Raw genomic sequence first — 54,945 nt, 5'->3', positions numbered from 1 at the left:
GGCTGGTCGCGAGCGGATCTACCTCGACCGGTTCTGGAACGAGTTCTCGGCAACCCCGGCGCGCTTTTCGGAAAGCGCCCGCAGGCACTACGCCAAGCTGTATGCGCGGCCGGGCGCGATGCACTCGGGCTTTGCGCAGTTCGCGGCCTTCGATCAGGACGTGATCGACAACAAGGTCTTCATGGCGCAGGGCAAGCTCGCGATGCCGGTGCTGGCGGTGGGCGGGGAGAAATCGTTCGGGCCGATGATGGCAACGGTGATGCGGTTTGCCGCGAGCGATGTGACGGAAGGGTCGATTCCGGATTCGGGGCACTGGATCATGGAGGAGAACCCGACTGCTACGGTGAAGGTGGTGAGGGGGTTTCTCGACGGGGCGAAGTAACAGCGGCTCGGCCGCCTGCGAGGAACCTACCGGATCACCCCTAATTTCCTCGCAATCGCCACCGCCTGCGTCCGACTCTTCGCATCCAGCTTCATATTGATATTCCGCAGGTGCGTGCGCACTGTGCTGTCCGACACGAACAACTTCTCCGCCATCGCATTGTTCGAGTACCCCTCCGCCAGCAGTTGCAGCACCCGGATCTCCTTGCGCGTCAGCGGCTCCTTGATCCCGTCGCCGGCCGGCGCCGTCTCCGCATCGACCGGCGCCATCGGCCCCATCGCCTGCAGAAGCCGCTGCAGATAGTCCGCAAGGATCGGATCGCCCCGCGTCGAAGGGGACGCCGCAGCCTCCTGGGCCGCCGCATTCGCATACCGCTGCACCAGCATCCCCACCGCCGGCCCTTCGTCGAGGATCAACCGCATGAAACCTTCCTGGCTCGCGGTCTGCAGCACGGCGCTGATCTCGTCGATTGCGGCCGCGACGTCTCCCGCACGCTGCAGCGCCATCGCGCGCAGCACGCGCAGCTTGAGCACGCGGCGGTTGCGGTTCGAGGCGACGGCCGCGTGCATCTCGGCATCGAGCACGGCCAGCGCCGCGCGCGCATCGCCGAACGCGATGTCCCAGCGCGCCTTCGCCAGCGCCAGGTAATCAAGGTCGTGCGCGGGCAGGCGCTGGCGCCGCTCGCGCGCCCACAGCTCCGGATCGTCCGCGCGCAACAACTCATCGCGTGACGCGGGCCCGTTGCCTTGCAGCAGCAGCATGCGCGAGCGCTCCAGCTTCGCGCCGGCCACCACGCGCGGCAGTTGCCGGTGGTGCCCGAGGTATTCGAGTTCGGTCAGCGCCAGGACGGCCGCGTCGATGTCGCCCGCGTGGAACGCGATGCGCGAGCGCATCACATGGCTCAGGATCATGTGGTCCGGCAGGCCGACGTCGCGCGCGAGCGGCAGGTACACGTTCAGCAGGTGATCGGCCTGCGGCAACTGGTTCGACTCGTACACCACGCCGGCGTACAGCACGCCGGCCCAGGCATTGCCGTGGCTGTGGTTGTAGGACACGGCATGCGTCGTATCGACCGCCATGCGAAGCCGCGCCGTCGCCTGCCGCAGTCGCCCTTCGTGCAGATCGAACAGGCCTGCGAGCGACTCGGTGTACATGCGGTTGAAGGTGCTGTTGCCCTGCTCGCGCCGCGCGGCATCGAGCAGCCGCTGCGCCTCGCGCTGGTCGCCGCGCACGGCAAGGATGTGCGCCATCGCGTTGAGCAGCACGCTGTCGGCAAAGGGCAGGCCGGTCGGCAGCCGTGCAAGGCAGGGGCCGCCCACTTCGTACGCTTCGTCGTGCCGGTCCTGCATCGCGAGCAGCAGCGGCACCAGGGTGTGCGCACTCGCGCGCACTGCGGGAATCTCGCTGTCGAGGCAGCCCGATTGCTCGAGCATCTGCATCGCCTCCCACGGCCCGTGCGTGAAGCAGGTGGCCCACAACGCGATGGGTTGCAGGAACGGGTGCGCGCGCAGCTGGTGTTCGGGAATGGCGGAGAACCAGCGCGCAAGCATGCGCATGCGGCCCTGTTCGAGGAACTGTCCCGCGTAGCTGTCGAGCAGCGTCAGCGCATGCGGATGGTCGCCGCCTTCGATCGCATGGTCGATGGCGGGCACGGGTCGGTCGTGCGATTCGTACCAGCCCGAGGCCGCGAGGTGCAGCCGCTCGATCTCGCCGGGCTGCTCCCGCGCGAGCTGCGCACGCAGGAAGTCGGCGAACAGGCTGTGATAGCGCCACGCGCGGCCGTCGCCGCTCACGGGCGTCAAGAAAAGATTGGCCGCGGCCAGTTGTTCCAGGATGGCCGCGCAATCGATGCGCGGGTTGAGCGCCTGGCACACCGAGGCATCGAGCTGGCGAAGGATGCTGGTGCGCAGCAGGAAGTCGCGAATGTCCTTGGGCTGGTGCGCGAGCACGTCTTCGGCCAGGTACTCGGCCACCGCGCGGTCGGAACCCGAGAAGCGCTCGACAAAACCGGTCTCGGTGCCGTGCCGCTCCAGCGCCATCGACGCGAGCCAGATGGCGGCCACCCAGCCCTCGGTCTTTCGGTGCAGTTGCGAGAGCAGGTCGGCCGGCAGCGTCTGCAAGGCTTGCGATGCATGGGCCTGCCGCAGTCCGAAGAAGGCGCTGGTTTCTTCCAGCGTGAAGCGGAGGCGGTCGGTGTCGATCTCCATCAACTGGCCGCGCGCGCGCAGCCGGCCCAGGCTCAGGTCGGGCAGGCTGCGCGAGCCGATCACGATCTGCCCGCGGCGCGGCAGCTGTTCGATGATCTCGCGCACGAGGCCGAGCACGGCGGGCTCCTGCACCACTTCGAAGTCGTCCAGGAACAGGGTGAAGGGCGCGTCGTGCGCGGCCAGCGCGGCGACGGCGTCGAAGGGGCCGTTGGCGCGGGGCTCTTCCACGCCCAGGCGCTGCGCGGCCTCGGCCAGGCAGTTGAGAAAGCGCGAGACGTCGTTGTCGGCGCGGTCCAGCGTGAGCCAGGCGGTGGCGGTGCCCTGCGCCTCCATGCGCTCGCGGATCTGCGCCATGGCGGTGGTCTTGCCGAAGCCGGCCGGCGCACGCACGAGCACCAGCTTCACGCCGGCCGCGGCAATCGCCTCGCCGATGGCGGTGCGCGGCACCTGCGTGGCGACGAAGGCCGGCGGGTTGAGCTTGGTCTCGAGAATCCGGAGGGAGGGCGGCGGTGGAGAAGCAGGAGAAGGCATCGCAAACGGGGTGTGAGCGCCTTGAAATTCCGTCGCTTCCGACGATTCCGGCGGGTGATTCTGCTGCCTAAACTGGTTTTAGAACAACCTTCCGGAGACAAGCCAAGATGCAACTCGATGCCAGTATTTCCGCCGTCGTCACCGGCGGCGCCTCGGGCCTGGGCGCCGCCACCGCGCGCCGCCTGGCCAGCCACGGCGTGAAGGTCGCGCTGTTCGACCTCAACGCGGCGCAGGGCGAGGCGCTCGCCAAGGAACTGGGCGGCGTGTTCTGCAAGGTCGATGTCACCTCCGAAGAGCAGGTCGACGCCGCCTTCGCCAAGGCCCGCGCGGCGCACGGGCAGGAGCGGGTGCTGGTCAACTGCGCGGGCACCGGCAACGCGGTGAAGACCGCGAGCCGCGACAAGGCCACGGGCGAGATCAAGCACTTTCCGCTCGCCAACTTCGACCGCATCATCCAGATCAACCTCGTGGGCACCTTCCGCTGCATTGCCAAGTCGGCCGCCGGCATGTTGACGCTCGATGCGCTGCAGGACGGCGAGCGCGGCGCCATCGTCAACACCGCCTCGGTGGCGGCGCAGGACGGGCAGATGGGGCAGGCGGCCTACACAGCGTCGAAGGCCGGCATCGTCGGCATGACGCTGCCCATTGCGCGCGACCTGATGAGCGAGGGCATCCGCGTGAACACGATCCTGCCGGGCATCTTCGACACGCCGTTGCTGCAGGGCGCGCCCGACAACGTGAAGGCAGCGCTCGCGGCATCGGTGCCGTTTCCCAAGCGCCTGGGCAATCCGGCGGAGTACGCGACGCTGGCCGAGCTGATGATCACGAACGGCTATTTCAACGGGGAGAGCGTGCGGCTGGATGGGGCCATCCGCATGGCGCCGCGGTAAGACAATCTTTTCGCAAACCAACGACTGGAGACCCGAATGCCCGAAGCCTATATCGTCGCCGCCGCCCGCACCGCAGGCGGCCGCCGCAACGGCCGCCTGTCCGGCTGGCACCCCGCCGACCTCGCCGCGCAGGTGCTCGATGCGCTGGTCGAGCGCACCGACGTCGATCCCGCGCAGGTCGAGGACGTCATCATGGGCTGCGTCGGCCAAGTGGGCGAGCAGGCCTCGAACATCGCACGCAACGCGGTGCTGGCCTCGCGCCTGCCCGAGTCGGTGCCGGCCACGTCGGTCGACCGGCAGTGCGGATCGTCGCAGCAGGCGCTGCACTTCGCGGCGCAGGCCGTGATGTCGGGCAGCATGGACATCGTGATCGCCGCCGGCGTCGAGAGCATGACGCGCGTGCCCATGGGCACGCCCAACATCCTGCCGATGAAGAACGGCCTGGGCTTCTACGTGAGCCCGCTGATGCAGAAGCGCTACCCCGACATCCAGTTCAGCCAGTTCACCGGCGCCGAGATGATCGCGAGGAACTACGGCATCGAGAAAGCCGAGCTCGACGCCTACGCGCTGCGCAGTCACCGCAATGCCATCGCGGCGACGAAGGCGGGCCTGTTCGACGCCGAGATCGTGTCCGTGGCCGCGCGCCTGAACGACGGCACCGAGCCCGGCGACATGCACACCACCGACGAAGGCATCCGCTACGACGCCACGCTGGAGAGCATCGCGGGCGTGAAGCTCATTGCCGAAGGCGGCCGCTGCACCGCGGCCACCGCGAGCCAGATCTGCGACGGCGCGAGCGGCGTGATGGTGGTCAACGAGCGCGGGCTCAAGGCGCTGGACGTGAAGCCGCTCGCGCGCATCCACCACATGAGCGTGATGGGGCACGACCCGGTGATCATGCTGGAGGCGCCGTTGCCCGCGACGCAGCGTGCCTTGAAGAAGGCCGGCATGAAGATCGAGGACATCGACCTGTACGAGGTCAACGAGGCCTTCGCGCCGGTGCCGCTGGCCTGGCTGCAGGCCCTGGGTGCCGACCCGGAGCGCCTGAACGTGAACGGCGGCGCGATCGCGCTGGGCCATCCGCTGGGCGCCTCGGGCACCAAGCTGATGACCACGCTGGTCCATGCGCTCGCGCAGCGCGGCAAGCGCTATGGGCTGCAGACGATGTGCGAAGGCGGCGGCATGGCGAACGTGACGATCATCGAGCGGCTCTGAGGCCGCAGCTCACTTCTTCATGAGGCTCAGCACGCCCGTGGCGATCGACACCAGGGCGGTAAGGATCGGCGTGACCAGCGTGATGAATTCGCGGATCGATTCGGTATAGCGCTTGAGTTTCTGCGCGCGCCCCTGCTTCGGCGTGCCCGCGGTCAGGGCGGCAGCCAGCCGCACCGACAGGCGCTCCATCGCGTTGTTGCGTCGGTGGAAGACCGCGAGCGCGGCGAGGATGCCCGTCATGTGCCCGAAGGCGATGCTCAGCACGTAGTAGGTGACTTCGCGCCACTCGCGCGCATCCTGCGGCGCCAGCGGCTGGTCGTCGCTGTAGGCGATCACGGCGGTCATGAGCGTGACCGCGATCGCGCCGATGGCCGCGGCCATCGGCCACTGCCACGCGAGGCGCACGCGAAAGCGCGCCGACATCGCGAAACCCATGCACGCGGGAAGTGCGACCGACACGATGCGCAGGTACACCTGCGAGAGATCGAGCCACATGACGATCGCGGCATGCGCGAGCACCAGCAGTGCGACCGGGAGCAGCAGGAAACCCACGATCGCCACAACGCCCGGCGCGGCATCGCGGTCGGTAGCGGCGGGCACCGCCGGCCCGGCGCGCGCCACCACGGCAGCTGCATCGTCGGCGACCAGCAGCGCGGTGAGCCGCTGGTTCTGCGCCTCGAGGCTTTCCACGCGCGACTTCAGCGCTTGGATGTCGCGCTGCAGCGGCATGAAGAAGACGAGGTCGCGATGGCAGTGCTTGCAGACGATGGCGGCGACGGCGATCTTCTCCGTGCAGTAGGGGCACGACACCAGCGCGGCATCGGACGCGGGCGCGGGCGCCGCGGCGGCGAGCTTGGGCCTGTCGCTCACTGCGCGTTGAAGTCCACGAGCTTGCTGCTGACGCGGCCCTCGGCGTCGCCGACTTCCACGCGCAGCTGATGCGCGCCGGTTGGCACCTGCGCGCCGTCCAACTCGATGCCGGTGCCGCTCACATGCGTGCGGATGCGATCGGTGAGATCGACGGCGGGGTTCTTCATGTACACCACGCGCACCGTCTTCGGATCGATCGCGACGCCGCCGCGCGACTTGAACTGCACCTTCAGCGCAACGCCGTTTTTCTGCACGGTGCCGGCGGGGCTTGCCACGTCGATGCCCGGGCCGCGGGTGAGTCCGGCGCGCTTGCCTTCCTGGTAGGCCGATGGCAGGCGCGCTTCGTCTTCGGTGATGAGGTTGAAGGCCGCACTCTGCGTGGCGACGAAAAGGCAGAGCAGGGCGGCGGGTGTGGAGAGCCTGGAAATTGTCATGACTGGATGTGTGACTACGGATCTTCGTAGGAGGAGGGGCGACATGTCGCTCCTATACTTTTTTCACTGCAATTCGTCCGATATCGATGCTAACGAGAAACGGTGTTGTCGCGCTACTTCTGCTGATTCCCGCAAGCTTCATCGGTGCTTCGGCCCAAGAGAAAACAACGGCGCCTGCGGCTGCATCGGCCTCCGCGGGCGGCACGCGCGCGCCTGCCGCGCCGGACCCGCTGCGCATCCTCGCCGGCGAGTTCGCGAGCGTGCGCCAGCAACTCGAAGAGGCCGAGGCAACGAGCGCTCAGGGCCGGTTCGCCGACGCGGGGCGCACGCTGGAAAGCGCGCTCGGCGCCATCGACGGCGCGTCGCCGAATGCGAAGGACCCGATGCAGCGCTACCTGGCCGAGGACCTCGTGCTCGGCCGGCTCATCGACAACAGCGAGCTGCGCGCCGACGACGAAGCGCAATTGCGCTGGCTCGAAAAGCGGCGCGACGCACGCCGCGCGTTCTGGGGCGAAGACGCCAACGCCGCACTCGCCGCGCAGAACGCATGGGCGCTTCAGCTGTGCAAGGTCGGCCGCTGCCAGGAGGCGATCGCGGTGCAGGAGGCGGTTGCGCGCAAGACGCTCCAGACGCAGGGGGCGGGCGCGCGCAACACGCTGGTTGCGCGCCACAACCTCGGCGTGGCGCTGGGACAGGCGGGGCGCTACGCCGAGGCGCTCGCGCTCTCGCGCGAACTCGCGGGCGAAGCCGAGGCGCGCTGGGGTGCGAACGATCCGACCACCTTGCGCTTTCGCAACTCGGTGGCGGCCAACTACACCGACCTCGGGCAGTACGCCGATGCGCTCATCGCGCACGAAGCGGTCTATCGTGCGCGCCAGACGGCGCTCGGCCCGGCTGCGCCCGATACGCTGAGCTCGCTCGGCAGCCTCGCCGCCACCTACGGCATGCTGTCGCGGACGCGCGAGGCCCAGAGCCTTTCGCAGCAGGGCCACGACCTCGCGCGCCGCACCTTCGGCCCCGCGCATCCGCGCACCCAATATGCGGCGAGCGCGCTGGCCATCGACTTGCGGCGCGCAGGCCGCCTGGGCGAGGCGCGCGCGCTTTCGCAGCAGGCGTGGGACACGCTCTCGGGCCTGCGCGGTGCGCGCCATCCCGAGACGCTCTATGCAATGAACGTGCATGCGAGCGTGCTCGATGCGCAAGGCGACCACGCGGAGGCGGTGCGCGTGACCGGCGAGGCGCTGCAGATGCGCCGCGAGGTCATGGGCGAGATGCACCCGCTGACGCTGGCGGCGCTGCGCAGCGCGGGCAGGGCGCGGCTGTCCGCCGGCGATGCGGCCGGCGCGCTGGTGCTTCTGACGCAGGCCCACGAGGGCTATGTGCGCCTGCTGGGCGATGCGCACCCCGAGACGCTGCTCGCGCTGATCGACCGCATGAGCGCGGCCCTGCAGGCCGACGAGCTCGACAGCGTGCGGCCTTTTCTGCCGGCGTATGTCGCGCACGTCGAATCGCTTCGCGCGCAGCACGGGCTGAGCCCGAAGAGCCGCCGCACGCTGTTCGAGCGCTATGTGGAGGGCTACCGCCACTACGCGCTCGCGAGCCTGCGCGGCGGGGAGGCCGATCGCGCGTTCGAGCTGGCCGAGCTGTCGAAGGCGCGCACGCTGCTCGAGGGCATGGCGCTGCAGCGCGCTAACCGCTCCGGCGCGCTGCCGGCCGACGCGCAGAAGGCCATCGCGCTGCATGAGGCCAGGCTCGCCGCGCTGGACCGCAACATCGACGCGGCCGCAGGCCAGGCCGACCGCCGCCAGCAGCTGGAGTCGGAGCGCAACATCGTCGTGCGTGCCTACGCCGACCTGCAGACGCGCCTGCGCGCCCGCTATCCCAAGTACCGGCAACTGGCCGAAGCGCCGAAGGCCACGCTGGCCGATGCGCGCCGCCTGCTGCCCGCCGACACGCTCTTCATCAGCTATCTCGTGGACGGCGCGCGGGTCATGGCCTTTGCGGTGGACCGCAGCGGACTGCGCCATGCCTCCGAGCTCGCCCCGGCACCCGATCTCGCGGCCACCGTCGAGGCCTTTCGCAAGCTCTCGGGCGATGCGCTCGAGCCGCAGCAGGCGGTGTGGCAGACGGGGCCGGGCAGCTATCGCCTCGGCCTGCGCGACAAGCCGCCCGCGCCCGGCGCGGTCGCCGTGGACGACGCGGCGCCGCTGGGCGCGCTGCTGTCGGCGCAACTGCTCGAGCCCATGGCGGCGCTGATCCGCTCGCATGACAAGATCGTCGTCGCGCCCGATGCGGCATTGGCGCTGCTGCCCTTCGAAGCACTGCCGTTCGACGGCCGGCCGATGGCCGGCACGCGCGAGCTGAGCTACATCCAGTCGCTGTCGATGCTCGCAGCGCTCGCGTCGCGCAGGGAGGCCTATGCAAAGCTGCCTTCGCGTCGAGCGCTGCTGGCCTTCGGCAATCCGGTCTACAGCGCCGCCGGCGACGGCGCGCGGGCGAGCTCGCGTTCGGCGGCGCCGGGCGTGGTCGACCGCGAGGCTGCGGCGCAGTCGATTGCCGACAGCGACGAGGGTGTCGACGAAGCGATCGCGCTGCTGCGCGAGAGCACCTGGGACAACCTGCCGGGCACGGCGCGCGAGATCGATGCGGTGCGGCGCGCCGTCGACCGGGGCCGCGTCGATGTCGTGACCGGCGGCAATGCCACCGAGCGCAAGCTCCTCGACATGGACGGCTCGGGCCAGCTCGCCCGCTACCGGCGCCTCCTGTTCTCGGTGCACGGCTATCTGAGCACCTCGGTGCCCGCGCTGAGCGCGCTGGTGCTCGGGCAGGTCGGCAATCCGCCCACGCTCGACGGCTACGTCACGGCGGCGGAGTGGCCCGCCTACACGCTGCGCAGCGACCTGGTGGTGATGTCCGCCTGCGACACCGGTGTCGGCAAAGTCGTTCATGGCGAGGGCGTGATGGGCTTGCCCTACGCGCTCTACATGGCGGGCAACACCAGCACGGTGATGACGCTGTGGCCGGTGAGCGACGAGAGCACCGCGCGCTTCATGGAAGCATTCTTCCGGCGGCTCAACGCCGGCGAGCCGACGCAGCAGGCGCTCGCCGGCACGAAGCGGGCGTTCGCGAGCGGCGAGCACGGCGAGAAGCTGCGCCGGCCGGCTTACTGGGCCGGGTTCGTGCTCTACGGCGCGTGATCACGCGTCCTGCGGACGATGGCTGCGAACGGTCGTCGAACTCGGCCTGCGTGCGCGGCGCACCGGGCGCCTGCGCGTCGAGCGATTGCCGGTAGCGCACGCAGCCGCGCATGAACTGCGGCCAGTCGGGCACGATGAAACTCGGGTCGCGCTTGTCGGGCAGCAGCGCCCAGAGACCGGGGTGGTGCCAGCACAGGTCGTGGCCGCTCGAATCGCGGTGTTGCCTGATGGCGGCGCGCAGCTTGCGGACCTCGGCGACGAGCGCGTCGCGGGTGAATGCATCGAGGTCTTCATCCATCGCGTGAACCTCCGTGAGTGGGGCGGCCCATCACTGTTGGCCGAAACTCGGTCCGATGCAAGCAGGCGCGGCCGGCCCGTTCGCGCGCTCAGGCGTGCCAGGCCTTCAGCGCGGCCCGCAGGCACTCCTCGAAACCCCGCTCGACGCGCGACGGATTCACCGACTCGATGCCCAGCGCCTCGTGCGTGACGCCGTGTTCGCCCGAGCGCTGGTCGTAGGAAGACACGTGGTGCACCTGCCGCGTTGCCGCGAAGGCGCGCAGCGTGAAGACCGATTCCCGCGAAGCGAGGTCTTCAAGCCTCACGCCGGCGACCGGCGAGAAGCGCACCGAGATGTAGGGCTTGTAGGGGTTGGCGAGATCGTCGTCGACGAGCGCATCGTGCCGCGAGGCGACGAGGTCCGCGACGAAGGCGTCGAGCAGCGGCCTCACGCCCGCTTCGACCCGTGTCTTGAAATCCGAGAGAAACGCTTCGCGCGCGACCTGCGTGTTGATGGCGGCAGCGGCCTTGCTGGCGGCACGCGCAGCGATCGCGGCCTTGTGTTCTTCGATTGCTTTCTTGACCAGCGACATGGGGGGCTTCAGGTGTCTGCGTTCGCGTTCGCCCGAGGCACCGGAGGGGCGGCGCAGGATCGGGGGCGGGTGGGGCCCGGGTGATTCCAGACGGAAAAATCGGGCGCGGCGACTGTAACGGCGCAACTTGTCCGCCGATGCCGCAAAGGCAAAAGGTATCGTCTGGCGATACCGAAGGTAGCAGTCAGGGGCGCGGTCCGAAGGGCTTGCGCGCGGTATGGATCGCCACGATCCCGAGCGACAGCCGCTCGAACGAGACGTCCGCGAAGCCCATCTCCCGGAGCTCCGCGGCCAGCCCTTCGGCCGTGGGGAAATCCTGGATGCCCTTGAGCAGGTAGCGGTAGGCCGAGGCATCGCCGCCGGTCGCGGCCCATCCGATGACAGGCATGCACACGGCCATGTAGCCGAGGTAGGCCCGGTGAAGCCAGCGCACCGAGATGTTGGATGCCTCGAGCGCGATGAAGCGGCCACCCGGTTTCAGCACGCGGAGCGCTTCCCGCAGCGCCAGCTTTCGCTCGCAGATCTTGAGGCCCAGCGAGATGGAATAGAGGTCGACGCTGTTGTCCGCGACGCCCGGCATCGCGTGTGCATCGAGCACTCGGAACTCGACCGGCACCTTCAGCTGCGTGGCACGCCGGCGCGCGATGGCGAGCATCTGCGGGCTGATGTCCGAGGCGACGATCTTCTGGCCGGATCGCAGGCCCTGGCGCCGTGCCACTTTCAGCACGACATCGCCCGTGCCTGCAGCGACATCCAGGAGATCGGTCCAAGGCTCCCGCGTGATGATTGCCGCCACTCTTCGCTTCCACAGCCGATGGATGCCGAAGCTGAAGAGGTCAGACAGCAGGTCGTAGCGTCCGGCGATGCGGCCGAACACGTCGTCTTCCTGCGTGTGGAAATCGGCTGCGTTGTTCATCGTGGGTTCACGCGCTGCGGGCGAACAACCGGAACGGCGAACTCAGCAGGCAGCCGAGCCACAGCGATGCGAGTCCATCGGATGCCTTGTCGTGCCAGCCGTGCTTGTCGTCCCACAGCAGTTCGTCGTCTTCGATCTGCACGCTCCACGTCGCATCGGCGAGCACTTCACGGCGGATTCGGTTGAGGCAATCGACCCAGTGACGCCCGCCCTTGTGCATGGCGAAGGCCTTGTTGTCGGGAAGGGCCGTGGCACCCGACAGCACATCTTCACCGGTGAGCCGCGATGCCTCGTACAGCGTGAAGCTTTCCCAATTGAGGCCCTTGCCCGTGTGGGCGTAGCGCTCGATCTCGGCGGTGACCTCGAACGACTGCACGATCGCGTCGATGCGCTGCACTTCGGTGGGGGTCAGCGGCGTGGCCCGCTTCGCGGTGTAGTAGATGCTGAAGCCCATGGTGCAATGCCTGTGCTGGTGATCCGCCGCGGAGCCGCGTTGGTGCGCGGATTCTGCCGCAGGGGCATGTCGCGCTTGCGGGTTGATCGAATGGATCGCCGCCGCCCGATGCCGCTCGCAAGCATGAGCGAGCATGCGAATTCGTGCGCGGCGGTGTCACGCAAACGGATACGGCCCGTCCATCCTTCCGATGTGACTCACATGGCTCACCATGCCCTCTGCCTCATCCCACAGATGCAGCATGCAGCCCGGTCGCCCCAGGTAGGACGCGGGCGCCGCATCGGGCGCGAGTTGCAGGGCGATCTCGGTCGTGCTGCTCGGGCACGAACAGACGACCGTGCCCGCCCAGCGCTTGAGCATCGTGCGGTGCACATGTCCGCAGAGCACGAGCTCGATGTTGCCTGCGCTTCGCACGATGGCTTCGAGCGGCGCCGTGTCGATGTACCGGTAGCTGTCCATGTATGGAATGCCGCTGGTGAACGGCGGGTGATGCAGCATCAGCAGCGTCGGCTTCTTGCGGTCGGCTTCGAGCGTGCGCTGCAGCCATGCGAGGCCTTCGGCGTCGACGTGCCCGTGGTGGAGTCCGGGAATGCACGAGTCGAGCGCGACGATGCGCACCGGGTGCGCGTCGACGCAGTAGTGCAGCGCGCCTGTGGCGGGCAGATAGGCGTGGTCCGCGAAGGCGGCGCGGAAGTTCTCGCGGTGGTCGTGGTTGCCGGGGATGACGAGGTGCGGAATCGAGAGCTGCGCGAGCAGGCGGCGGACCTGCGCGTATTCCTCGGGCCGTCCTTCATCGACCAGGTCGCCCGTCAGCAACACCAGGTCGGGCCGCCGGTCGAGCCCGTGCAGGTGGGCGATGGCTTCTTCGAACATCCGGTTCGAATCGACCACGCCCTGGTAGAGCTGGCCGGCGGGGCGGACGTGGGGGTCGGAGATCTGGGCGATGAGCATGAGGGGAGGAGGCCTGGAAGAGGTCCTTCCCGTCTAGCACGATCCGTTCCGCACCGGCGCGCCGCGTTATCTCGAGAGCGCGAGGAACTGAGGCCCCATGCCCAGGGACGGGAAGTTGACGCCCGTACCGAGTGCACCGGTCGTCCTGTCGATCGTGAAGACGGTGATCGTGTTGTCGGCCTGGTTGGCCGTGTAGGCGAAGCGGCCCGTGCGGTCCACGGTCACGGAGTTGGGCACGTTGCCCGCCGCGAAAGGCTGGCCCGGCACCGGCGTGAGCGCGCCGGTTCGTGGGTCGATGCTGTATGCCGAGACGTTGTTGGAGTTTCTGTTTGCCGCATACAGGAAGCGGCCGCTCGGATCGATTGCCATGCCAAAGGGCGTGTTGCCAGTGGGGATCGAGCCGATCTGGGTCAGCGCGCCCGTGGTTGCGTCGATCGAGTAGGCGAGCAGCGTGCCGGGATTGATGCCGGCGTTTGCATAGGCGAAGCGGCCGGTAGGCTCGATGGCGATGTCGGTGAGTCCGCTGTTGGCGGGCAGCGTGACAGACGCGGGTGGCGAGATCGGTGACCCCGTGTTCGGGTCCAGGCGGAACGTGTTCAGGGAGCTGCCACTGACCACGAAAGCGAAGCGACCCTGCGGGTCGAGGCCGATCTTGCGGTTGCTGCCACCGGCAATGGCCGTGCCGCCGGTGAGTTCACCGGTATTGGCGTCGACGTCGAGGCTGCGCAGCATCCCGTCTCCGATCACATAGGCATGCAGGCCGTTGGGCGCGATGCCGACGAAGAGCGGGCTCGTTCCGACACCGGCGGTGATGGTGCGCTGCTGCGTCAGCGTGCCCGTGGGGACGGTGCTGGTGTCGATGGTGTACTGGATGACGCCCCTGGTGGCGCCGGAGATGTTGCTGGCATAGACGTACGGCTTCGAAGGATGCGTTGTCACATGCTGCGGCGTCCCGCCCACCGGGAAGTTGCCGATATTCGACAGGCTGCCATTGGCCAGAACGGTGTACATCGACACATTGCTCGAGCCCTCGTTGGCGGTGAAGGCGAAGCGGTCGGCCCCCGGCGTCGTGCAGGCAACCGTCACCGCAGCGATGGGCGCTGCGGTCACAGTGCCGAACGCCTGCTTCGCAATGCACACCTGGAGCGCGGCGGGCTGCGTTTTCACCGTCACGCCGTAGTCGGCACCGACCGCTACCGGCGTCGTGAAGCTGAAGGTGCCGTTGGCGTTCACGGCGAGGTCGTCGCCCGCGTTGTTCTGCAGCACAAGGCCGCCGGCCGTGTCGAGGTTCGTGACCGTGACGCTCACCTTTTGGCTCGTGGTGGCGCAGACCACCGCCACATTGGCGACGTCGGCATCGCCGATGGTCCCGGCGGCGTTGTTCACCGTGCAGGTCTGGGCAGGGGTGGCCGGCTGCTGCTTGACGCTTACTGCATAGCTCGTGCCCTTGGCGCGCTTCTCGCTGAAGACGAAGTTGCCATCCGCCGCAACGGTCACGTCGGCCGAGCCGGCCAGTTGCAATACCAGGCCGCTGCCGAGCAGGCCGCTGACACTGCCGCCCACCATGTACTTCGCTTCGGCCGCGGGCGGCGGATTGCTGTCGCCCGGCGGAAATGGAAAGAACGAGAAGCCACCGCCGCCGCCGCCTCCGCCTCCGCCGCATGACGCGAGCGCGAACGGCAGCAGGGCAAACAGGGCAAGACGAAGGCTGGAAAGGTGCAGTATCGCGGGCATTTTTTTGTCTCCTCCACCCAGATGGGCGGGGCGATATTAGCGGGACATCGTTCCATTTGCACCTCCGCCAATCGGCCGAGGGCCGGTCAGATGCCGATGAACTGCGCCACTTCGCCAAGCGGCGCACGCTCCGTCACCAGCGCATCGAGCGGCTTGCTCCGGTCCGCGTACCCGATGGCCATGCCGGTGAACAGCATCCGCTCGGGCGGCAGTTCGATGAATCGGCCGATGGTCTGCGGATAGATCGCCCAGCATTCCTGCGGGCAGCTGTCCAGGCCTTCCGCGCGCAGCAGCAGCATGACGTTCTGCAACATCATCCCGAGGTCGGACCACTGCGGCCGCCCCATGCGACGGTCCACCGTACAGAACAAGGCGAGCGGCGCGCCGAAGAACTGGTAGTTGCGCGCAAACCATTCGCGGCGCGCGGCCTTGTCTTCGCGCGGGATGCCCAGGCGCGCATACATCGCCTCGCCGACCGCGAAGCGGCGTTCACGATAGGGCGCGACGAGTTCGCGCGGGTAGATGTCGTATTCGCTGCCTTCGCCGGTCGGCATTTCCTGCACGCGGGTGCGCATGAGGGCCTTGAGTTCGTCGAGCCGCTCGCCGCCCACCACGTGCAGGTGCCAGGGCTGCAGGTTGCCGCCCGATGGTGCGCGCAACGCTTCCTGCAGCACGCGGCGGATGACGTCCGGCGCCACGGGCGCATCGAGAAATTCGCGCACCGATCGACGGCTCGCAACGGCTTCGTACACGTTCATGCTTTGGCTTTCATTCGGGAAGAGGGCAGGGATAAGTTCATCTTGAACGAGGCCGATGCTAGGGACAACCCCGGGGTGCTCAATCGTCCGTTCCGACGATGTGGCGTGCAGAGGCCCCTGCCTACGATGCAGCCGGCCGCTGCATGAGATTCCCCCCGGCGCACAGGAGACAAGAACATGTTCGGATTGATGCAAGACCGCCCGCTGTTGATCTCTTCGCTGATCGACCATGCGGCCACCTTTCACCCGCGCGCCGAGATCGTGGGACGCACGGTGGAGGGGGCGGTCCACCGTACCAACTATGGCGAGGTGCAGCGCCGCTCGAAGCAGGTTGCCAACGCGATGAAGGTGCTCGGCGTCGAGCCCGGCGACCGCGTGGGCACGCTCGCATGGAACACGTATCGCCACCTCGCGCTGTACTACGGCGTCTCGGGTTCGGGCGCTGTGCTGCACACGGTGAACCCGCGGCTCTTTCCGGAGCAGATCGACTACATCGTCAATCACGCGGAAGACAAGGTGCTGTTCTTCGACACCACCTTCGCGCCGCTGGTCGAGAAGCTCGCGCCGCAGTTGAAGACCGTGCGCGCCTTCATCGCGATGACCGATCGCGCGCACATGCCCGCCATCGACGTGCCGAACCTGCTGTGCTACGACGAGCTCGTCGGCGCGCAGAGCGAGGACTACACCTGGCCCGAGTTCGACGAGCGCACCGCCTCGTCGCTCTGCTACACCTCGGGCACCACGGGCAACCCCAAGGGCGTCTTGTATTCGCACCGCTCCACTGTGCTGCATTCGCTGATGGAGTGCGCGCCCGACACCTTCGGCGTCAACTCGCAGATGACGCTGCTGCTCGCGGTGCCGATGTTCCACGCCAATGCATGGGGCATGCCGTATGCGGCCGCGATGACCGGCATGAAGCTCGTGATGCCCGGCCCGCACATGGACCCGCAGAGCCTGTACGAGCTGATGCGCGACGAAAAAGTCGGCTTCTCTCAAGCGGTGCCGACCATCTGGCTCATGCTGTTCCAGTACTTCGACGCGCATCCGGAGATCGACACGCACGCCATCGGCCTCAAGCGCATTGGCGTGGGCGGTGCGGCCACGCCGCGCGCCATGATCGAACGCTTCGAGCGCGACTTCGGCGCCGACTTCGTGCAGGGCTGGGGCATGACCGAGACCAGCCCCATCGGCGTGATCGGCAACCTGCTGCCCAAGCACCGCGCGCTATCGAAGGAGGAGCAGACGACGGTGAAGATGAAGCAGGGCCGCGGTGTGTGGGGCGTGGAGATCAAGATCGTCGGCGAAGACGGCCGGCGCCTGCCGCACGACGGCAAGGCCTTCGGCCACCTGCATGTGCGCGGCCCGTGGATTGCGAGCGGCTACTTCAAGGGCGAGGGCGGCAGCGTGCTCGATGCCGAAGGGTTCTTTCCGACCGGCGACGTCGCCACCATCGACGAAGACGGCTATGTGCAACTGGTCGACCGCGCAAAGGACGTCATCAAGTCGGGCGGCGAGTGGATCTCGTCCATCGACCTGGAGAACGCCGCGAGTGCGCATCCGGCCGTGGCCGAGGCCGCGGTGATCGGCGTCGCGCATCCGAAGTGGCAAGAGAGGCCGCTGCTCATCGTGGTGAAGCGCGCAGGCGCGGAGGTCACGGGCGAGGAACTGCTCACTTTTCTTTCGACGCGGGTGGCGAAGTGGTGGCTGCCCGACGACGTGGCTTTCGTCGACAGCCTGCCGCATACAGCCACCGGCAAGCTGCTGAAAACGAAGCTGCGGGAAATGTTCAAGGGATATGTCGCAGCGAAGTCAGTTTGATGACTTGTTCGATTTTTCTGTGGACAACTCTGTGGGTTGCCGGAGGAGGGCGACCTTCAGAGCGAGCATTGACGGGCCTTCCCACCACGTTGCCTGTTGAATGAGCAGCCCTTCGGCCGGCGGGGAATGCGGGCTACGCAAACCGGTAGGTCCGGGGTCGGCATAGGGGGAAATCCTCAGCAGATTTCTTGTGCGATGCGCGACGGCCTTGGGTAACATCGCCGGCCGTTGGTGCACAGCGATCGAGAGATCAATCGATCGCGGCCTCGCTCAGTGCTTGTGCTCGCCATGCGCGGCAGCGGGCTTGGCCGTGCTGTTGAGTGCGCGCACCGGTGCCTTCACTTCCAGCGTTTCGCGCTTGCCGTCCTGGCCTTCGAACACCAGCGTGAGCGGCACGGTGTCGCCTTCCTTCACCTGTTGCTTGAGGTCGAGCAGCATCACGTGATAGCCGCCGGGCTTGAGCTCGACCGTCTTGCCCGCAGGCAGCGCGACCGAGGGCACCTGGCGCATGCGCATCACGCCGTCCTGCATGGCCATCTCGTGGACTTCGACGATGGGCGTGACGGGTGAGCTGGCCGAGATGAGTTTCGTGTCCTTCGCGGCGTTGAGCTGCATGAACGCGCCGGTGGCCTGCTGCTGCGGCACGGTCGCGCGAACCCACGCCTCCTTGACGGTGACCTGCGCGTGCGCGGTGGCCACGAGGAACGAAGCGGCGGAGAGAGCGAGGATGCGGGCGATGGGGGTCATGTTCGTCATGAGGGAAATCTCCTTGGATGTATGAATGGATCGGGTTGGATCGAGTCGAATTGGGTCGGTGCTCAGGCGGTCGTCTGGAGAATCTTGCGCAGGTCCTCGGCGCATTCCGGCGCACCCTGTTCGTGGCGCAGCACCAGCCGGATTTTTCCTTGCGGGTCGTACACGTAGCTGAAGGCCGAATGGTCCATCGTGTACGAGGAACCGGTGGGCACTTTCTTGTAGTAGGCCTTGAAGGCCTTGGCCGTCTCGCTGGTTCTCTGAAGGTCGCCATAGAGCCCGATGAAGCTTGGGTCGAAAGCGTTCGTGTAGGCCTTGAGCACGACGGGCGTGTCGCGCTCCGGATCGACGGTGACAAAGATCACCTGCAGGCGCTCGCCGTCTGCGCCGAGCATGTGGCGGATCTCGGCGGCGCGCAGCAGCGCGGTGGGGCAGACGTCGGGGCATTGCGTGAAGCCGAAGAACAGCATCACGGCCTTCCCCTTGAAGTCGGCGACGGTGCGTTCGCGGCCGTCGGGGTCGGTCAGGCGAAAGTCCTGCGCGTAGTTGGCGCCGGTGATGTCGATGCCGTTGAAGCTCACGGGCAGTACCTTGTCGCAAGCGACGAGGGACAGCGCGGCGAGGCCGCCGCCGGCGATGAGCAGATGGCGGCGGGAAAATTGTCGAGGTCGTGTCGTGTGCATGAAAGCTCTCTCTCTCTGGCGTTCGCGCGAACGCGAGCGCATGAATGGCGGGAACGCGCGATGCGGCAGGCGGCCTCCATCGAGGCGGCATCTCACATGCGCAGGAACCGGAAGCGAATCAGCAGAGCGAGGGCGGCCCGCGCGCCGGCGGCGGCGCTGCGGTGATGGCTGCGATGTGCGTGTGCGCAACCAGCGCGGCCGCGTGGACCGCAGGCACAACGGCCGGCAGCGAGAAGCCGGGCGCTGCGGGTGGTGCGCCGCCGAGCACGCACAACGGGCAGTCGAGGTGGCCGGTGCCCAGCTCGTGCGCGCCGTCGTCGGTGTGCACGATGGCCTTGACCGAGCCGCTGGCCGAGCAGACCAGTTCCATCGACACCGGATGCACCATCGGCGAGGCGATGGCCGCGCCGAGCGAGAGCGCGAACCACAGCAACGCCCAGCGGATCAGCGGCACGCCCGGACGTCGCCAGACCGCATGGGCTGCGTGCCTGTTCGGTGCGGCGTAAAAGGGCGTGGGCATTGGCGCGGATTATCGGCGAGGTGTGCGGCCGGCGCATGTCGCAGCACTTCGCGGATGAAAGGGCTTTGCTTATGCTCGCCGACATGGACCATCAACTTCGAATCTCCACCGCGATCGAGGACCTGGACGTGCCGCTCATCCATCGCTTCCTGTCGGAAGAGTCGGCATGGGCGCGGCAGATTCCGATCGAGACCGTGCGCACGTCCATCCGGAACTCGCTGAACTTCGGCGGCTTTCTTGGCGGCTCGCAAGTTGCGTTTGCGCGGGTCGTGTCCGACTGCGCGACCTTCGCCTACCTCGTCGATGTGTTCGTGCTGAAGGAACATCGCGGCAAGGGGTACAGCGCGGCGCTGGTCGCTGCGGTGATGGCCCATCCGCAGCTGCAGGGGCTGCGACGCTTCATGCTGGCAACCAGCGATGCGCACGGGCTCTACGCGAAGTTCGGCTTCACACCGCCGTCACGGCCGCAGACGCTCATGGAGAAGTACGTGCCGGATGTGTATGTGCGTGTGCCTTGAACGGATCATGCGAACGCGTGCCCAGGCCCGGCCTAGGTAGCTTGCAGTTGCGTTGACAGGTCCTGACATCGAGGACGTTTACGTTTTGGTCACAATGCGGGCATGCCAAACATTGCATCCATCCTCAAAGCCGAAATCTCACGCGTTGCCAGGAAAGAAGTGCGCGCGGAGATCGACATCCTCAAGAAGGCATCCGCCACCCATCGCGCCTCGATTGCTGCATTGCGTCGACAGGTGAGTGCGTTGGAGAAAGAGCTGCGGCGTGCTGCCAAGGGCTCCGCGCGGCGCGCGCCTGCCGATGAATCCGGCGAAGCGGGTGAATCGGGGCCGAAGCGGCGATTCAGTGCGACACGGCTGGCTGCACATCGCAGCAAGCTCGGTCTCTCCGCCGCGTCCTACGGGAAACTCGTGGGCGTCTCGGGGCAGACGATCTATCACTGGGAGCAGGGGAAGGCCCGGCCCCGTGCGGCGCAACTCGAGAAGCTTGCAGCCGTCAGAGAGCTGGGCAGGCACGAAGTGGCCGAGCGACTGGAAGCTGCGTAGAAGAAGCTTCGCCGGGCGAGACGCATTGGCAGGATCTACGGTTTTTCGGTCCTTGTGACGCATGTTGGATGTCCGTAGGCTCACGGTTTCGAAAGGAAGAACCATGAGCACCAACACAGTCAGATTGCATCGCGTTCTTGCCGCGAAACCCGAAAAGGTCTATCGGGCATTCCTCGACGCGGACGCCAAGGCGCGCTGGCTCCCGCCCAATGGCTTCACTGGAAAGGTCCACGAGATGGAAGCCAAGGTGGGCGGCAAGTACAGGATGTCGTTCACGAACTTCACCACGGGCAAGAGCCATTCGTTCGGCGGCGAATACCTGGAGCTCGTACCGAACGAACGGCTGCGCTACACCGACGTTTTCGACGATCCGAACTTGCCCGGCAAGGTCCAGGTGACCGTCACGCTGAAGCAGGTTTCGGTCGGCACCGAGCTGAGCATCGTCCAGGAAGGGCTGCCCGAAGTGATTCCGGTGGAAGCCTGTTATCTGGGCTGGCAGGAGTCGCTGCGGAATCTCGCGAGGCTGGTAGAGCCGGAGATCAACGAGTAACGACCGACGCGGTCTGTTGCATGCAGCCTCAAAGGGCGAGCAGCCATCCGGCGACCGCAGCCAGTGCGACGACCAGCACCGGCGAAACACGCGCGTAGACCAGCAGTCCGAATGCCGCCAGGGCCAGTCCGAAATCGGCTGGCGAGCGGATGGCGCTGGTCCACGCCGGATCGTAGAGCGCGGCCAGCAGGACGCCGACGACCGCGGCGTTGATGCCGGCCATCGCGCGCTGGATGCCATCGCGCTGGCGCAAGGTTTCCCAGAATGGAAGCGCGCCGATCACCAGCAGCGAGGCGGGAAGAAAGATGGCAAGGAGCAACACCACACCGCCCACCCAGCCGCCAAAAGGCCCGGGCATGACGGCGCCGAGAAAAGCCGCAAAGGTGAACAACGGGCCCGGCACCGCTTGGGCGGCACCGTAGCCCGCGAGGAAGACGTCGTTCGAGACCAGGCCGTTGGGCACCACACCGGCTTGCAGCAGGGGAAGCACGACATGCCCGCCGCCGAAGACCAGCGCGCCGGCCTTGTAGAACCCGGCGACGACAGACAGCGCCGGTGAGTGCATCGCCGTGGCCAGCAACGGCAAGGCTGCGAGCAGGACAACGAAAAGGCCCAGCAGGGCAGCGCCGGTCGCCTTGCTCACGCCGTAGTCGTGGTGCCGCGCGGCGGGAAGATGGCCGAGCTTCAGCGCCCACCGCCCCACCAGGCCGCCTGCGGCGATGGCCGCGATCTGGCCCGTTGCCGAGGGAACTGCGAGCACCAGCAAGGCCGCGGCAATGGCGACGCCTGCACGCAGGCGATCAGGGCACAGCGACTTGGCCATGCCCCAGACCGCTTGCGCGACGACGGCAACCGCGACGACTTTCAGGCCATGGACTGCGCCCGATTGGGAAAGGGCCGTCCATTGCGTGACGCCGGCTGCAAACAGGATGAGCGCCACCGCCGAAGGGAGCGTGAAGCCGATCCATGCCGCCATCGCGCCACCCCACCCCGCGCGCCCCAGGCCCAGCGCCATGCCGACCTGGCTGCTCGCGGGGCCGGGCAGGAACTGGCACAGCGCGACCAGGTCGGAGTAGCTCTTGTCGTCCAGCCATCCGCGGCGCTCGACGAATTCCGCGCGGAAGTAGCCCAGGTGCGCCACCGGTCCGCCGAAAGAAGTCAGGCCGAGCTTGAGGAATGCGAGGAGGACTTCGAGCACCGTGCCACGTGCATCGTGTTCCGGTCCGGATTGCTGGGGCAGGTTCATGAGGGCGGGGTTTTCGGCGCGGCCAGACGAAAAAAAGCCCTAAGTAGTTGATCTACTTAGGGCTTTTGACTTTAGCGGAGAACCGCTTCAGCAGTGTTGGTGGCTCTTCACGGATTCGAACCGCGGACCTGTGGATTATGATTCCATCGCTCTAACCGACTGAGCTAAAGAGCCGTTCAGCGTTTTGCGCTGAGCCTAAAATTATAGCCCAGTCCGCGGGACGACTTCAACCACCAGCCGGCAGCTTGCCCAATTCTTCCGTCACCAGCCGCACGATCAGCCGGTCCAGCGTCTGGACCGAGTAGTTGGAAACGTCGTGCAGGGTCTCCGAGCCCGGACCGCTCGCCGGCTTCGAACCCTCCTTGTAGGTCAGGAAAACGAAGCGCCCGCCCGTGTACTGCGCGATCTGGCGCTGGATGTATTCGCCCTGCTTGTCGAGCCCCGACGCCCCCACGCTGAACACCTTGATGCCCTTGCCCAGCGCCGCGACCATGCTGTCGTCGTACTGCGGGCCGCCATAGTCCAGGTGCGGCGGCGCATCGGCCAGCAGCACGACCAGGCGGGTGGTGCCGGTGCCGCGCCAGCTCAGCTGGTGAACGGTTTCGGCCAGCGCCTCGTTCATTGCTTCGGGGTAGTCGCCACCACCCGCGGCCTGCAGCCCGTTGAGCACGCCCTGGAAGGCATCGAGGTTGTCTGTGAAATCGTGGCGGCGCACGACGAAATCGTCGGTGACGTCGCGGTACGCCACCAGCCCGAAGCAGGTGTCGGGGCGGCTCGGCAGGCGGGCCACTTCGTCGGCGATGGTGCGCAGCGTGGCCTTGAGCTTGGCGATCTCGTCGGCCATCGAGCCGGTGGCGTCGATGAGAAAGGCCAGGTCGAGCTGGGCGCGCGCAGGTCCGGCGCCCGGCTTGTCGATCACCACGTCAACAGCGTTTTTCTGGCCGCGCTGCAGGAAGGCGGTGCCCTGCCGGCCGTTCTTGCGGACCGTGACCTCGTACATCCGGCTGTGCGTCCTGTCGAAGGCGAGCGGATGCAGCCAGGCGCGCCCGCCCGCGTCGGTGCGCGCCCACATGGCGGCGCCGCTGGGCGCCTGCACCGCCACTTCGGCGTCGGGCACCACCGCGCCGCGCGCGTCGCGTACCTGCAGGAGGTAGCGCATGCTGATGTCGCGCTCGCGGTGGGCCACCTGGGTGCGGCCGCGGAAGTTCAGGTACTCGTTGAAGTCGGCGTTGTCGTCGACCATGCCGGCGGTGACGGGTTCGTTCGCTGGACGTCCGGCCTGGGCGATGCCGGCGCGCGAGGTCGGTGGTGCCGGCGAAACAGGCGCCACGGCGATCGGTGCCGGCGCAGAGTCCGCTACAGGAGGCGCGGCCGCACTCAGCTCGCGGGCGCTCGAGCCGTAGGCCTTCGTCTCGGCTGCCGCAGCCGGTGCCGGCTTGCGCAATGCCTCGGGCGGCGCGGCGTCGAGGGGGCCTATCGTCGGCGCACGGACAGGCCTGGGTCTTTCGAGCCGAGCCTTCTGCACGCCCGGGGTCTCATGGGTCTGTACAGGCCGTGCGCAATGGGTGGCCGAGGGCGCCTGGAAGTTCGGTTCGGTCTGCGAGATCTGCAGCGCCGGTTGAGGCCAACGCGTGTTGGCACCCACCGCCGGGATCTCGGTGGCGCCGCTGGCGCTCCACAGGAACTGGGCGCACAGCAGCACGACCAGCGGGCGGCGAAAACGGGGAGCGAAGGGCTGGGCCATGAAAGGACTCCGGGTTGTGAGATGCAGGCTGATACGACCGGCCTGCAGTCCCGGGGTTAATCGCGTGTGACTTTTTTTCTGGAGGCGAACCCCGATGCCTTCCGCCGTCCGTACAAGCTCAGGTGAAAATCCGCCGATGTCTGCGCTCCCACGCGCCCCTTCCGCCAAAGCCGCCACCGAGCGCGACGCCATGCCCGACGATCAGTTGATGCTGGCCTACGCCCACGGTGACGCCGCCGCGTTCGACGTGCTCTATGCGCGCCACGAGGGCGGGCTGTTCCGCTTCGTCAAGCGCCTCCTGGGCGCGCGGCTCGCGGCGCAGGCCGACGAGGTGTTCCAGGACACCTGGGTGCGGATCATCTCGGCGCGCGAGAGCTTCTCGCCGCAGGGCGCCGCATGGCGCACCTGGGCCTTCACGATCGCGCACAACCTGGCGATGGACCGCCTGCGCGTGAGCGGGCGCGAAGTGGCGCTCGACGTGCATCCGGACGACGACGGCGATGCGGTGCCCACGCTCGACCGCGGCGTGCGCGGCGCGGTCGATGCCGCGGCGCATCCGTCCGCCGAGGAGCTCGCCTTCTGGCGCGCCGCCGGCCGGCGTTTGCTGGCCTGCCTCGACGAACTGCCGGCCGACCAGCGCGCCGCATTCCTGCTGCATCACGAAGACGGCCTGACCGTCGAGGCGCTGGCCGCGAGCCTGGAGATCGGTTTCGAGACGGTGCGCAGCCGCCTGCGCTACGGCTTGCAGAAGCTGCGCGGCTGCATGGAACGCTACCTGTCGGTGCTGGAGCAACGCGCATGAGCGCCGCGCCGGGCCGCCCGAAGCAAGCTTGCTCCCGCTTGGCGGGAAGGCGCGCAGCGCCAAGGGTGCACCAATGAGCAACGACATCGATCGTCAAGGCAGCGACGACGGCGATCTGCGCGACCCGGCGCTGCGCCGCGCGCTCGACAACGCGCCCGACCACGATGCAACGCCGCATCCGCGCACGCGCGATGCGATTCTGAAAATGGCGCACAACCTCGCTGCCGCACCTGTATCGACGCCAGCATCCGCCGCCAACAACGCGAGCGCCGCGCCCTGGTGGCGCCGGCTGTTCGGCGGCGGCGACACCCGCGCCCGGATGCCCTGGAACGCGGCCTTTGCCACCGTGCTCGTGGCTGCCTTCGTGAGCGTGCTCTGGCATCGCGAACCGATTCCCGATGCGAGGCTCGATGGCGAAGCGAACGTCGCCAGCGCGCCGGCACCGGCACCCGCTGCCGCGCCGCCGCCCTCGGTAGAAGCTGCGCCCAGTCCCGCAATCGCTGCGCAACAGGCACCATTCGCCGCAGAAGCACCTGCAGCTCCCGCGCGAGATGCGGTCAGGGAAGCTCCGGGCCGCGCGACGGCGGATGCGGCCCGCAAACCCGCGCCGACGATTGCCCGCAAGCAGACGGAAGCGGCACCCGCATCAGCGCCAGAGGCGGCGCCTGCCGAGCCGGTGCCTGCTCCGGTCGAAGCGCGATCGGCGACAGTGCCCATTCCCCCGCCGCCAGCCACTGTTGCCCCGGCGCCTCCACCCGCACCTGGTGCCGCGCCTCCTCCACCGTCACTCGCGGCGGCAGCACCGGGCGTCGCCGAGTCGTCCGCACGCTTGCGTCAGAAGAGCGAAAGCGCGCAGGACGAAAAAGAAGAGGAGAGGCGCAGCGCATATGCCGCCGCCCCACCCGCGCCTTTGATTGCACCTGCTCCCGTTGCTGCGCCTGAAAGAACGCCGCCCGCAGTGGTGGCGGCTGCGCCATCAGCACCTGTCGCACCAGCGCCCTTGCAGCGGGAGTTGCCGGCGAACGCGTCCGGGTCCGTTGCGCGTGGAGGGAGTCCGAATGCCGACGTCCCGGGCGCCCTGCGCGACACGGCCCCGCCACGTGCCGCAGCTGCCAGGGCCGGCAGGTCACCGACGGGCGTGTCGTCGCCGTTCTCCGCGCTGGACCTCTGGACATCCTTCGACATCACGCGCGCAGGCATGGGCGTGCGCCACGCACGCGGTGACATCGAAGGCCTGGCGGCGCTGGTGAACACGGTGGCCCGCTCGGCCACGGCGGCAGATATGCAACTGGCCGCGCCGGTCGAGGCGCGCCTGTCGCTCTATCAGGGCGGCACGCTGATCGCCGTGCTCGAGATCGCGGGCGACCAGGTGCGCTGGACGCCGCAGCCCGGCGGAACAGCAACCGTCGGCACGCCGCCGGCGCAGACGCTCGCGGCGTTGCGGGCCCTGCTGACGCGCTAACTAATTAATTAATAGTCGTGCGCCGAAACGCCTCAGGCGTTCTTGAAATCAGGCGCGCGCTTGTTGAGGAAGGCGTCCATGCCTTCCTTCTGGTCGACCGTGGCGAACAGCGCGTGGAACAGCCGGCGCTCGAACATCACCCCGTCGCTCAGGCCACTTTCGAAGGCGCGATTGACCGATTCCTTGGCTGCCATCACCGAGATCTGCGAGAAGCCGCAGATGACCAGCGCCGCGCCCAGCGCTTCGTCGGCCAGCTTTTCATAAGGCACCACGCGGCTCACGAGGCCGGCGCGCTCGGCTTCGGCGGCGTCCATCATGCGGGCGGTGAGCACCATGTCCATGGCCTTGCTCTTGCCCACCGCGCGCGGCAGGCGCTGCGTGCCGCCAGCGCCTGGGATCACGCCGATCTTGATCTCGGGCTGGCCGAACTTGGCGGTGTCGGCCGCGATGATGAAGTCGCACATCATCGCGAGCTCGCAGCCGCCGCCCAGCGCGAAGCCGGCGACCGCGCCGATCACGGGCTTGCGGATCGAGCGGATGGTTTCCCAGTTGCGGGTGATGTAGTCGCCCTTGTAGGTGTCGATGAAGCTGTACTTGGCCATCGCCGAGATGTCGGCGCCGGCCGCGAAGGCGCGCTCGCTGCCGGTGAGGATGATGCAGCCGATGGCGTCGTCCGCATCGAAGGCCTTGAGCGCCTGGCCCAGCTCGGTCATCAGCGCGTCGTTGAGCGCATTCAGGGCCTTCGGGCGGTTGAGGGTGATGATGCCGACCTTGCCTGCTTCGGTCCGCACTTCGATGTTTTCGTAGCTCATGGTGTCTCCGGGAGAGGTGGGAAAAGTTCGTCCGGGCCACTATACCGAGCAAGGCTTCTGGCCTGCTGACACCCACATCCTCCCAATTGAGAATCCCTCTCATCTAGAATGGCCGCATGGAGTTCCCGATGCAAGAACATGCCGTGTTGCTGCGGGCCTATGCCCGGGTGCAGGAGCGCTGCTCGCGCCTGCTGGCCGAGCAGGCTGCGCTGGTCGAGCGGCTGGAGGCGCAGGTCGTGCGCCTGCGCGGCGCGCTGGTGGCGCGCGATTCGGCCATTGCGATGGTGCGCGAAGAGCTGGCGGCGCGCGCGGCCGGGGGCGATGCGCTGCCCAAGCGCCTGCACGCCCTGCTGTCGCCGGGCAGCCGGCGCCACGAAATGCCGCCCATGTCCGAAGCGCCCGCCGATCTGCGCGAAAAGGCTGTGCTGTGCGTCGGCCGCGAGGAAGAGGCACCGTCGCTCGCACGTCAGTTGGTCGAAATCGCCGGTGGCCGCTACCTGCACCACGACGGCGGCGACGATGCCGATGACCCCGCGCTCGAAGCGGGCCTGCGCGCCGCCGACCTCGTGATCTGCCAGACGGGCTGCGTGAGCCACGGCGCCTACTGGCGCGTGCAGGACCATTGCCGGCGTACCGGCAAGCCCTGCGTGCTGGTGGGCGAGCCGCAGCCGATGCTGTTTGTGCGGAACCCAGCGGTGACGGAACGCGCCGGTTGACTCTTTCGCGAAACACCGCGGAACCGGCTTTGCCGGGCCGCAGGTGTTGCCCCCGGAAGGGGGACGGCGCAGCGACACGAAGTGCGCGAAGCCTGGGGGAGAGCTATCCAGCCAGCCAGCCGGTGACCTTCGCAGCGTCGTGCGTAAAGAGGCGCCAGGTGGTCACGCCCGTCGGCACCGTGAGCGGCAGCCGGAGCAGCTTGCGATCGCGCGCAACGATGGCCGTGCACTTCGTCGCATCACCGAGATAAAGCGCGAGGTCGTCCAGCTTGGCGATGCGCCAGGCCTGCGAAGATTTTTTCTTGCCAGCAGCGGGCAGCTCGATACCGATCCACTCGTCGTTGGCCGAGAAGCCGGCCTTTTCGGCCGCACCGCCGCGCAGCACCACCTTCACCTGCACGCTGCCGTTGGCTTCGGCCACGCGCACGCCAAGCACCTGCGCCTGCTGCGACGGATCCTCGAGCGTCGCCACGCCATGCGTGCGCAGCAACTGCGCGAGCGGCAGCTCTTCGGTCGAATGCACCCAGCGTGCAAGCTCTTGCGCATACGAACGGCCACTCACGGCTTCGAGCGCGGCCGCGATGTCCGCTTCGCTGATCGGCCCGCCGCTGCTGTGCGTCCACAGGTGGCGCATCACGTCGTCGAGCGAACCCTTGCCTTCATGGCGCAGCGTGAGGTCGAAGCACAGCGCCACCAGCGCGCCCTTGGTGTAGTAGCTCACCGTGCTGTTGGGCGTCTGCTCGTCCTGGCGGTAGTACTTGACCCAGGCGTCGAAGCTCGCGTCGGCCACCGGCTGCACCAGCCGGCCCGGCGTCTGCTGCACCTGGTTGATGGTCTTGTTGAGCAGGCGCAGGTACGCCGCGTCGTCGATGCGTCCCGCGCGGCGCAGCAGCAGGTCGTCGTAGTAGCTGGTGAAGCCCTCGAAGAACCACAGCAACTGCGTGTAGTTCTCGCGGCTGTAGTCGTAGTGGGCGAACTCCGCCGGCCGCATCCGCTTGACGTTCCAGGTGTGGAAGTACTCGTGGCTGATAAGCCCCATCAGCGTGGTGTAGCCCTCGGGCTGCTTTTTCTTTTCGCCGCGCTGCGGCAGGTCGCGGCGGTTGCAGATGAGCGCCGTGGAATGCCGGTGCTCGAGTCCACCGTAGCCGTCGTCGACGGCGTTGAGCATGAAGACGTAGCGATCGATCGGCAGCTTCGGTCCGCCGCGCTTGCCGGCTTTGTCGCCGTGCCAAAAGCGCATCTCGGCTTCGCAGATGGCCTTGGTGTCGGCGATCAGCCGGTCGCCGTCGAACGAGGCCGCGGCACCCGCGATCACGAAGCGGTGCGGCACGCCGCAGGCGTCGAACTCGGCGCTCCAGAAGGCGCCCATTTCGACCGGGCTGTCGGCCAGCTCGTCGTAGCCGCTCGCCTGGTAGCTGCCGAAGCCCTGCTTGTCGATCTTCGTGGGCGCGAGCGCAGTGGCGCACGACCAGATGGCGCCATCGGCCGTCGATGCAGGAGCGACGATTTCGAGCGCATGCGGCGCATCGGTCTGCCCCTCGACCCGCAGGCACAGGCTCGTGCCGTTGAAGAAACCGCGCTCGGCGTCGAGCCAGGCGGTGCGCACCGAGTTGTCGTAGGCGCAGACCTGGTAGTTCAGCACCATCGGCTGGCCCGGTACGCAGTCGACCAGCCAGCTGCACTTGTCCACCTGCGTCAGCGCGGGTTTGCGGCGCCCCTGCGTGGCGCGCAGGCCCTGCAGGTTCTTGGCGAATTCGCGCACGAGATAACTGCCCGGAATCCACACCGGCAGCGTCACCCGCTGCAGCGCGGCGGGCGCGTCGATGGTCAGCGTGACGGCGAAGAGGTGCGCATGCAGGTCGGCGCACTCGACGCGATAGCGCACGCCTGCAGCGGGCGCGCCGGCTGCGCGCCGGGATACGGCTTTCGTCGCCATCAGCTGGCGGAAGCGGCGAGTTGCTTCTCGACCTGCTCTGCGGGAATGGCGCCCGGCGTGCGCGTGCCGTTGCTGAAGATCAGCGTGGGCGTGCCGGTGATGTTGTACTTGCGGCCGAACTCGACGTTGCGCTGCAGCGCGGTCACGTCGCAGCTGCCTGCCGCGGTGGCGGGCTTGGTGCCGGCTTCCATCCAGTCGGCCCAGGCCTTGCCCTTGTCCTTGCTGCACCAGATGTCGCGCGACTTGATGGTCGAATCAGCGCCGAGCACCGGGTAGAGGAAGAGATAGACGGTGACGTTGTCGACTGTCTTCATGTCCTTTTCGAAGCGCTTGCAATAGCCGCAGTTCGGGTCTTCGAACACCGCCAGCTTGCGCTTGCCGTTGCCGCGCACGATCTTGATCGAGTCCTTCAGCGGGAGCTTGTCGAACGCGACTTCGCTCAGCTTCTCGACCCGCTCCTCGGTGAGATTGCGGCGCGTCTTCACGTCGATCAGGTTGCCCTGGATCAGGTAGCTGCCCTGCTCGTCGGTGTAGAAGATCTGCGAGCCGTTCACCCGTACTTCGTAGAGGCCGTTGACCGGCGACTTGGTCACTTCGTCGATCGGCGGGAACTGCGGAATGCTGGCCGGCAGGTTCTTGCGGATCTCGGCTTCGCCGGCGGTGGCGGCCATGGCCGCGCCCAGTGTGCAGGCGGCCAGGAGGAGGGTTCGTGCGAGGGTCATGGGAAAGAAGTCCGTTCGGTTCGAATGTGTGGCGTCATGCCTTCAAGCCCATGGCTTGCGCGGTGATCCAGTGCTTGACGAGGCGGGAGCGGTCGAAGCCGCGCATGCCCCAGTTGCGCAACGCGGGCAGTGGGCCCAGGTTGTGCGAGAAAAGTTGCTGCAGGCCATCGGTGGCAAGGCTCATCTGCAGCACGTCGGCGCGGCGGGCGCGTTCGTAGCGGCGCAAGAGGCGCGCATCGCCCACGCTGCGCCAGTAGTCGCGCGTCTTGATCACCTCGGCCAGCGCGGCCGCATCGGCCAGGCCGAGGTTCAGGCCCTGGCCCGCGAGCGGGTGCACCGTGTGGGCCGCATCGCCCGCGAGTGCCCACGACCGGCCCGTCTGCCCGGACATCGCGCCGGTCCAGCGGTCGGCGATGGCGCGAGCGAGCGGCCAGGCCGCGCGCTCGCTCGCGAGCTTGAGCGCACCGAGCGCGCCATGGCTGGCCTCGGTTACTGCAGCGTTGAATTCTTCGTCGCCTTGCGCGAGCAGGGCAGGGGCTCGAAGCTGGTCGACGGACCACACCAGTGCGACCGTCTTGCCGTGCGTGCCGCCCAGCGGCAGCAGCGCGAGCACTTCGCCTTTGTCGTTGAACCACTGGCGCGCGATGCCGTCGTGCGATTGTTCGGCTTCGAGACGCGCGGCCACCGCATGCTGCGGATAGCGCGTGACTTCGTAGCTCACGCCGAGCGCTTCGCGCGTGGCACTGGCCTTGCCTTCGCACACCACCGTGAGCGGCGCGGGCACGGGCTCGGTCACGACCTCGATCTGGGGCTGGAAGCGAACCGCGTCGGCCAGCTGTTGTTCGAGCGCCGGCACATCGACGATCCAGGCCAGCGCATCGACCTTCTGGCGTGCCGCGCTGAACTGCACGCGCCCGCCTTCGTCGCCGTGCACCAGCATTTCGCGCACCGGCGTGGCGTGGGCCGCATCGGGCCAGGCGCGCAGCGATTCGAGAAGGGTGCGGGAGGCCGTGTTGAGCGCGTAGGCGCGGATGTCCTGCTTGCCTTGCGCGGCCGGCGGCACCACCAGCGCCACGCGCACGCGCTCGCGTGCGAGCAGCAGGGCCAGCGTACGGCCGACGATGCCGGCGCCGCGAATGCAAACTTCAGGAGGGAGGGCCATCGGACAATTGTAGGAGTTGCCCGTTCGCCGGCGCCTTGCGCCTGTCCCCCGGTGGGCGAAGGGCTTCCCGGCGGCGCCGATGCGGGACAATCGCGGTCGCTTTCCAAGGATCCAAGGAACCCCCACCGTGTCGCAGCCTGTTTTCGACCTCGAAGCCACCATCTCGCGCCTGTTCGTCTACCCCGTCAAGTCATGTGCCGGTGTCGAGCTCAATGAAATGCTGCTGACCGAAACCGGCCTGGAGTTCGACCGGGCCTGGATGGTGGTCGATGCCAACGGCGAATTCGTCACCCAGCGCCAGATCCCGCGCATGGCGCTCATCAAGCCGCAGATGAAGCACATGGAGGTGGTGCTGCGCGCTCCCGGCATGCTGGCCCTGCACCTGGCCTTCGACCGCGTCGAGAAGCCCGTCCGCGTGCGGGTGTGGAAAGACGAAGTGGCCGCCTATGACATGGGCGACATCGCCGCCCAGTGGTTCAGCGATTTCCTCTCCGAACCCGGCAAGCCGCAGACCCTGCGGCTGGTGCGCTTCGACCCCGAGCACAGGCGCCTGTCGAGCCTGAAGTGGACCGATGGCGTCGAGGCGCTGAATCAATTTGCCGACGGCTACCCGCTGCTGGTGGCGAGCGAGGGCTCGCTGGCCGAGCTCAACGAGCGGCTCGCGGCGGCGGGGCACGAGGCGGTCGGCATCGAACGCTTTCGTCCCAACATCGTGCTGGCCGGTATCGAGGCGCACGACGAAGACCGCGTCGATGCGCTGCATGTCACGACTGGCGAAGGCGAGGCTGAACTCAAGCCGGTCAAGCCCTGCACGCGCTGCCCGATTCCGGACATCGACCCGGCCACCGGCGTGAGCACCCCCGAGGTCGGCGATGTGCTGCGCACTTACCGCGCGGACGCGCGCGTCGACGGGGGCATCACCTTCGGCATGAACTGCATCGTGGTGCAGGGTGTGGAATACACGCTCAAGGTCGGGCAGACCGTGGGCGCGAACTACCGCTTCGAATAGCCCAGATCAGAACGTCACGCCCGCGCACAACACGATGTTGGCGTAGGGCGTGCATTCGCCGGTGCGGATCACGGCCCTGGCGCGCGCACTCAGGCGCTTGAGTTCCTCGTGCGAGATCGTCTCCGGCACCACGGCCAGCTGGCCTTCGCACCAGACGGGCAGCGTGCCGGCGGGCAATTGCTCCACCGCCTCGCGCGCCAGCAGTGCGCGCTCCACCTGCATCTCCGACAGCACGGCCTTGAGCACATCCGCGATGCGCGGAATTCCGGGCGTGAGCGCCAGGTCGATGCGCTTCGGGCCATCGGGAATCGGCAGACCCGCATCGCCGATGACGACCATGTCGCCGTGCCCCAGCGCAGCAATCACTTGCGAGAGTTCGGCATGCAGCAGGGGAGAGCGTTTCACAGCGTGATCCAGTCGGGAGGCAGGGGACTTTGCAGCACGGCGTCGCGCTGCGGAATGGAGGGTTGGGCGCCGGGCTGCTGGATGCACAGCGTCGCGGCGCGGATGCCGAGGCGCACGGCTTCGTCGAACGATTGGCCTTCGCCCAGCGCCACGGCCAGCGCGCCAAGAAAAGTGTCGCCCGCGGCGGTGGTGTCGACCGCCTGCACCTTCGGCGCGGGATGATGGCGCGCCCCGTCGGCATCGACGGCCACCGCGCCGCGCGACCCGAGCGTGACGACCACGCGCGCGATGCCCTTGGCGCGCAGCGCACGGCCGGCGAGCGCTGCCTCCTGCGGGCTGTCGGCCGATTGGCCGCACAGCGTCTCGGCCTCGATCTCATTGACCACCAGCGTGTCGATGCGCGGCCAGAGCGCATCGGCAATCGCCTGCACCGGCGACGGGTTGAGCAGCACCTTGCAGCCCGCCTCGTGCGCCACCGAGATGGCGCGCGCGACCTGGTCCATCGGCGTCTCGAACTGCATCACGAGAAAGGCCGCGCCCTGTACTTGCTCGCGCAGCGCCGCTTCGTCGATCTCGACCTTCGCGTTGGCGCCGGGGATCATCACGATGCGGTTCTGGCCGCTGTCTTCCACCAGGATCAGCGCCGTACCGGTGGGCTCGGCATCGACCGTGCGCAGCGCGGCGGTGTCGATGCCGTCGCGCTCCAGCGATTCGCGCAGCGCGCGGCCGTGGGCGTCGTTGCCCACGCAGCCGATCATGCGCACCTGCCCGCCTTCGCGCGCGCAGCTCACGGCCTGGTTGGCGCCCTTGCCGCCGGGGATGTTGGCGATCGAATGGCCGATCAGGGTTTCGCCCGCGGCCGGCGCATGGGGGACGCGCAGCACCAGGTCCATGTTGAGGCTGCCGAGCACCACGATGCGCGGCGGCGCCAGCGACGGCTCGGGACTGCGGGAAGAAGGCTTCGGACTCACGGGGTGCGGGACTTTCGGTTTTCCGTTGAAGGCGCCGCGCCGGAGGCGGGTGCCGAAGAAGAAGGCGTGGGCGCGGCGGCTTCCTTGAAGCTCGCATGGCGCGCAGTCGAGGCGCGCACGCGCAGCTCGGGTTGCAGCACCACCTTGCGCGCATCGCGCCGCTTGCCGCTCACGCGCTCCAGCAGCATGTCGACCGCCAGCGCGCCGATGCGCTCCTTGGGCTGCGCGACGGTGGTGAGCGGCGGGCTGGTGTAGGCCGAGAGTTCGATGTCGTCGAAGCCGACGATCGAGAGCTCGTCGGGCACGTGCACGCCGCTTTCATGCGCGGCGCGCAGGGCGCCGATGGCCATCAGGTCGTTGCACACGAACACGGCCGACGGCGGATGCTCGGTGCGCAGAATGGCGTGCATCGCCTCGTAGCCGCTCTGGCTGGTGAAGGCGCCGCGCCACAGCAGCGCATCGGCGTTCGGTGTGGTTCCGGCCTCGGCCAGCGCCATGCGCCAGCCTTCGATGCGCTGCTCGCTGGGCGTGAGGCCCTCGGGCCCGCCGAGGCAGGCGATGCGCTTGTGGCCGAGCGACAGCAGGTGCCGCACCGCGAGCAGGCCACCCTGCATGTGCGCGGTTTCCACCAGGTCGCAGCTCGGGTCGGCGATCTCGCGGTCGACCAGCACAGTCGGAATGCGCAGGCCTTGCAATTGCGTGACGAGCGAGTCGTCATCGCCCGTCGACACCACGATCAGCCCGTCGATGCGGCGCTCGGCCAGCACCTGCAGGTACACGCTCTGGCGGCGAGGCTCGTCGTCGGTGTTGCACAGCACCAGCGTGTAGCCGGCGCCGAAGCAGCGGTCTTCCACGATGCGCACGATCTCGGCGAAGTAGGGGTTGGAGCTGTTCGGAATCAACATCCCGAGCGTCGAGGTGGTGTTGCTCTTGAGGCTGCGCGCCATCGCGTTCGGCACGTAGCCCAGTTCGCGGATGGCGAGCTCGACGCGCTCGCGGCCCTTGGCGCTCACATGGCGCGTGTCGTTGACCACGTGCGAGACGGTGGTGACGGAGACTCCCGCGCGCAGCGCGACGTCCTTGATGGTGGCCATGGCTTTTCCTCGTCGGTTCTTTGGGCGTCAGGCCAGTCGACGATCGGCGCGGCGCTGGCGCAAGGTGTCGATGATCACCGCAACCACGATCACGGCGCCCGTGATGATGCGTTTGCTCGGCTCGCTCGCGCCCACCTGCGCGAGCCCGGCTTCGAGCACCGCGATGATGAGCACGCCGAAGAAGGTGTTGACCACCGAGCCGCGCCCGCCCATGAGGCTGGTGCCGCCGATGACCACGGCCGCGATCACCTGCAGCTCGATGCCGACCCCCGCATTCGGGTCGGCCGCCTCGAGGCGCGCCGACTGCATCAGGCCAGCGAGCCCCGCGAGAAGACCGGTCACGGCGAACACGATGATGCGAATCGGCCGCGGATCGACGCCCGCCAGGCGCATCGCCTCTTCGTTCGTACCGATGCCCACCACATGCCGGCCGAAGACCGTGCGCGTGAGCACCATCTGCCCGATGACCACCAGCACCACCGCGAGCACGAAAGCGGCGGAGATGCCGCCGATCCACGGCGCGGCGAGGCCCGAGATCGCATCGCCCACGTACTGCGTGCGCGAGTCGGTGACCAAGTAGGCGCCACCGCGCACCGCTTCGAGCATGCCCAGCGAGACGATGAAGCTCGGCAGCCGCCAGGCGACCGATACCGCGCCCGTCACCGTGCCGCAGACGAGGCCAGTGGCGAGGCCCAGCACCGCGGCCAGCGGCACCGAGAGTTTCCATTCGAGGATGGCGGCGGCAGTCACGGCCGCGCTGAGTGCGAGCACCGAGCCGACGGAAAGATCGATGCCCGCGATGATCAACACGAAGGTCATGCCCACCGCCATCACGGCGAGCGCGGGGATTTCGTTGGCGATCGAGATGAAGGTGTCGCGCGTGAGGAAGTATTCGCTCATCGAGCCGAAGAGCGCGACCATGCCCACCAGCACGACCGTGAGGCCGAGGTAGGTGCCCAGCTGGCCCTTCAGTGCGGAGGTGCGCGGGTTGGAAGTCGGGGCGGCGGCTGCGTTCATGGTGTCTCGGCGGTGGCCGGTTGGGCGAGGTTCGAATCGGGAGAAGAGGGGGCGGGAGCGGCGGGGCGTCCGGTCGTGTCGCTGAAGGCGGCGGCGAGCAGCGATTGTTCGCTCCATTCGCCGCGCTCGAACACCGCGACCAATTTGCCGGCGCTCATCACGCCGATGCGGTCGCACATGGCCATCAGTTCGCGCAGGTCGCTCGACACCATCAAGAGCGCCTTGCCGGCGTCGGTCATGCGGTCGAGTTCGGCGTACAGGTCGGCGCGCGCACCAACGTCCACGCCGCGCGTGGGTTCGTCCAGCAGCAGCACCTTGCATTCACGATGCAGCCAGCGCGCAAAGACCACCTTCTGCTGGTTGCCGCCGCTCAGCGTGGCGACAGGTTGTTCGATGCTGCGCGAGCGGATGCGCAAGAGCTCCACCAGTTGCCGCGCGATGCTGCGTTCCTTGGCGCGCAGCAGCCAGCCGGCGTGCGAGATCGCGCCGAGGTCGCTCAGCGTGGCGTTCACGCGGATCGATTGCGTGAGCAGCAAGCCCTGCGACTTGCGGTCTTCGGTGACGAGGCCGATGCCGGCGCGGATCGCCTGCATCGGCGAGCGCCAGCCCTTGCGCACGTGCTGCACGGGCGCTGTACCGGTCTTCGCGTCGTAGAGAGAAATTTCGCCGCGGTCCGCGCGGTCGGCGCCGAACAGGAGACGCACCAGCTCGGTCCGGCCCGAGCCGACCAGGCCGGCGAGGCCCATGATTTCGCCTGCGCGCAGGTCGAGGTCGACATCGCGCACCAACTGCGCCCGGCCGAGGCCGCGCGCGCTCAGCAGCACCGGCCCGGCGACGCGCCGCTCGCGGCCTTCGTGCTCGTGCACCGCACGGCCGACCATGCGTTGCACCAGTTCGGATTCGCGCACGCCGGCCATGGCGCGCACGTCTACCAGCCTGCCGTCGCGCAGCACCGCCACGCGGTCGGCGATGCGCTGCAGTTCCTCGAGGCGGTGCGACACATAGACGATCGCCACGCCGCGGGCTTTCAGCAACTCGATCTGCTCGAACAGGTGCGAGGTCTCGCGCGGCGTGAGCATCGCGGTGGGCTCGTCGAGCACCAGCACGCGCGTGTCGTCCTGCAGGTTGCGCGCGATTTCCACCATCTGCTGCTGGCCGATACCCAGCCGCGCGACGGGCGTGGCGGGGTCGATGTTCTCCATGCCGATCTTGGCGAGCTGGCGCGAAGCCAGCTCGTGGAGCTTGGCGCGGCGGATCCAGCCGGTCTTGTTGGGCAGGCGGTCGAGCAGCAGGTTCTCGGCCACCGACAGCGTGGTGACCAGCCCCAGCTCCTGCATCACCATGCGCACGCCCAGGCGCTCGGCATCGCGGCGGGAGCCCGGCTGAAAGGGCTTGCCATCGAGCAGCATCTGGCCGCGCGTGGGCTGCACCAGGCCGCAGACGATCTTGGAGAGCGTGCTCTTGCCGGCGCCGTTCTCCCCCGTGAGGGCGAGCACTTCGCCGGCGTTCAGGACGATCGAGACGTCATCCAGCACCGGCGCCGCATAGTCCTTCCCGAGCGCACTCAGCGAGAGCACCGGCGCGCTGCGATCGTTATCAGCCATCGATGGGAACCTTATTCCAGAAACACCGAGGAACCGGCTTCGCCGGGCCTCAGGTGTTGCCCCCGGTAGGGGGTTGGCGAAGCGACACGAAGTGCGCGAAGCCTGGGGGCGAGCAACATTTATTTCGACGCCTTGGTGACCAGCACCACGTCGGTCTTCACTTCGGCGGGCATGTCCGACTGCTTCTTCTTGTCGGCGATGGCCTTGAGCGCGGTCTCGATGCCGAACACGGCCTGCTTGGCGGCGAACTGGTCGGCCGTGGCGAGCACGCGGCCGTCGGCCAGCATCGGCTTGATGGCGCCGATGTTGTCGTAGCCCACCACCAGCACCTTGCCGGTCTTGCCCGCGGCCTTGACGGCAGCCACGGCGCCCAGCGCCATGCTGTCGTTGCCGGCGAGCAGCGCCTTGAGGTCGGGGTGCTCGCGCATCATGCCGGCGGCCACCGTGTTGCCCTTGTCGATTTCCCACTGGCCGGACTGCACGCCCACCACCGTCACGTTGGCGGCCTTCATGGCGTCCTGGTAGCCGAGGGTGCGCTGCTGCGCATTGAAGGTGGTCGAGACGCCTTCGATGATGCCGACCTTGTCGCCGGCCTTCAGCTCCTTGGCCAGCGCGTCGCCCACCAGCTTGGCGCCGGCGCGGTTGTCGGGGCCGACGAACGGCACCTGGATGCCCTTTTCCTTCAGCGCGGCGGCGTCGAGCTGGTTGTCGATGTTGACCACCAGGATGCCCTTGTCGATGGCGGCCTTGATCACGGGAACCAGGGCCTTCGAATCGGCCGGCGCGATGACCAGCGCGTTGATCTTCTGCGCCACCATCTGCTCGACCATCTTGATCTGGGCGGAGGTGTCGGTCTCGTCCTTGATGCCGTTGGCCACCAGCGTGTACTTGGCGGCGTTGGCCTTGTTGTGCGCCTTGGCGCCGTCTTCCATGGTGCGGAAGAACTCGTTGGCCAGCGATTTCATGACCAGCGCGACCTTGGGCTTGTCCTGTGCGAAGGCGGGCGTGGCGGCGATGGCGCCCAGCAGCGTGAGCGCGGCGGCGCTTTGCAGGGTGCGGCGGGTGAACTTCATGGTGTGTCTCCTGAGGTGGTTGAGCGGTACGCCGGTCTCTGCCGGGGGCTCCGATATTACCGAACGAAAACGTTTGCGCAAACGTTTGCTAATCGGGTTTAACCCTGAGCCTCGAGGCGATGGAAGAGGGAGCGAAGACCTGCGGGATGGGCACGAAACCATGGTCGCCTAAAATGCCCGGTTACCCAAGAGGACCTCCCATGAGTTTGCAATGCGGCATCGTCGGCCTGCCCAACGTCGGTAAATCCACTCTTTTCAATGCGTTGACCAAGGCCGGCATCGCAGCGGAAAACTATCCGTTCTGCACCATCGAGCCCAATGTGGGCGTGGTGGAAGTGCCCGATCCGCGGCTCGACCAGCTGAGCGCGATCGTGAATCCCGAGCGCGTGGTGCCCGCCATCGTCGAGTTCGTCGACATCGCCGGCCTGGTGGCCGGCGCCAGCACCGGCGAGGGCCTGGGCAACAAGTTCCTCGCGCACATCCGCGAAACCGACGCCACCGTGAACGTGGTGCGCTGCTTCGACGACGAGAACGTGATCCACGTGGCCGGCAAGGTCGACCCGATCTCCGACATCGAAGTGATCCAGACCGAGCTTTGCCTGGCCGACCTGGCCACGGTCGAGAAGGCGCTGCACCGCCACACCAAGGTGGCGCGCTCGGGCGACAAGGACGCGCAGAAGCTCGTCGGCCTGCTCGAACGCTGCCAGGCCGCGCTGAATGAAAACATCCCGGTGCGCGCGCTCGAGTTCACCAAGGAAGAGCAGCCGCTGGTCAAGAGCTTCACGCTCATCACCGCCAAGCCGGCGATGTTCGTGGGCAACGTGGCCGAAGACGGCTTCGAGAACAACCCGTACCTCGACCGCCTGCGCGAATACGCGGCCAAGCAGGGCGCGCCCGTGGTCGCCATCTGCGCCAAGATCGAAGCCGACCTCGCCGAGATGGACGACGAGGACAAGAAGATGTTCCTCGCCGAAATCGGCCAGGACGAGCCGGGCCTGAATCGCCTGATCCGCGCGGCCTTCAAGCTGCTGGGCCTGCAGACGTACTTCACCGCTGGCGTGAAGGAAGTGCGCGCCTGGACCATCCACATCGGCGACACCGGCCCGCAGGCCGCCGGCGTGATCCACGGCGATTTCGAGAAGGGCTACATCCGCGCCCAGACCATCGCGTTCGACGACTACATCGCCTTCAAGGGCGAGCAGGGCGCGAAGGACGCGGGGAAGATGCGGTCGGAAGGCAAGGAATACGTCGTGAAGGATGGCGACGTGATGAACTTCCTGTTCAGCTCGTGAGCACGTAAGTCCCGTTTTGATGAGCCATCCCAAGATCGTCATCATTGCGGGACCGAACGGTGCGGGCAAAACCACTTTCGCCCGCGCCTTCCTGCCGGAAGAGGCGCAATGCCCGCGATTCATCAACGCCGATCTGATCGCGGCCGGTCTTTCTCCTTTTGCACCCGAAGCCCAAGCCATCAAGGCGGGGCGGTTGATGCTGGAGGAGATTGCGGGTTGCGTCGGTCGCAGGGAAAATTTTGCGTTCGAGACAACGCTGTCGGGGCTTGGCTATCTGCGCCACATCCGCGCATGGCGGGAGTCGGGTTATCACGTCAGTCTCTTCTTTCTGGCGCTACCAACTGCAGAATTGGCCGTTGCGCGCGTGGCCGAACGTGTCAGGCAGGGCGGGCATCACATTCCCGAGGACGTGATTCGCCGCCGCTTTCAGACAGGACGGCAGAATTTCGACTGGCGCTATCGCACGGAGGTAGATGCCTGGGCTCTCTATGACAGTGCCGGAGATGTCCCGGCTCTTATCGAATGGAAAGAAGCACGATGACGCGCGACCAGCTCAGCCAAGCGAAGGACAAGGATCTGCCGGCATCCCTGATTGCGATTCAGCGGGCCGCGCGGGCAGCACGCGAGGCTGCCGTGCGCACGAACACCGCCATCGTTGTGCAGCGCGGTCAGAAGCTGGTTCGCATCACCGCAGATGAACTCCGCAAGGCAGGGGTGAAGTAAGCCCGCCTACTTCGCAGCCTGCTGCTTGCCCCACACCACCGTGTTGTCCACCGCATAGGCGGCACACACCACCTTGCGTTCCGCGCAGCCCCTCAGATGCTCGGTCAACGCAGCCGAATTGGTGGCGGTGCCGAACTTGTTGTCGCTCGTGATCAGGAACGCTCGCGGTCGCGCCTGCAGCAGGAACTGGCGATACGCAACGCGGATCTGCGCGGGGTCGGCGCCGACGACCGGCAGGCGGGCTTCGTCGGCCAGGTCGGCATGGCCTGAAGGCGTGGGTTCTCCGTCGGGGCCGAGCACCACGCCGACGTTCTTCAGCAACTCGCGCCACTTCGTCATTTCCGCGATCACGCGCTGGGGCAGTTCCATCACCCACTGCGCCGGATAGGCGAAGCCGAGGTTCGCGCCGCCGGGCGCCACGCTGTCGGTGACGCCGACGAGCCGGCCTTCTTCATCGAACAGCCCGCCGCCGCTCGAGCCGGAGGACACCGGCGCGGAGGTCTGGATGATCGGCAACTGGCCTTGCGAGCGGGGCCGCAAGGCGGAGATGAGGCCTTCGCTCAGCGTGAGCTCAAGCCCGTGCGGGCTGCCGATGGCGAACACGCGCTGGCCGACGCGCAAGCCTTCGACCGGCGCGATCTGCACGGCGGGCAACTGCAGCGGGGTTTCCGTCATGAGCACGCAGAGGTCGCGCGACGGATCGGGGTCGCGCAGGATGCTCTTGATCTTGATGGTGGTCTGGCCCTGGGTCACGGTGGCGGACATGGCGCCGTTCACCACGTGGCAGGCCGTGGCCAATGCCGCCGGCGTCACGGCGACCGCGCTGCCGACGCTGGTCTTGTTGTTGCCCTGGTCGCCCTTGACGGTCCAGACCGCGGGCGATGCCTTGCGAAAAATTTCCTCGGGTTGCAGCGCCCACGTGTACGAAGCCAGGGCGCCGAGCCAGAGGCCGGCTGCGAGGGGCTTCCAAGGCCAGGACTTCTGCAGGGAGTTTTTCATCCGGATGAGTGTAGGAAGCGGCCATCCGGTTCGCCGTAGGCGGGCGCGCTGTATCGGTGGGTGTCAAAGCCCCGTGGCCGCCGCTGTTGGGTAGACTGCGCGCGCCCCGATTTCTCCACAAGGTCCGCCGCCATGCTCACCGTTCACCATCTCAACAATTCGCGCTCGCAGCGCGTGCTCTGGCTGCTCGAAGAGCTCGAACTGCCGTACGAGATCGTTCACTACCAGCGCGATGCGCAAACCATGTTGGCGCCCGCTTCGCTCAAAGCCATTCACCCGCTTGGCAAGTCGCCGGTGGTGACGACCGACGACGGCCTCACGCTCGCGGAGTCGGGCGCGATCATCGAGACGGTGATCGAGCGCTACGGCCACGGCCGCCTCGCGCCCGCCGCCGGCACGCCGGAGGCGTTGCGCTATCGCTACTGGATGCATTTCGCCGAAGGCACGGCGATGTCGCCGCTTCTGCTCAAGCTGATCTTCGACCGCATCGAGACGACGAAGATGCCCTTTTTCGCGAAGCCCATCGCCAAGGCCATCGCGGCCAAGACCAAGGGGGCGTTCATCAACCCGAACATCGCGAGCCACCTGAACTACATGGAGTCCGAACTCGGCAAGAGCGAGTGGTTCGCCGGCAATGAATTCAGCGGCGCCGACATCCAGATGAGCTTCGTGGTCGAAGCCGCGCAGGCGCGCGGCGGTCTCGATGCGAAGCGGCCGAAGCTCATGGCGTACCTGGAGCGCATCCATGCGCGTCCGGCCTACAAGCGCGCGCTGGAGCGCGGCGGTCCCTACGGCTTGTTGAGCTGAGATTTCGTCAGGACGGGAAGACGTACAGCAGCGCGACCGTCATCGTGACGTAGCGCAGGAACTTCCCGATGGCCATGTAGCCGAGGCATGGCCAGAACGGCAACTTGAGCCAGCCCGCGACCGCGCACAGCGGATCGCCCACCAGCGGCAGCCAGCTCAAGAGGCACGCTTTCGGCCCCAGCCTCTCGAGCCAGCCGAGCACGCGCACGTGGTGTTTCGAGTGCGAGTATTTGTCAGCGACCTTGTGCGCGCCGTAGCCCATCCACCAGTCGACCGCGCCGCCCAGCGTGTTGCCGATGGTCGCCACCGCGATGGCCGGCCAGAACATGTCCGGGTTGAGCTTCAGCAAGCCGAAAAGAAAAGGCTCCGAGCCCACGGGCAGGAGCGTGGCCGAGACGAAGGCAGCGACGAAGAGCGTCGAGAGGCCGTATTGCGGCAGCGCCAGAAGCGCCATGAGGGAGTCGAGCCAGGCTTGCATGAGGTCGGGCGAAAAGGTGGCGGAGTATAGGCAGCGCTCACGTCGCATCCGCGTGGGAGAAAGCCCCGCGAAGCATTGGTGTTTACGCCTGTCCCGCAAGCGCAAATCGTTTCAGTCGCTGAAATCGCAGGTGTTTACAATCGTGCCTCATTTTTCAGCAGCCGAACGCGCACCGCCTCCTTTTCCATGACCTTGCAGATCGGCACCCACACGCTGGAAAACCGCCTGTTCGTCGCGCCCATGGCCGGCGTGACGGACCGGCCCTTCCGCATGCTGTGCCGCGAACTCGGCGCGGGCTATGCGGTCAGCGAGATGGTCACCTCGCGCAAGGAACTCTGGGGCACGCTCAAGACGTCGCGCCGCGCCAATCACGACGGCGAGCCGGGCCCCATCGCGGTGCAGATCGCCGGCACCGATGCGGCCATGATGGCCGAGGCCACGGTCTACAACATCGAGCGCGGCGCGCAGATCATCGACATCAACATGGGCTGCCCGGCCAAGAAGGTCTGCAACAAGTGGGCGGGTTCCGCGCTGATGCGCGACGAGCCGCTGGCGCTGGAGATCGTGCAGGCCGTGGTCGATGCGGCGCAGCCCTACAACGTGCCGGTCACGCTCAAGATGCGCACCGGCTGGAGCGAAGACAACCGCAACGCGGTGAAGCTCGCGCGCGATTTCGAATCCGCCGGCGTGCAGATGCTCACCGTGCACGGCCGCACGCGCGAGCAAGGCTACAAGGGCCACGCCGAGTACGACACCATCGCCGCAGTGAAGGCCGCGGTGCGCGTGCCGGTGGTGGCCAACGGCGACATCACCTCGCCCGAGAAGGCACGCGACGTGCTCGCGGCCACCGGCGCCGATGCCGTGATGATCGGCCGCGCGGCGCAGGGCCGGCCCTGGATCTTTCGCGAGATATCGCACTTCCTGGACACCGGCACGCACCGCGCGCCGCCGCTGGTCGCCGAGGTGCGCCGCCTGCTGCTCGACCACCTGGTGGAGCACTACGCGCTCTACGGCGATTTCAGCGGCGTGCGCACCGCGCGCAAGCACATCGGCTGGTATGTGCGCACGCTCCCCGACGGCGAAGCGTTTCGCGGCCGGATGAACACCATCGAGGACTGCGCGGAGCAGCTGCGCGCGGTCGGCGACTATTTCGACGGGCTTGCGGACCGCATGGACCGCATGCCCGAGCACCAGGCGGCCGAAGAACTGTCCGGTGAAGAGGAGGCGGCCTGCGCCGTCGATTGAGAGAAGAAGAGAAGAAGCAATGAGCAAGAAACACATCGAGGACTGCGTGCGCACCAGTCTGGACAGCTACTTTCGCGACCTGCGCGGCACCGAACCCGACGGCATGTACGAGATGCTCGTGCGCGTGGTCGAGAAGCCGCTGCTCGACGTCGTGATGACGCGCGCCGAAGGCAACCAGTCGAAGGCCGCGCAATGGCTCGGGTTGAACCGAAACACGCTCCGCAAGAAATTGGTCGAGCACAAACTTTTGAAATAACTTCACGGCATACCCATGGCTCAGACCGCACTCATCTCCGTTTCCGACAAGACCGGCATCCTCGAATTCGCCCAGGCGCTGCACGCGCTGGGCATCAAGCTGCTGTCCACCGGCGGCACCGCCAAGCTCTTGGCCGATGCAGGCCTGCCGGTGACCGAAGTCGCCGACCACACCGGCTTTCCCGAAATGCTCGATGGCCGCGTGAAGACGCTGCATCCCAAGATCCACGGTGGCCTGCTCGCGCGGCGCGACCTGCCCGCGCACGTGGCGGCGATCAAGGAACACGGCATCGACACCATCGACCTCTTGATCGTCAACCTCTATCCGTTCGAGTCGACCGTGGCCAAGCCCGGCTGCACGCTGGAAGACGCGATCGAGAACATCGACATCGGCGGCCCGGCCATGGTGCGCAGCGCGGCCAAGAACTGGAAAGACGTGGGCGTGCTCACCGATGCGGCGCAGTACCCCGTGGCGCTCGCCGAGCTCAAGGCCGACGGCAAGCTCAGCGACAAGACCAAGTTCGCGTTCTCGGTGGCGGCGTTCAACCGCATCGCCGACTACGACGGCGCGATCAGCGACTACCTCTCGGCCATCGACTTCGACGCCAGCATCGGCCAGCCCGCACCGACGCGCTCGCTCTTCCCCGCGCAAAGCAATGGCCGCTTCGTGAAGGTGCAGGACCTGCGCTACGGCGAGAACCCGCACCAGCAGGCCGCGTTCTACCGCGACCTGTATCCGGCGCCCGGCTCGCTGGTGTCCGCCAAGCAGCTGCAGGGCAAGGAGCTCAGCTACAACAACATTGCCGACGCAGATGCCGCGTGGGAATGCGTCAAGAGCTTCGACGTGCCGGCCTGCGTGATCGTCAAGCACGCCAACCCCTGCGGCGTGGCCGTGGGCAAGGACGCGAACGAGGCCTACGCCAAGGCCTTCAAGACCGATCCGACCTCGGCCTTCGGCGGCATCATCGCGTTCAACCGGCCGGTCGACCTGGCCACCGCGCAGGCCGTCAACAAGCAGTTCGTCGAAGTGCTGATGGCACCGGGCTACACGCCCGAGGCGCTCGAGGTGTTCCAGGCCACCAAGGCCAAGCTCAACGTGCGCGTGCTCGAGATCGCGCTGCCGCCGGGCGGCGCCACCGATTGGGACAACGGCCGCAACCTGATGGACGTGAAGCGCGTCGGCTCGGGCCTGCTCATGCAGACCGCCGACAACCACGAGCTCGCAGCGAGCGACCTCAAGGTGGTCAGCAAGAAGCAGCCCACGCCGCAGCAACTGCAGGACCTGCTGTTCGCATGGAAGGTCGCGAAGTACGTGAAGAGCAACGCGATCGTGTTCTGTGCCGACGGCATGACGATGGGCGTCGGCGCGGGCCAGATGAGCCGCCTCGACTCGGCCCGCATCGCGAGCATCAAGGCCGAGCACGCGGGCCTGTCGCTCAAGGACACGGCCGTGGCGAGCGACGCCTTCTTCCCGTTCCGCGACGGCCTCGATGTGGTGGTGGATGCGGGCGCAAGCTGCGTGATCCAGCCGGGCGGCTCGATGCGCGACCAGGAAGTGATCGATGCGGCCGACGAACGCGGCGTCGTGATGGTGCTGTCAGGCGTTCGCCACTTCCGTCATTGAACGGAAGCGCGGTTCGGTGCCCGCTTATTCGTGGGTGCCGAACCGGTACTTCAGTTGGAACGTGATCGCGCCATAGAGGCGGTTCTTGATCGTCGGCACGTACGCGATGTTCAGGCCCCAGTTCTTGCCCTCGATGGCTGCCACCGGAAGGATCGCCGGGAACCAGTTGCCGTTGCGATAGTTCGGGTAGCCGTCGAAGCCGCCCACCACCGCGCCGAACTTCACGCCGTAGAACTCGAAGGGCAGCACGTACAGGCCGAGGTAGTGCGACTGCCTGCGGTCGCTGTTGTGGAACGTGCCCGCCGTGACGCGGTAGGTGTCGTTCAGCGGGTACTCGAAGCCCAGGCCGAAGTTGGAGTTTTCCAGGCCCCTGCCGCTGTCGAAGTGCGCCGAATAGAAACCCGGGTTGACCCAGATGTTCTTCGGCTCGAAGGACTGCGCTTGCGCCAGGCCGGGTAGAAGAAGAGCAAGAGCAACACTCGATACCGGCAGCAGGCGCAGGGCGTTCATGGACTAAGGCGTTCTGAAAATCTCTCGCGCCGCTTCTATGGTGGCTGCGATGTCGTCCTCCCCGTGCGCTGCACTCACGAATCCAGCTTCGTAAAGCGCGGGGGCAATATACACGCCGCGATCGAGCAAACCATGAAACAACGCATTGAACTTCGCGTTGTCGGTTGTCATCACGGTGGCATAGTTTTGCGGCAGGTCCTTCATGAGGAAGAAGCCGAACATGCCGCCTTCGCTGTCGCCGTTGAAGGGCTGGCCTTCGGCGGCTGCGGCGGCCTTCAGGCCATCGACCAGCGCGCGCGTCTTCTTGCCGAGCGCCTCGTAGAAACCGGGCTTGGCAATCTCCTTCAACGTGGCAAGTCCGCAGGCCGTGGCCACCGGGTTGCCCGAGAGCGTGCCGGCCTGGTAGACCGGACCCTGCGGCGCGAGCTGTTCCATGATGGCGCGCGGACCGCCGAAGGCCGCAAGCGGCATGCCGCCGCCGATGACCTTGCCGAGCACGGTGAGGTCGGGCTTGATGCCCAGCACGCCCTGCGCGCCGTGCAGGCCGACGCGAAAGCCGGTCATCACTTCGTCGAAGATCAGCAACGCACCGTGCTGCGTGCAGAGCTCGCGGCAGCGCCGGGCGAATTCGGGCGTGGCGCGCACGAAATTCATGTTGCCGGCAATGGCCTCGATCATCAGGCAGGCGATGTCGTTGCCGTGCAGCGAGAACGCTTCCTCGAGCTGCTGCAGGTTGTTGTACTCGAGCACGATGGTGTGCTGCACCACCTCGGGCGGCACGCCGGCCGAGGTCGGGTTGCCGAAGGTGGCGAGGCCGGAGCCGGCCTTCACGAGCAGCGCGTCGGCATGGCCGTGGTAGCAGCCCTCGAACTTGACGATGCTCTTGCGGCCGGTGGCACCGCGCGCCAGGCGCAGGGCGCTCATCGCGGCCTCGGTGCCCGAGCTCACGAGCCGCACCATTTCCATGGAGGGCACGAGCGCGAGGATGGCTTCGGCCAGTTCGATCTCGCGCTCCGTGGGCGCGCCGTACGAGAAGCCTTCGAGCACGGCCTTCTGCACGGCCTCGACCACGGCGGGGTGGCCATGGCCGAGGATCATCGGACCCCAGGAACCGATGTAGTCGATGTAGCGCTTGCCGTTGGCGTCCCAGAAATAGGCGCCTTCGGCGCGCTGGATGAAGCGCGGCGTGCCGCCGACGGCCTTGAAGGCGCGCACGGGCGAGTTCACGCCGCCAGGGATCACGGCGCGGGCGCGCTCGAAAAGAATGTCGTTTTTATCAGTGGTAGGCATCGCAGCGAAAGGGAAGGTTTTCAGGGGAGGGCCGCCGCGCACGGCCGCCCGAAGCGGCCGGCCCGCCCCCGGTAGGGGGTTGGCGAACCGACACGAAGTGCGGGCAGCCTGGGGGCGAGCAACATAGTTCAGTGGCGGGTGTCATGGGGAGGCAAGGCGAAATCCTGGGGCGCGTCGGGGTCGTCGTCGCCTTCGTCGTCCTCGGGCTCGGCCCAGAACAGGCGGTCGGGCAGCACATGGCCCATGCCGGGGCGGAAACCGGCGTCCAGGCACCGGTCCATGTAGGCCAGGGCTTCGCTGGTGGCGGCGACCAGATCGGTGCCGCTCGCGAGCAGTGCGGCCAGCGCGGCCGAGAGTGTGTCGCCCGCGCCAGCGAAAACCGCTTCGAGCCGCTCGTACTTCTCGTTGACGAGCACCGACTGCGGGGAGGCCAGCACGTTGTCGATGAACTGGTCGGGCAGCACCATGCCGGTCACCAGCGTGTAGGGCACGCCGAACTCGCCGGCGGCCTTGGCGATGTCACGCGCACCGGGTGCACGCTCGCCGCTCCAGTCCGGAAGCAGCCAGCGCCAGAGCGTGCTGTGGTTTCCGACCAACACTGTTGTCTGGGGCAGAACGAGCTCGCGAAAAGCGTCCAGATAGGCCTCGATCTGGTTCTCGTCCCACCAGGACAGGTTGGGCATGTAGGCCACCACGGGCACCTCCGGGTAGTCGGAGGCGGTCTCGGCGATCGTGCTCAGGGCGTCGGGCGTTCCGACGAAGCCCACCTTGATCAGCTGGACTTCCACGTCCTCCAGGATGGCCCGCGCCTGCTCGGCGATGGCCTCCTCGTCGAACGCGAAATGGTCGAATATCTCGGCCGTGTCCCGGGCGTAGGCGCCCGTCACCACGGGCAAAATGTGTGCGCCCACCGACGCCATGGCGAGGGCGTCGGCTCCCAGGCCGCCGGCACCGCTCGGATCGCTGGCGTTGAAGACCAGCACGCAGGGCGGATTCAGGTCGCGTTCGGCGAGCTCCTCGGCGTCCTGCGAGGGGTCGTTAAGATCGCCCGGTTTGCGGGCGTTGTCTGCTGGAAGTAAGTAGATGGTCATACGCCGGGCGGAATCCCCTGGATGGTGGCATAGGCGCGACGTTTATGGCTCGACGGTGAGATACGCATAGATACACTCGTTGCATTTAATGAACAAGGACTTTAAGCTCCGATGAATACGAAAACTTGGATGTGCCTGATTTGTGGGTGGATCTATGACGAAGCGGTTGGTGTACCGGAAGACGGGATCGCGGCAGGCACGGCCTGGGCCGATGTTCCGATGAACTGGACCTGTCCTGAGTGCGGTGCACGCAAGGAAGACTTCGAAATGGTTGAAATCTGAAGATTGGCATAGGGCTACGCGATCTGCGTCGATGTACGGCGCGGCGGGCATCCAAGTCTCATGAGCAGGAGCGTTTGCAATGGGCCCGAATGGATCAGGTTACAAGGTGCTGGTCATCGATGACAGCAACACCATCCGGCGCAGTGCCGAGATTTTTCTGAAGCAGGGTGGGCACGAGGTTCTTCTGGCGGAAGACGGTTTCGATGCGCTCTCCAAGGTTAACGACCACAAGCCCCATCTGATTTTCTGCGACATCCTCATGCCGCGTCTCGATGGCTACCAGACCTGCGCCATCATCAAGCGCAACGCTCATTTCTCCAAGGTTCCAGTCGTCATGCTGTCGTCGAAAGACGGCGTATTCGACAAGGCCCGCGGCCGCATGGTGGGGTCGCAAGACTACCTGACCAAGCCTTTCACCAAAGACCAACTGCTGCAGGCCGTGCAGCAGTTTGGCATCGTTCAACAGGAAGTGCAGTAATGCCTATTCGAAAAATCCTCGTCGTCGACGACTCCAAGACTGAATTGGTGTTTCTGACCGACCTCCTCCAGAAGAACGGCTTCGCCGTGAAGACGGCCGAAAACGCCGACGACGCGATGCGCCGCCTCGAGGAAGACCAGCCCGACCTGATCCTCATGGACGTGGTCATGCCCGGCCAGAACGGCTTTCAGCTCACGCGCGCCATCGCCCGCGACCCGAAGTACGCGGCCATCCCGATCATCCTGTGCACCAGCAAGAACCAGGAAACCGATCGCGTCTGGGGCATGCGCCAGGGCGCACGCGACTACATCGTGAAGCCGGTCAACGCGGCCGATCTGATGTCCAAGATCAGCGCGCTGGCCTGAGCAGGAGTCGGCTGAGTCCATGGCGAATCGCGACGCACTGAGAGCCTTCCAGTCCCGGCTCGCAAGCCGTCTGCAGGCTGCGCGCACGACAGGCGTGGCCGCGACGTGGCTGGCCGTCGAGGCGGGCGAGGGCAAGTACCTCTTCCCGCTGGGACACGCCGGCGAAATCTTTCCCTGGACGCCGCCGCAGCCCGTGCCTTACACGGCGCCGTGGTTCCTTGGCGTCGCCAACCTGCGCGGCGGCCTCTATGGCGTCGTCCAGCTCTCGGGCTTCGCCACCGGCGGGTCCGGCGCACTGGCCGCCACCGAGGCGGCGCGCATCCAATCGCGGCTCGTTGCATTCAACGAGCTGCTCGAAGTCAACTGCGCATTGCTGGTCGACCGACTGGCGGGGTTGCGGGGCGCGGAGGCCTTCACGGCCTCCGAACCTCCGGGCGCAGAAGCACCTGCGTGGCATGGGCATCTGTACACCGACGCAGCAGGGGAGCGCTGGCAGGAAGTCAACCTGCAGGCGCTTTCGCAGCAACCCCAGTTTTTGAGTATTGGTGCGTAGTGCCTTGGCACGCAGCACTGGCAACCACCTGAAGGACCGACCGTGAGCTCGATCGCCGACAAGTTCAAGAAATTACTGCCCGTGAGCAACGGGAACGACAAGGCCCGCGTCGACGGCTCCGGTTCGATATCGCTCGACGATGTCGATACGGTTCAGGTTCCGGACGAGAAAACCGTACGCATCGCGAGGAAGGGCGAAAGCGCCTCCGCCGCTGCGCCCGCGCCCACCGGCTTCGCCGACGGCGGCGGCCTGGCCGGCGGCGAGAACCCCGACGCGCTCGACGCGGCGGCGCTCGATGCCGTCCCGGCCGCGGGCCGGGAGGGCTCCAGCCAGGCAAAGCAGCAGCGGATCCTGGCCATCCTGCTGGCCGTCACGGTGTTGCTGCTGCTCCTGGTGGCCGGCTCCGCCATTCTTCGCGCGGAACGCCTCGCCCAGCAGGTGGCCGCCACCGGCCAGTCACTGATGCAGTCGCAGCGTCTTGCCAAGTCGATCTCCCAGGCCCTCGTCGGCAGCGCCTCGGCGTTCGTCGAAGTGAAGGACAGCGCCGACGACCTGACGCGCCGCGTCGCGGGTCTCACCAACGGCGACGACGCGTTGCGCCTCGAACGCGTGGGCAACCAGTACGACGAGGAGATGAACAAGATCAATCCTCTCGTTGCACGCGCCGACACCAGTGCCAAGGCCGTGCTGGCCCAGCGCCAGATCCTGACCCAGGTGGGTGCCGCCTTGCGCGACATCAACCAGCAGTCGTCCACGCTGCTCGAAATGACGGAAACCGTCGCGTCGCTGAAGATGCAGCAGAACGCCACGCTGCCCGAAATTTCCGCCGCCGGCCAGCTCGTGATGCTGACGCAGCGCATCGGCAAGTCGACCAACGAATTCTTCACGGTCGAGGGCGTGAACCCCGACGCCGTGTTCCTGCTGGGCAAGGACCTGAACACCTTCCAGGAAACCACCCGCGGCCTGCTCGACGGCAATGCGCAGCAGCGCTTCCCCGGCTCGAAGGACCCGCAGACGCGCCAGCAGCTCGAAGCCATCCTGAAGACCTACGAGCAGATGCGCACGCAGGCTTCCGCCATTCTGGGCAACCTGCAGGGCCTGGTGGCGGCGCGCGAAGCACAGGCTTCCATCCTGACCGACAGCGAGCCGCTGCGTAAGTCGCTGGGCGACCTGCAGGACAAGCTGTCCGCTCGCACGGGCCTCGGTGCCGGAACGATCGTCTTGCTGTTCGTGCTGTCGCTGGCCGCCCTGGCATTCGCCGGCGCCATCGGTTTCGTGCAGGTGCGCGAAGGCCGCGAACGCGCCGCCAACGCCGAGCGCGAGCGTCTGGCTGCCGAGCAGATTTCGGAAGAAGCCGGCCGCATCAACAACGCCAACCAGGCCGCCATTCTTCGGCTGATGAACGAACTGCAGACAGTGGCCGAAGGCGACCTGACGCAGGAAGCAACCGTGACCGAGGACATCACCGGCGCCATCGCCGACTCGGTGAACTACACGGTGGAAGAACTGCGCTTGCTGGTGGGCAACGTGCAGAACACGGCCACCCGCGTGGCGCAGACGACGTCGCAGGTGGAAAGCACCTCGACCGAACTGCTCGCCGCCTCGACCGAACAGCTGCGCGAGATTCGCGAAACCGGCCAGTCGGTGCTGACCATGGCCGAGCGAATCAACGGCGTGTCCTCGCAAGCGCAAGAGTCCGCCACGGTGGCGCGCCAGTCGCTGCAAGCCGCATCGTCGGGCCTGCAGGCCGTGCAGAACGCCATCGGCGGTATGAACTCCATCCGCGACCAGATCCAGGAAACCTCCAAGCGGATCAAGCGCTTGGGCGAGTCGTCGCAAGAGATTGGCGAAATCACCGAGCTGATCTCGGACATTACCGAACAGACGAACGTGCTGGCCCTGAACGCCGCCATTCAGGCCGCATCGGCCGGTGAAGCCGGCCGAGGCTTCTCGGTGGTGGCGGAAGAAGTTCAGCGACTGGCCGAACGCTCCGCAGACGCCACGCGCCAGATTTCGGCGCTGGTGAAGGCGATTCAGACCGACACGCAGGATGCGGTGGGCGCCATGGAGCGTTCCACGCAGGGTGTGGTCGAGGGGGCCAAGCTGTCCGACAACGCAGGTACCGCGCTGACCGAGATCGACCGCGTGTCGCGCCGCCTCGCCGAGCTGATCGAGCAGATTTCGCAGTCCGCCTCCCGCGAAGCCGATTCGGCCAACGTGGTGGCTGCCAACATCCAGCACATTTTTGCGGTGACCGAGCAGACCGGTGAAGGTACGCGGACCACGGCCCAGCAGGTGCGCGAGCTCTCGCAGATGGCCGAGGAACTGCGCCGCTCGGTCGCCCGTTTCAAGATTGCCTGACAACTGACAGATAGATAAGAACGGCGAGCAACCACGTGTCGATTCAAACCCCTGCCACGGCCCCCATCGCCGGCAACCTGCCGGCCACCGAAGACCTCGGGCCGTTGGCCTGGGTGCTGGGAGAAATCCAGAAATCCCTCGACGGTGTGGGCAAGTCGTTGCGGCGCTTCGTGCGCGACGTGGGCGGTGCAGCGGAGCCCGAGAGCGGCCCGCTGCAGATGGCCCGCCAGCAACTGCACCAGACCGTCGGTGCGCTGCAGATGGTGGGGCATTCCTCGCCTGCGCTGGTGCTCGGCGCCATCGAATTCGCGGTGCAGGGCTTCATTGCCGAACCGCAGCGCTGCACCGACAGCGCCGTGCTGAAGATCGAGCGTGCCGGCTTTGCCGTCACCGATTTCCTGAGTGCGCTGCTGGCCGGCAAGCCCGTGTCGTCGGTCGCGCTCTTTCCCCAATATCGCGATGTGCTGGAACTGGGCGGCAACGAGCGCGTTCATCCGGCCGATCTCTGGAGCACCGCCTGGCGCTGGGTCGAGATCAAGCCTGCGCTCACGCAGGCCGCCGTCGCCTACGACCCGGCCGTGCGCTCGCGGCTCGACCGCGAAGTGCTGCAGCTGGTCAAGTCCGGCGACGCCGAGGCCGCCAAGCGCCTGCAGGGCTTGTGCCTGGGGCTCGGACGCGGCGCGCTGCTGCCCCGCGTCGCCAGCTTCTGGACGCTGGCCGCGGGCTTCTTCGAAGCCCTGTCGCTCGGCCTGATTCCCGCCGACGCCTACGTCAAGCGTGCCGCCACCCGCGTGCTGCTGCAATACGCCACGCTGGCGCGCGGCGACAGCCTGGTGTCCGACCGTCTCGGCCAGGATCTCCTGTTCTTCTGCGCACAGGCCGTGCCCACCGCTCGCGACGAGGCCGCCACCCTGCGCACCGTGCGCAGCGCCTGGGGCGTGGCTCACGAGCACTACATCGACTACACCGTCGAGCAGTTCGGCCGCTTCGATCCGCTGGTGCTCACGCAGGCCCGCAAGCGCATCGAGACCGCCAAGGAAATGTGGTCGGCGCTCTCGGGCGGCGACATCACCCGCACGCGCCAAGTGGCCGACACCTTCGCGCAACTGGGCGAATCGCTGCAGAAACTGCATCCGCCGAGCCTGCCGATGGTCGAGGCGCTGTCGCATGCCGTCGAGGCTTCCGTCAAGTCGGGCCAGCCGCCCGACACCGAACTGGCGATGGAAGTCGCCACCTCGGTGCTGTACCTGGAAGCCGCGCTCGAAGACCTCGATCCCAGCGATCCGCAGCTCACCGCCCGCACGTTGCAGCTTGCGGGCCGCATCGAGCGCGTGCGCGCGGGCGGCCATTCCGAGCCGCTCGAGCCGTGGATGGAAGACCTGTACCGCCGCGTGAGCGATCGCCAGACCATGGGCACCGTGGTCGACGAGCTGCGCAGCCACCTGAGCGAACTCGAGAAGTCGCTCGACCAGTACTTCCGCCGCCCCGCCGAAAAGGGGCTGCTGCGCACCGTGCCGACGCAATTGATGCAGATGCGCGGCGTGTTCTCCGTGCTCGGCCTCGACCAGGCCGCGCTCACCGTGCAGCGCATGCGCGAAGACGTCGAGGCCATGCTGGTCAGCACCTCTCCCGCCGAGGAAATGGCCGGCTTCGACGCACTGGGCAACAACCTGGGCGCACTGGGCTTCCTGATCGACATGCTGGGCTACCAGCCCGCGCTGGCCAAGCGCCTGTTCGTGTTCGACGCCGAGGCCGGCGAACTCAAGCCGCTGATGGGCCGGCAGGCTGCCGAAGGCCACGAAGGCGAAGCTGCGGCCCCCGCCGCCGAACCGGTGCTCAGCATCGAGGAAGTCGACGCGCAAATTGCCTCGAAGCTCGCCGCGCTCGCCGCACCCGCCAAGAAGACCAAGCCGACGCCGCTCGAGGAATTCAGCCGCAAGGCCGAGAGCTGGACCTCCAAGATCACCGGGCCGGGCGCGCTGCCCGACACCGAAGTCACCGAACTCGAAGAAGACGACCTCCAG

At 67.2% G+C, this 54,945-nt stretch carries 54 protein-coding genes and 1 tRNA gene (2 of these 55 cut by a window edge); 25 read left to right on the top strand and 30 right to left on the bottom strand.

Annotation, left to right across the window (positions count from 1 at the left end):
- Positions 1-382 carry the 3' end of an alpha/beta fold hydrolase gene (locus tag J2W23_RS13800; protein WP_373423935.1) on the top strand. Its footprint begins 551 nt before the window's first position, so the window shows 382 of its 933 coding nt (coding positions 552-933); its start codon lies beyond the left edge, outside the window; it ends in the stop codon at positions 380-382.
- A 26-nt stretch (positions 383-408) separates the two neighbouring features.
- Here the strand turns inward: J2W23_RS13800 and J2W23_RS13795 are convergent, their stop codons facing one another.
- Complete coding sequence (locus J2W23_RS13795; protein WP_307649130.1) at positions 409-3,120, bottom strand: LuxR C-terminal-related transcriptional regulator; 2,712 nt, start codon at positions 3,118-3,120, stop codon at positions 409-411.
- Between the two features lie 107 nt (positions 3,121-3,227).
- Between J2W23_RS13795 and J2W23_RS13790 the strand changes: the two genes are divergently transcribed.
- Both J2W23_RS13790 and J2W23_RS13785 read left to right on the top strand, forming a co-directional pair.
- A complete protein-coding gene (locus J2W23_RS13790) occupies positions 3,228-4,010 on the top strand; it encodes an SDR family NAD(P)-dependent oxidoreductase (RefSeq protein WP_307649129.1) in 783 nt (260 codons plus the stop codon).
- Between the two features lie 36 nt (positions 4,011-4,046).
- Positions 4,047-5,225, top strand: a complete 1,179-nt coding sequence (locus J2W23_RS13785; protein ID WP_307649128.1) for an acetyl-CoA C-acetyltransferase — start codon at positions 4,047-4,049, stop codon at positions 5,223-5,225.
- 9 nt (positions 5,226-5,234) lie between these two features.
- Here J2W23_RS13785 and J2W23_RS13780 read toward each other — a convergent pair whose 3' ends face one another.
- Positions 5,235-6,095 (bottom strand): hypothetical protein, encoded by an 861-nt coding sequence (locus J2W23_RS13780; protein WP_307649127.1) that lies wholly within the window; start codon positions 6,093-6,095, stop codon positions 5,235-5,237.
- Positions 6,092-6,529: a hypothetical protein gene (locus tag J2W23_RS13775; protein ID WP_307649126.1), complete on the bottom strand. Its 438-nt coding sequence runs from the start codon at positions 6,527-6,529 to the stop codon at positions 6,092-6,094. Before J2W23_RS13775 ends, J2W23_RS13780 begins: the two co-directional genes overlap by 4 nt.
- Before the next feature lie 86 nt (positions 6,530-6,615).
- Here J2W23_RS13775 and J2W23_RS13770 point away from each other — a divergent pair, with 86 nt between their 5' ends.
- A complete protein-coding gene (locus J2W23_RS13770) occupies positions 6,616-9,726 on the top strand; it encodes a CHAT domain-containing protein (protein WP_307649125.1) in 3,111 nt (1,036 codons plus the stop codon).
- 386 nt (positions 9,727-10,112) lie between these two features.
- Here the strand turns inward: J2W23_RS13770 and J2W23_RS13765 are convergent, their stop codons facing one another.
- The 6 genes from J2W23_RS13765 to J2W23_RS13740 form a co-directional block, all read right to left on the bottom strand.
- Entirely contained in the window at positions 10,113-10,595 is a 483-nt protein-coding gene (locus J2W23_RS13765) for a hypothetical protein (protein WP_307649124.1), read from the bottom strand.
- Between the two features lie 184 nt (positions 10,596-10,779).
- Positions 10,780-11,511, bottom strand: a complete 732-nt coding sequence (locus J2W23_RS13760; protein ID WP_307649123.1) for a ubiquinone/menaquinone biosynthesis methyltransferase — start codon at positions 11,509-11,511, stop codon at positions 10,780-10,782.
- A 7-nt stretch (positions 11,512-11,518) separates the two neighbouring features.
- On the bottom strand, positions 11,519-11,965 hold the full coding sequence (locus J2W23_RS13755; RefSeq protein ID WP_307649122.1) for a hypothetical protein: 447 nt from the start codon (positions 11,963-11,965) through the stop codon (positions 11,519-11,521).
- Positions 11,966-12,121: 156 nt separating this feature from the next.
- Positions 12,122-12,916, bottom strand: a complete 795-nt coding sequence (locus J2W23_RS13750) for a phosphodiesterase (protein WP_307649121.1) — start codon at positions 12,914-12,916, stop codon at positions 12,122-12,124.
- 66 nt (positions 12,917-12,982) lie between these two features.
- The gene (locus J2W23_RS13745) at positions 12,983-14,650 is read right to left on the bottom strand and encodes a lactonase family protein (protein ID WP_307649120.1); all 1,668 of its coding nucleotides are present in this window, start codon (positions 14,648-14,650) and stop codon (positions 12,983-12,985) included.
- 86 nt (positions 14,651-14,736) lie between these two features.
- Positions 14,737-15,408 (bottom strand): nitroreductase, encoded by a 672-nt coding sequence (locus J2W23_RS13740; RefSeq protein ID WP_307649119.1) that lies wholly within the window; start codon positions 15,406-15,408, stop codon positions 14,737-14,739.
- A gap of 177 nt (positions 15,409-15,585) precedes the next feature.
- On the opposite strand from J2W23_RS13740, the gene J2W23_RS13735 reads away from it, so the two are divergent.
- Positions 15,586-17,226: a 3-(methylthio)propionyl-CoA ligase gene (locus tag J2W23_RS13735; protein ID WP_307649118.1), complete on the top strand. Its 1,641-nt coding sequence runs from the start codon at positions 15,586-15,588 to the stop codon at positions 17,224-17,226.
- Between the two features lie 270 nt (positions 17,227-17,496).
- Here J2W23_RS13735 and J2W23_RS13730 read toward each other — a convergent pair whose 3' ends face one another.
- The 3 genes from J2W23_RS13730 to J2W23_RS13720 form a co-directional block, all read right to left on the bottom strand.
- Positions 17,497-17,982 (bottom strand): copper chaperone PCu(A)C, encoded by a 486-nt coding sequence (locus J2W23_RS13730; protein ID WP_307649117.1) that lies wholly within the window; start codon positions 17,980-17,982, stop codon positions 17,497-17,499.
- A gap of 62 nt (positions 17,983-18,044) precedes the next feature.
- Positions 18,045-18,662: an SCO family protein gene (locus J2W23_RS13725; RefSeq protein ID WP_307649116.1), complete on the bottom strand. Its 618-nt coding sequence runs from the start codon at positions 18,660-18,662 to the stop codon at positions 18,045-18,047.
- 118 nt (positions 18,663-18,780) lie between these two features.
- Positions 18,781-19,182 carry a DUF2946 family protein gene (locus tag J2W23_RS13720; protein ID WP_307649115.1) on the bottom strand — a complete coding sequence of 134 codons (402 nt, stop codon included), beginning with the start codon at positions 19,180-19,182 and terminating at the stop codon, positions 18,781-18,783.
- A gap of 83 nt (positions 19,183-19,265) precedes the next feature.
- On the opposite strand from J2W23_RS13720, the gene J2W23_RS13715 reads away from it, so the two are divergent.
- The 3 genes from J2W23_RS13715 (at position 19,266) to J2W23_RS13705 (ending at position 20,793) form a co-directional block, all read left to right on the top strand.
- Positions 19,266-19,700, top strand: coding sequence for a GNAT family N-acetyltransferase (locus J2W23_RS13715; protein WP_307649114.1), 435 nt, complete (start codon positions 19,266-19,268; stop codon positions 19,698-19,700).
- A gap of 102 nt (positions 19,701-19,802) precedes the next feature.
- The gene (locus tag J2W23_RS13710) at positions 19,803-20,243 is read left to right on the top strand and encodes a helix-turn-helix domain-containing protein (RefSeq protein ID WP_307649113.1); all 441 of its coding nucleotides are present in this window, start codon (positions 19,803-19,805) and stop codon (positions 20,241-20,243) included.
- Between the two features lie 103 nt (positions 20,244-20,346).
- A complete protein-coding gene (locus J2W23_RS13705; RefSeq protein WP_176661703.1) occupies positions 20,347-20,793 on the top strand; it encodes an SRPBCC family protein in 447 nt (148 codons plus the stop codon).
- 28 nt (positions 20,794-20,821) lie between these two features.
- Here J2W23_RS13705 and chrA read toward each other — a convergent pair whose 3' ends face one another.
- The 3 genes from chrA to J2W23_RS13690 form a co-directional block, all read right to left on the bottom strand.
- A complete protein-coding gene (chrA, locus tag J2W23_RS13700; protein ID WP_307649112.1) occupies positions 20,822-22,039 on the bottom strand; it encodes a chromate efflux transporter in 1,218 nt (405 codons plus the stop codon).
- Between the two features lie 97 nt (positions 22,040-22,136).
- Positions 22,137-22,213, bottom strand: a tRNA-Met gene (locus J2W23_RS13695).
- 52 nt (positions 22,214-22,265) lie between these two features.
- Positions 22,266-23,783: a VWA domain-containing protein gene (locus J2W23_RS13690; RefSeq protein ID WP_307649111.1), complete on the bottom strand. Its 1,518-nt coding sequence runs from the start codon at positions 23,781-23,783 to the stop codon at positions 22,266-22,268.
- 136 nt (positions 23,784-23,919) lie between these two features.
- On the opposite strand from J2W23_RS13690, the gene J2W23_RS13685 reads away from it, so the two are divergent.
- The gene (locus J2W23_RS13685; protein WP_307649110.1) at positions 23,920-24,585 is read left to right on the top strand and encodes a sigma-70 family RNA polymerase sigma factor; all 666 of its coding nucleotides are present in this window, start codon (positions 23,920-23,922) and stop codon (positions 24,583-24,585) included.
- Between the two features lie 73 nt (positions 24,586-24,658).
- Positions 24,659-26,047: a hypothetical protein gene (locus J2W23_RS13680; protein WP_307649109.1), complete on the top strand. Its 1,389-nt coding sequence runs from the start codon at positions 24,659-24,661 to the stop codon at positions 26,045-26,047.
- Positions 26,048-26,079: 32 nt separating this feature from the next.
- Here the strand turns inward: J2W23_RS13680 and J2W23_RS13675 are convergent, their stop codons facing one another.
- Positions 26,080-26,859 carry an enoyl-CoA hydratase gene (locus J2W23_RS13675; RefSeq protein WP_307649108.1) on the bottom strand — a complete coding sequence of 260 codons (780 nt, stop codon included), beginning with the start codon at positions 26,857-26,859 and terminating at the stop codon, positions 26,080-26,082.
- A 128-nt stretch (positions 26,860-26,987) separates the two neighbouring features.
- On the opposite strand from J2W23_RS13675, the gene J2W23_RS13670 reads away from it, so the two are divergent.
- A complete protein-coding gene (locus J2W23_RS13670; protein ID WP_307649107.1) occupies positions 26,988-27,575 on the top strand; it encodes a DUF2325 domain-containing protein in 588 nt (195 codons plus the stop codon).
- 103 nt (positions 27,576-27,678) lie between these two features.
- Here J2W23_RS13670 and J2W23_RS13665 read toward each other — a convergent pair whose 3' ends face one another.
- Genes J2W23_RS13665 through J2W23_RS13655 form a run of 3 tightly spaced genes read right to left on the bottom strand, consistent with a single transcriptional unit; the run spans position 27,679 to position 31,395 of the window.
- On the bottom strand, positions 27,679-29,511 hold the full coding sequence (locus J2W23_RS13665; RefSeq protein ID WP_307649106.1) for a M61 family metallopeptidase: 1,833 nt from the start codon (positions 29,509-29,511) through the stop codon (positions 27,679-27,681).
- A complete protein-coding gene (locus J2W23_RS13660) occupies positions 29,511-30,233 on the bottom strand; it encodes a DsbC family protein (RefSeq protein WP_176659054.1) in 723 nt (240 codons plus the stop codon). The genes J2W23_RS13665 and J2W23_RS13660 overlap by 1 nt, the downstream gene beginning before the upstream one ends.
- Before the next feature lie 34 nt (positions 30,234-30,267).
- Positions 30,268-31,395, bottom strand: a complete 1,128-nt coding sequence (locus tag J2W23_RS13655; protein ID WP_307649105.1) for an FAD-dependent monooxygenase — start codon at positions 31,393-31,395, stop codon at positions 30,268-30,270.
- 127 nt (positions 31,396-31,522) lie between these two features.
- Between J2W23_RS13655 and J2W23_RS13650 the strand changes: the two genes are divergently transcribed.
- Positions 31,523-32,404, top strand: coding sequence for an MOSC domain-containing protein (locus tag J2W23_RS13650; RefSeq protein WP_307649104.1), 882 nt, complete (start codon positions 31,523-31,525; stop codon positions 32,402-32,404).
- Between the two features lie 6 nt (positions 32,405-32,410).
- On the opposite strand, the gene rbsD is transcribed toward J2W23_RS13650, so the two are convergent.
- The 6 genes from rbsD to J2W23_RS13620 all read right to left on the bottom strand — a co-directional run bounded on the left by rbsD (position 32,411) and on the right by J2W23_RS13620 (position 38,568).
- Positions 32,411-32,809: a D-ribose pyranase gene (gene rbsD, locus J2W23_RS13645; protein ID WP_307649103.1), complete on the bottom strand. Its 399-nt coding sequence runs from the start codon at positions 32,807-32,809 to the stop codon at positions 32,411-32,413.
- Complete coding sequence (gene rbsK / locus J2W23_RS13640) at positions 32,806-33,780, bottom strand: ribokinase (protein ID WP_307649102.1); 975 nt, start codon at positions 33,778-33,780, stop codon at positions 32,806-32,808. The genes rbsD and rbsK overlap by 4 nt, the downstream gene beginning before the upstream one ends.
- Positions 33,777-34,874, bottom strand: a complete 1,098-nt coding sequence (locus tag J2W23_RS13635; RefSeq protein ID WP_307649101.1) for a LacI family DNA-binding transcriptional regulator — start codon at positions 34,872-34,874, stop codon at positions 33,777-33,779. Before J2W23_RS13635 ends, rbsK begins: the two co-directional genes overlap by 4 nt.
- A gap of 27 nt (positions 34,875-34,901) precedes the next feature.
- The gene (locus tag J2W23_RS13630) at positions 34,902-35,891 is read right to left on the bottom strand and encodes an ABC transporter permease (RefSeq protein WP_307649100.1); all 990 of its coding nucleotides are present in this window, start codon (positions 35,889-35,891) and stop codon (positions 34,902-34,904) included.
- Positions 35,888-37,495 carry a sugar ABC transporter ATP-binding protein gene (locus tag J2W23_RS13625; RefSeq protein WP_307649099.1) on the bottom strand — a complete coding sequence of 536 codons (1,608 nt, stop codon included), beginning with the start codon at positions 37,493-37,495 and terminating at the stop codon, positions 35,888-35,890. Before J2W23_RS13625 ends, J2W23_RS13630 begins: the two co-directional genes overlap by 4 nt.
- A 119-nt stretch (positions 37,496-37,614) precedes the next feature.
- Positions 37,615-38,568, bottom strand: a complete 954-nt coding sequence (locus tag J2W23_RS13620) for a sugar ABC transporter substrate-binding protein (protein WP_176659062.1) — start codon at positions 38,566-38,568, stop codon at positions 37,615-37,617.
- A 200-nt stretch (positions 38,569-38,768) separates the two neighbouring features.
- Here J2W23_RS13620 and ychF point away from each other — a divergent pair, with 200 nt between their 5' ends.
- Genes ychF through J2W23_RS13605 form a run of 3 tightly spaced genes read left to right on the top strand, consistent with a single transcriptional unit; the run spans position 38,769 to position 40,583 of the window.
- Positions 38,769-39,860 (top strand): redox-regulated ATPase YchF, encoded by a 1,092-nt coding sequence (gene ychF, locus J2W23_RS13615; protein ID WP_176659063.1) that lies wholly within the window; start codon positions 38,769-38,771, stop codon positions 39,858-39,860.
- A gap of 19 nt (positions 39,861-39,879) precedes the next feature.
- Complete coding sequence (locus J2W23_RS13610; protein WP_176659064.1) at positions 39,880-40,401, top strand: zeta toxin family protein; 522 nt, start codon at positions 39,880-39,882, stop codon at positions 40,399-40,401.
- Positions 40,398-40,583 carry a hypothetical protein gene (locus J2W23_RS13605; protein ID WP_176659065.1) on the top strand — a complete coding sequence of 62 codons (186 nt, stop codon included), beginning with the start codon at positions 40,398-40,400 and terminating at the stop codon, positions 40,581-40,583. The genes J2W23_RS13610 and J2W23_RS13605 overlap by 4 nt, the downstream gene beginning before the upstream one ends.
- 6 nt (positions 40,584-40,589) lie before the next feature.
- On the opposite strand, the gene J2W23_RS13600 is transcribed toward J2W23_RS13605, so the two are convergent.
- Complete coding sequence (locus tag J2W23_RS13600) at positions 40,590-41,582, bottom strand: trypsin-like peptidase domain-containing protein (RefSeq protein WP_307649098.1); 993 nt, start codon at positions 41,580-41,582, stop codon at positions 40,590-40,592.
- Positions 41,583-41,714: 132 nt separating this feature from the next.
- On the opposite strand from J2W23_RS13600, the gene J2W23_RS13595 reads away from it, so the two are divergent.
- Positions 41,715-42,389 (top strand): glutathione S-transferase, encoded by a 675-nt coding sequence (locus tag J2W23_RS13595; protein WP_176659067.1) that lies wholly within the window; start codon positions 41,715-41,717, stop codon positions 42,387-42,389.
- A 7-nt stretch (positions 42,390-42,396) separates the two neighbouring features.
- Here J2W23_RS13595 and J2W23_RS13590 read toward each other — a convergent pair whose 3' ends face one another.
- Positions 42,397-42,867: a YqaA family protein gene (locus tag J2W23_RS13590; protein WP_013543594.1), complete on the bottom strand. Its 471-nt coding sequence runs from the start codon at positions 42,865-42,867 to the stop codon at positions 42,397-42,399.
- Between the two features lie 186 nt (positions 42,868-43,053).
- Between J2W23_RS13590 and dusB the strand changes: the two genes are divergently transcribed.
- The 3 genes from dusB to purH are packed head-to-tail and all read left to right on the top strand — an operon-like array spanning position 43,054 to position 45,991.
- Positions 43,054-44,112 (top strand): tRNA dihydrouridine synthase DusB, encoded by a 1,059-nt coding sequence (gene dusB, locus J2W23_RS13585; protein ID WP_307649097.1) that lies wholly within the window; start codon positions 43,054-43,056, stop codon positions 44,110-44,112.
- A 19-nt stretch (positions 44,113-44,131) separates the two neighbouring features.
- Positions 44,132-44,368, top strand: coding sequence for a Fis family transcriptional regulator (locus J2W23_RS13580; RefSeq protein ID WP_007838304.1), 237 nt, complete (start codon positions 44,132-44,134; stop codon positions 44,366-44,368).
- Positions 44,369-44,383: 15 nt separating this feature from the next.
- Positions 44,384-45,991 (top strand): bifunctional phosphoribosylaminoimidazolecarboxamide formyltransferase/IMP cyclohydrolase, encoded by a 1,608-nt coding sequence (purH, locus tag J2W23_RS13575; protein WP_176659069.1) that lies wholly within the window; start codon positions 44,384-44,386, stop codon positions 45,989-45,991.
- A gap of 24 nt (positions 45,992-46,015) precedes the next feature.
- On the opposite strand, the gene J2W23_RS13570 is transcribed toward purH, so the two are convergent.
- From J2W23_RS13570 to thiD, 3 genes are all read right to left on the bottom strand, one after another.
- Entirely contained in the window at positions 46,016-46,501 is a 486-nt protein-coding gene (locus J2W23_RS13570; RefSeq protein WP_176659070.1) for a hypothetical protein, read from the bottom strand.
- 3 nt (positions 46,502-46,504) lie between these two features.
- Positions 46,505-47,791 carry a glutamate-1-semialdehyde 2,1-aminomutase gene (gene hemL / locus J2W23_RS13565; RefSeq protein WP_176659071.1) on the bottom strand — a complete coding sequence of 429 codons (1,287 nt, stop codon included), beginning with the start codon at positions 47,789-47,791 and terminating at the stop codon, positions 46,505-46,507.
- A 128-nt stretch (positions 47,792-47,919) separates the two neighbouring features.
- Complete coding sequence (thiD, locus tag J2W23_RS13560; RefSeq protein ID WP_176659072.1) at positions 47,920-48,882, bottom strand: bifunctional hydroxymethylpyrimidine kinase/phosphomethylpyrimidine kinase; 963 nt, start codon at positions 48,880-48,882, stop codon at positions 47,920-47,922.
- Positions 48,883-48,993: 111 nt separating this feature from the next.
- Here thiD and J2W23_RS13555 point away from each other — a divergent pair, with 111 nt between their 5' ends.
- From J2W23_RS13555 to J2W23_RS13530, 6 genes are all read left to right on the top strand, one after another.
- Entirely contained in the window at positions 48,994-49,164 is a 171-nt protein-coding gene (locus J2W23_RS13555) for a rubredoxin (protein ID WP_007838397.1), read from the top strand.
- A 79-nt stretch (positions 49,165-49,243) separates the two neighbouring features.
- Complete coding sequence (locus J2W23_RS13550; RefSeq protein WP_013543588.1) at positions 49,244-49,642, top strand: response regulator; 399 nt, start codon at positions 49,244-49,246, stop codon at positions 49,640-49,642.
- Positions 49,642-50,007 (top strand): response regulator, encoded by a 366-nt coding sequence (locus J2W23_RS13545; RefSeq protein ID WP_013543587.1) that lies wholly within the window; start codon positions 49,642-49,644, stop codon positions 50,005-50,007. Before J2W23_RS13550 ends, J2W23_RS13545 begins: the two co-directional genes overlap by 1 nt.
- A gap of 19 nt (positions 50,008-50,026) precedes the next feature.
- Positions 50,027-50,560 carry a chemotaxis protein CheW gene (locus J2W23_RS13540; protein WP_176659073.1) on the top strand — a complete coding sequence of 178 codons (534 nt, stop codon included), beginning with the start codon at positions 50,027-50,029 and terminating at the stop codon, positions 50,558-50,560.
- 42 nt (positions 50,561-50,602) lie between these two features.
- Positions 50,603-52,921 (top strand): methyl-accepting chemotaxis protein, encoded by a 2,319-nt coding sequence (locus J2W23_RS13535; RefSeq protein WP_307649096.1) that lies wholly within the window; start codon positions 50,603-50,605, stop codon positions 52,919-52,921.
- 35 nt (positions 52,922-52,956) lie between these two features.
- Positions 52,957-54,945, top strand: partial view of an Hpt domain-containing protein gene (locus tag J2W23_RS13530; RefSeq protein WP_307649095.1) — the 5' portion only. The gene runs 4,020 nt beyond the window's last position; 1,989 of the gene's 6,009 nt are visible here — the first part of the coding sequence; it begins with the start codon at positions 52,957-52,959; the stop codon falls past the right edge of the window.

The organism is Variovorax boronicumulans, from assembly GCF_030812215.1.
Classification (GTDB): Bacteria; Pseudomonadota; Gammaproteobacteria; order Burkholderiales; family Burkholderiaceae_C; genus Variovorax; species Variovorax boronicumulans_C.
Note: the sequence above shows the minus strand (reverse complement) of the source record. Positions and strands in the feature narration are given on the sequence as shown.

Excerpts from the sequence above, each read along its gene's own strand:
- dusB (WP_307649097.1), top strand. The coding sequence starts at position 43,054 with ATGACCTTGCAGATCGGCACCCACACGCTGGAAAACCGCCTGTTCGTC.
- J2W23_RS13590 (WP_013543594.1), bottom strand. The coding sequence starts at position 42,867 with ATGCAAGCCTGGCTCGACTCCCTCATGGCGCTTCTGGCGCTGCCGCAA.
- J2W23_RS13555 (WP_007838397.1), top strand. The coding sequence starts at position 48,994 with ATGAATACGAAAACTTGGATGTGCCTGATTTGTGGGTGGATCTATGAC.
- J2W23_RS13610 (WP_176659064.1), top strand. The coding sequence starts at position 39,880 with ATGAGCCATCCCAAGATCGTCATCATTGCGGGACCGAACGGTGCGGGC.
- J2W23_RS13545 (WP_013543587.1), top strand. The coding sequence starts at position 49,642 with ATGCCTATTCGAAAAATCCTCGTCGTCGACGACTCCAAGACTGAATTG.
- J2W23_RS13570 (WP_176659070.1), bottom strand. The coding sequence starts at position 46,501 with ATGAACGCCCTGCGCCTGCTGCCGGTATCGAGTGTTGCTCTTGCTCTT.
- J2W23_RS13690 (WP_307649111.1), bottom strand. The coding sequence starts at position 23,783 with ATGGCCCAGCCCTTCGCTCCCCGTTTTCGCCGCCCGCTGGTCGTGCTG.
- J2W23_RS13655 (WP_307649105.1), bottom strand. The coding sequence starts at position 31,395 with ATGGCCCTCCCTCCTGAAGTTTGCATTCGCGGCGCCGGCATCGTCGGC.
- J2W23_RS13665 (WP_307649106.1), bottom strand. The coding sequence starts at position 29,511 with ATGGCGACGAAAGCCGTATCCCGGCGCGCAGCCGGCGCGCCCGCTGCA.
- J2W23_RS13540 (WP_176659073.1), top strand. The coding sequence starts at position 50,027 with ATGGCGAATCGCGACGCACTGAGAGCCTTCCAGTCCCGGCTCGCAAGC.
- J2W23_RS13755 (WP_307649122.1), bottom strand. The coding sequence starts at position 11,965 with ATGGGCTTCAGCATCTACTACACCGCGAAGCGGGCCACGCCGCTGACC.
- J2W23_RS13620 (WP_176659062.1), bottom strand. The coding sequence starts at position 38,568 with ATGAAGTTCACCCGCCGCACCCTGCAAAGCGCCGCCGCGCTCACGCTG.
- J2W23_RS13660 (WP_176659054.1), bottom strand. The coding sequence starts at position 30,233 with ATGACCCTCGCACGAACCCTCCTCCTGGCCGCCTGCACACTGGGCGCG.
- chrA (WP_307649112.1), bottom strand. The coding sequence starts at position 22,039 with ATGAACCTGCCCCAGCAATCCGGACCGGAACACGATGCACGTGGCACG.
- J2W23_RS13745 (WP_307649120.1), bottom strand. The coding sequence starts at position 14,650 with ATGCCCGCGATACTGCACCTTTCCAGCCTTCGTCTTGCCCTGTTTGCC.
- J2W23_RS13735 (WP_307649118.1), top strand. The coding sequence starts at position 15,586 with ATGTTCGGATTGATGCAAGACCGCCCGCTGTTGATCTCTTCGCTGATC.
- J2W23_RS13750 (WP_307649121.1), bottom strand. The coding sequence starts at position 12,916 with ATGCTCATCGCCCAGATCTCCGACCCCCACGTCCGCCCCGCCGGCCAG.
- J2W23_RS13795 (WP_307649130.1), bottom strand. The coding sequence starts at position 3,120 with ATGCCTTCTCCTGCTTCTCCACCGCCGCCCTCCCTCCGGATTCTCGAG.
- J2W23_RS13765 (WP_307649124.1), bottom strand. The coding sequence starts at position 10,595 with ATGTCGCTGGTCAAGAAAGCAATCGAAGAACACAAGGCCGCGATCGCT.
- J2W23_RS13670 (WP_307649107.1), top strand. The coding sequence starts at position 26,988 with ATGCAAGAACATGCCGTGTTGCTGCGGGCCTATGCCCGGGTGCAGGAG.
- hemL (WP_176659071.1), bottom strand. The coding sequence starts at position 47,791 with ATGCCTACCACTGATAAAAACGACATTCTTTTCGAGCGCGCCCGCGCC.
- J2W23_RS13605 (WP_176659065.1), top strand. The coding sequence starts at position 40,398 with ATGACGCGCGACCAGCTCAGCCAAGCGAAGGACAAGGATCTGCCGGCA.
- J2W23_RS13580 (WP_007838304.1), top strand. The coding sequence starts at position 44,132 with ATGAGCAAGAAACACATCGAGGACTGCGTGCGCACCAGTCTGGACAGC.
- J2W23_RS13770 (WP_307649125.1), top strand. The coding sequence starts at position 6,616 with ATGCTAACGAGAAACGGTGTTGTCGCGCTACTTCTGCTGATTCCCGCA.
- J2W23_RS13685 (WP_307649110.1), top strand. The coding sequence starts at position 23,920 with ATGTCTGCGCTCCCACGCGCCCCTTCCGCCAAAGCCGCCACCGAGCGC.
- J2W23_RS13595 (WP_176659067.1), top strand. The coding sequence starts at position 41,715 with ATGCTCACCGTTCACCATCTCAACAATTCGCGCTCGCAGCGCGTGCTC.
- thiD (WP_176659072.1), bottom strand. The coding sequence starts at position 48,882 with ATGACCATCTACTTACTTCCAGCAGACAACGCCCGCAAACCGGGCGAT.
- J2W23_RS13715 (WP_307649114.1), top strand. The coding sequence starts at position 19,266 with ATGGACCATCAACTTCGAATCTCCACCGCGATCGAGGACCTGGACGTG.
- J2W23_RS13790 (WP_307649129.1), top strand. The coding sequence starts at position 3,228 with ATGCAACTCGATGCCAGTATTTCCGCCGTCGTCACCGGCGGCGCCTCG.
- J2W23_RS13625 (WP_307649099.1), bottom strand. The coding sequence starts at position 37,495 with ATGGCTGATAACGATCGCAGCGCGCCGGTGCTCTCGCTGAGTGCGCTC.
- J2W23_RS13740 (WP_307649119.1), bottom strand. The coding sequence starts at position 15,408 with ATGAACGTGTACGAAGCCGTTGCGAGCCGTCGATCGGTGCGCGAATTT.
- J2W23_RS13775 (WP_307649126.1), bottom strand. The coding sequence starts at position 6,529 with ATGACAATTTCCAGGCTCTCCACACCCGCCGCCCTGCTCTGCCTTTTC.
- J2W23_RS13600 (WP_307649098.1), bottom strand. The coding sequence starts at position 41,582 with ATGAAAAACTCCCTGCAGAAGTCCTGGCCTTGGAAGCCCCTCGCAGCC.
- J2W23_RS13720 (WP_307649115.1), bottom strand. The coding sequence starts at position 19,182 with ATGCCCACGCCCTTTTACGCCGCACCGAACAGGCACGCAGCCCATGCG.
- J2W23_RS13725 (WP_307649116.1), bottom strand. The coding sequence starts at position 18,662 with ATGCACACGACACGACCTCGACAATTTTCCCGCCGCCATCTGCTCATC.
- J2W23_RS13550 (WP_013543588.1), top strand. The coding sequence starts at position 49,244 with ATGGGCCCGAATGGATCAGGTTACAAGGTGCTGGTCATCGATGACAGC.
- J2W23_RS13680 (WP_307649109.1), top strand. The coding sequence starts at position 24,659 with ATGAGCAACGACATCGATCGTCAAGGCAGCGACGACGGCGATCTGCGC.
- J2W23_RS13635 (WP_307649101.1), bottom strand. The coding sequence starts at position 34,874 with ATGGCCACCATCAAGGACGTCGCGCTGCGCGCGGGAGTCTCCGTCACC.
- purH (WP_176659069.1), top strand. The coding sequence starts at position 44,384 with ATGGCTCAGACCGCACTCATCTCCGTTTCCGACAAGACCGGCATCCTC.
- J2W23_RS13710 (WP_307649113.1), top strand. The coding sequence starts at position 19,803 with ATGCCAAACATTGCATCCATCCTCAAAGCCGAAATCTCACGCGTTGCC.
- J2W23_RS13705 (WP_176661703.1), top strand. The coding sequence starts at position 20,347 with ATGAGCACCAACACAGTCAGATTGCATCGCGTTCTTGCCGCGAAACCC.
- J2W23_RS13785 (WP_307649128.1), top strand. The coding sequence starts at position 4,047 with ATGCCCGAAGCCTATATCGTCGCCGCCGCCCGCACCGCAGGCGGCCGC.
- J2W23_RS13630 (WP_307649100.1), bottom strand. The coding sequence starts at position 35,891 with ATGAACGCAGCCGCCGCCCCGACTTCCAACCCGCGCACCTCCGCACTG.
- J2W23_RS13730 (WP_307649117.1), bottom strand. The coding sequence starts at position 17,982 with ATGACGAACATGACCCCCATCGCCCGCATCCTCGCTCTCTCCGCCGCT.
- J2W23_RS13760 (WP_307649123.1), bottom strand. The coding sequence starts at position 11,511 with ATGAACAACGCAGCCGATTTCCACACGCAGGAAGACGACGTGTTCGGC.
- J2W23_RS13675 (WP_307649108.1), bottom strand. The coding sequence starts at position 26,859 with ATGAGCTACGAAAACATCGAAGTGCGGACCGAAGCAGGCAAGGTCGGC.
- ychF (WP_176659063.1), top strand. The coding sequence starts at position 38,769 with ATGAGTTTGCAATGCGGCATCGTCGGCCTGCCCAACGTCGGTAAATCC.